Consider the following 57,671-nt stretch of genomic DNA (forward strand, 5'->3'; position numbering starts at 1 on the left):
CTGCGGGAGATGTCGCTGAATCAATAGCGATTGAGACCGTATTTGCTCCTGTCAAAGACAGCATTTTGGTCAGCTCGACCAAATCCATGACCGGTCATCTGCTAGGCGCAGCCGGTGGTATTGAAGCCATCTTTACCGTACTGTCTCTGCAACATCAGCACGTACCTCCGACCATCAATTTAGACAATATTGAAGACCACTGTAATCTCGACTACGTACCTCACCAATCACGTAAAGTTGATAATTTACAGTATGCTATCTCTAATAGTTTTGGCTTCGGTGGCACCAATGGTTCCCTAATATTTGCGCGCTGGCCACAAAATCGTTAACCCCTAGCGTCGCGCGATGCTGTCAATGTAACGTTGGTGTCAGATTTGCTACGTTTGTCCCCTTGCAGCCCCTTATCGTACCTGCGTATGATAAGGGGTAATTTTTGGAACATTTATGGAAGAAACCATGTCAAGTTATTCATTTTCCCATCAATTCTATCAACGCTGGACACGTGCGCCGGAGCCTCTACGCGCAGCGATCATTCAAGAGCTAACTGACATTACCAGCCTACTACAAACGGATACCCCGTTTGAAGAATTCGTTTTTAGCTCTCCTGATTTAGATGCTCATCTCAACGACCTCTATGAAAATCACAATGCCGAACAAGCGGTGGCCAAAGCCATTGCTGAGAAGCAAACGCAACAGCGCGCTGCTGCCGAACAACAACGTTTAGAAGAAGAGCAAAAAAAGAACACGGAAGAGAAAGCAAAAGAAAAGGCTAAAGAAGCCAAGCTATCACAAGAAGCAGAAACTGCGCAAAAACAACAGGATAAAGTAGCGGCGTTAGAAGCCGATAAAATAACTGATACTAATATTAATACTGATACCAATACCGATAAAACGAGTATCGATAACGAAAGCGCTGATGATAAAGCCAACGTCGCTAACGATAGCAGTATTAAAACGATCACCGATAAGCTAAGCCAAAGTCCAGCAATTGATTTATCTTTAAAGGACCTAAAATTAAGCGACACTCATAAAGACTTAATCCATGAATTAGAGATGCACGTTGATGATTACTTAAGTGAACAAATGGCGCAAATGTCTGAGAATTTGAAATCTTGGCTACGTGCTGAGCTCACCCAGCAATTGACCCAACAAGAACAATCGGTTGATATGAATAATAAGAAATAATATCGTGAAAAAATAATATGTCTAAGAAGTAGAGTTGTTGATAAATAGCATCGCTAATAAAAATAGCCATTAGTTGCTATAGTTAATCAAACTTCTAAACAAAAAAGCGCCCAGTAAAGGTTTTACTAGGCGCTTTTTTACGATACTTTTAACACTTTAATAGCTGATTTTACAAAGCTTGAGTACGCTCAGTAAGCCACTCAAGAGCCGCCCCTTTAACACGGCTATTTAGCTCAGCATAGACTTGCTTGTGATAGCTATTCAGCCAGTCTACTTCTACGTCATTTAACAATGATGTTTCGATTAAACGAGTGTCTATTGGGCAATAAGTCACGGTCTCAAAGTTAAGGAAATTACCAAATTCAGTTTCTGTGGGCTGAGCAACGCGCTTATTAACCATCAGGTTTTCGATGCGGATGCCCCATTTGCCTTCACGATATAAGCCCGGCTCATTACTTGAGATCATGCCCTCTTTCATCGCGCGCTCTTTAGGCGTGCTGGCGCTATAGGCAATCACTTGTGGGCCTTCGTGAACGTTTAAAAAGAAACCAACGCCATGACCGGTACCATGACCATAATCCATCTGCGCTTGCCATAATGGTGCACGGCAAATCGCATCAATCAATGGCGAGGCAATACCATTAGGGAAGTTCGCGCGCGCTAGTGCAACATGTGCTTTGAGTACAGTGGTAAAGTCGCTTTTGTGCGCGTCGCTCACGTGCCCAATACCGACTACACGTGTGATATCAGTAGTACCATTTTGATACTGGCCACCTGAATCAATCAATAATAAACCACCTTCGCCCTTGCTAACATCAAGATAGCTGAACTTCTCTGGCGTTGCGCGATAATGTGGCAACGCCCCATTTTCATTAAAGCCTGCAATCGTCGGAAAGCTCGGTGAAACATAATGTGGCTGACGACTGCGCGTCTCAATCAACATACTGTCAACATCTAACTCGCTTAAGCGCTCGCCAGCATTTAGCTTCTGCTCAAATTCGGCAAAGAACTCACATAACGCGGCGCCGTCTTGACGCATAGCTTCACGTACATGATCAATATCAGCATCCGACTTAACTGATTTAAGCAAAGTACTCGGAGCCATTTGCTCAATAAAGCCAACATCATCAGCCATCTTAGATAGTGTGCCGACCGCTACTTTACTTGGATCTAGTAGTAGTAAGTCTTCAGGGGTCAAAGCACCTAATGCGTCCTGTACAGCATCATAGCCAGCAAGAGTAAACCCGCTTTCTTTTAAGCCTTGCTCAATATTGCTACTGATTTTATTATTATCGACAAACAAAATTGCCTTGCCTTCATTCCCCGACTTACCATTACCCAATTTGTCACTGCTGATCAGCATATGCGATAAGAATATCGGATTATAATCGACATCAGCGCCGCGCAAATTGGTCAGCCAGGCGATATCATCTAAACTTGATAGTAGATGATGAGTCGCGCCTGAATCCGCCATGCCTGTACGTACCGCTGCAAGCTTTGAAGCTGCAGACTGCGCGACAAACTGGGTATCATGCGCATACAACTTGGCCATTGGTAACGCAGGACGATCGGCCCAAACGTCATTAAGCACGTCACGCTCAGTAATGAGGGTGATTTCATTGGTATCAAAAGCACTTAACAGCTTATCTTGCTCAGCGATAGACAGAACATTGCCATCAACCGCCACACTATCGCCTTCTTGCAGATGATCAGCGAGCCAATCAATATGATTGGGCTGCTTTGGCGCTAGCTTTTGTAAGCTAATACCAGTATCTTCTAATTGATCAGCAGCATGCACCCAATAGCGGCTATCTGTCCACAGTCCAGCAAAGTCAGCAGTCACGACTAAGGTACCTACCGATCCAGTAAATCCGGTTAGCCATTCACGCGCTTGCCAATACTCAGGTAAATATTCAGATAAATGGGGATCGGCTGACGGCACAATAATTGCCGTCAAGTCTTGCTCAACCAATGCTTGACGCAGGTTATCGATACGATCATGAATATTTTGTTTATTCATTAGGTTGTTCCTTATTAATTTTTTAGAGATTTTCTATCATAAGTTGACTACAGATAATTTTTTTATTCGAGCATTTGAACTTATATTTAGTATTTAGTTCAATTTATTAAAACTAAAAAGATAGACAGATAAGAATAAGCGCTATTACCGAAGAGTATTATTAGATGTTTGGGCAGATAATAGACTTTCAATAGCTTGATAGAAATATCTGAGCAAATCAGATAACAAAAACGTGCTACCGATGATGGTAACACGTCCTATCATACGTAAATTATGCTGTTGTCATTCACGAATAATACATCAACACATCTTATCAATTAGCTAAGCTGATCCGCACGCTCACTCTTTTTAAGCATATTATTAACAGGCTTTGCTAATACTAATAATATGATGGCAGTGACCACCAAAAAGATCGTCATGGTTGTAAATAGACCCGGTAACCCTTCAATCTTATCCGCTGACACGTGGCCACCAAAGAAAGCAGCAACCAAGTTACCCAGCGCTATAGAAGCAAAGAAGAGACCCATCATCTGGCCTTGCATACCCTTTGACGTTCAAATCCTCAATCGCAATAATGTCGTGGTTTTTGACGATATTGAATGAGGTTTTATGTAAGAAGTCAGTGCGGGTGTTTCTGATCCGCTCATGAATTTTAGCGACTTTGGTATTCTACTTTTGGTAATTGCAACTTTCGGATAATTTACGATTGGCAGATTTTGCCACCCACGCACGTTTGGATAGAATACGTTGCGCCTTGGCAAGCTTACCTTCAAGCTTTGCTAGAAACTTAGGATTAGCACCTTTTGTACCGTCCGATAAGACGATGAAGTCTGTTAATCCTAAATCAATACCGATATTTGATTGGGTTTTAGGTAGATCGACGGCTACCGTTTCAACCAAAATACTGACAAAGTATTTACCAGTAGCGGTCTTGGTAATGGTGGCACTTTTAACCAGCCCTGTAATTTTTCTATCAATAATCGCTTTGATATGACCGATTTTTGGCAACTTAATACTGTTCAAGCCAACCGCAATCGTACCTTTTTGATTATTGGTGGTATAACTGTCTTTTTTACCTTTGTGTTTGGGTGGTGTTTCAAAAAGTATGCTGGCATTAGACATAACCATAATTGATATAAAAGAACACCATATTGAACGTCTTAAAATGATTATCAAGTTTCTTAGAAAAAGCACAAGTCTTTCTAACTGCTCGCCTCAATCGGTGTCTTAAACGGCAATTATTACCTTCTATGCCAACAGTATATCTTTTACCAATCTGCTTAGGGTCTGCCTTGAAGGCGGTTTTAAAGCTATCCCAGTTGTCCATGCTGATTGAACCATAGCTCACCTTAAGTTTCTTAAGACGAGCTCGAAGCGCTCTGGCCGTGGCTAAATCACGTTTACCCCAAACATGGGCAACAATCTCACCAGTATCACGGTCATAGGCGTAGATTAACCATACCTTCTGCTTCTTGCAACGTACGTATGTCCAGAACTCATCAACTTCTAAACGCGAGTAGTAATGCTGCTTTGGTGAGATCTTATAGATCGATGAGCCTATGGTGCTTAGTATCTTGCCAATGCTGACAGAGGTGATAGTGGCAATGTCTCTAACACTACAGCCTCGTACTATCATCAGTCGTATCTTATGCTCTATTTTAGAGTGGCAACCCTGATAGGTAATGGCGTGGTCGCCAATGAATTGACGTTTACAGTCTTTGCATTGGTAGTTTTGCTTACCATAGCTTTTTATACCGTTTTTCTTTAGACTAGGACTGTGGCAGTCGGGGCAATTAATCTCTATTTGTGTCTTCATAACCTCAAATATAGCATCTTTGCTTTGACTGGCACCCCTCCTTTATTTACTCAGCATACTTTTTGATACACCACCTGTGTTTGAAGTTTGGGAAGCCAAAATCAGGCACTTTGAAGAAGCTCTGGAAGGCTTTTTGTATGTTGAGCTGTACGTTAGCCAATGCCAAGCTGTCCGCTTCTTTTAGCCATTCAAACTCTTTTTTATACTGAGCGGGTGTATTTTTTAAGCTTTCTTTATGACAGTCATAATGTTTTATTTTATCAGCAAGCATTCTATTCCATATAAAACGAGCGCAGCCGAATGACTTAGCAAAGGACACTTGCTGGTCATCAGTCGGGTACAGCCTGAATTTATAGGATTTAAGAATGGGCTTGCTCATTTTGAACCCTGCTCAATAATATATTTTTTAATAACCTCTAATGGCGCACCGCCTGTCGTAATCAAACAAAAAGACTGCGCCCAAAACTTATCTTTCCAGAGTTTTTGTCTGATCTGAGGAAATTCTTTTTTAAGTAGTCGGCTGCTTGCTGATTTGTAGCTATTAATAAACTTGCTTATCTCGGTTTTAGGGTGCGCTTTGAATAAAATATGCACATGGTCTTTATCGTGATTCCATTCAATACACTCAATCTTATAATTAGGGGAAATAGCATCAAAAATAGCTTTGGCTCTATTTGACACCTCGTCATCAAACACCTCTCTTCGATACTTAGTAACCAGTATTAAGTGGTAGCTGAGCAAAAAGACTGAATGAGAATTTGTGTCTAAGACCATTTTATTGCAATACCTTTGTCTTTTTAGACTGAATTGATATTATCATAGTGATTTATGTCGTCATAGTCAATAACGCATTCATCCCGCTACTTTAGAAGTAGGGGATTTCTGCGGAACTTTTGTTAAAACAGCAGCTATATTTAAAATTAATAGTCTAAAGCTAATCTTCTAAATTAATAGACATCAGCTGTTAGATACTTACTGATATAGATGGCTAACAGGGCAAATAAACATAGCCGTCTATAATAGCTATTTATACCGACAGTCTGTCTATTTATTTACCCTATTGTCATCTGCCAATTCTGTTATCTGCCAACTTTTAGGAATTCAGAACCTTGTTTCAAAATCTTGATAATGGACTTATTGTGCGGTCGTTGCTTGATCAGCATCGCCAGCATCTAAATTACCATCGGCTTGTTCAGCAGTTAAGTCAGCGTCACCCACAGCGGCTTGGTTCACTGTCCCTTCAGCGGTTGCAGTGCCGGCTTCAGCAGTAACTATCGCATCGCCAGTACTTGGAGCAGGGGTGACCGTCGCATCAGCTGCCGTATCTGGAGTAGTTGCAGCAGCATCAGTACTAACTGGAGCAACAGCTTCTGCCGTATCAGCTTCAGCTGGCGCGGCATCTTCTGTAGCAATCGCAGCAGCTTCATCGGCGGCGGCTGATGCTTCTGTAGGCTCAGCGGTAATGTGCTCACCAGCTGGACGCAGCCAGGCTGAAATGCCAATAAGTAGAACAATACCTAAGAATAAAGCAACGCCGCCCAAGGCAAACATGAACTCTTTTTTTGGATTGTTTTTAACGATATCTTCTGACATACCTTATCCACCTTGCACAAAAAATATTTAATATATTGGCCTATTATATCGCAATTTATACCGATTTGTTAAAACCCTTAACGATTTAAAGGAATTATTAGCAAAAATTTTATTCATCAAACATTTATCATGATTGTTGTCTATTTACCTAAGCGTGCACGAGTGTTTGAACGCTTGCCAAGATAGCTTAATAATAATAATAGGGCAATGATAAATAGGATGGGATAACTACCCATAAGCATGAAAGGTGTGTTGCCGACCCGTGCTTGGATATTACCCCGTAGGACGGTGCGCTCGAATTGCGGTGCGCGCTTTACGATACGTCCTTTATGATCGATGATAGCGGTAACGCCGGTATTAGTGGCACGCATAAACCAGCGACCATTTTCAAGGGCGCGCATTTGTACCATTTGCAAATGTTGTAGCGGTCCTGCTGAAGTCCCAAACCACGCATCATTCGATATGGTCAATAAAAAGTCAGTATCGATGGCATTCTTACGAGTTGTATCAGGATATGCCACTTCATAACAAACGGCGGCGCCTAGATTATGCCCGCGTACTCGTAGCGGCGACTGCTGATCACTACCGCGACTATAGCTCATAATATCTTGGCTACCGGCCAGATTGGGTAAAAGATCTAATACGCCTTCGAACGGAATATATTCACCGAACGGTACCAGACGCTGCTTTTTATAGAGACCATCCGCCTGAGCACCCAGCGCAATCACACTATTATAAAATGGCGGGTATTTATCGGTACTGGCATCGAATGCAGCTTCATCTTTATAAGGAATGCCAGTGACCCACGTGGTATCAGTGGCATTGGCCATTTTGACCATTTCACTAATAAAGCCAACAGCCTCAGTCTGAAACATAGGAATAGACGATTCAGGCCACACCACAACATCGCGCCCCCATTCACTACGGGTCAAGGTCGCATAAATCTCTAGTGTTTTTACTTGGTATTCAGTAAGCCATTTTAGATCTTGCGGGATATTGCCTTGGATTAAGGATACTGATAAATCAGGCGTACCTTTGGGCTTCGTCCATTGAGGATTAATCAGCCATAATAAGGTACTAATTAATAATATTACCACCGAGGCAAGCATATAACCGCCGCGGCGACGTAGTAGTTCAACCATACTGGCTGCAAATAACACGGCGACAAAAGAGACCGCAAATACGCCCGCAACTGGCGCTAAAGAAGACAGCCAATACTGTTCAGTAAACGCATAACCGACGAATAGCCATGGAAAACCCGTGAATAGCCAAGTTTTCATCCATTCTTGTAATATCCATAGAGCCGCAAAAGAAAAGGGCTGCTTACCGACCATACGGTTAAAAATCAGCGCCAAGAAGCCATGAAATAACCCCATGCCCAGGCCCATCAGCGCGATCATAATCAGCGCTAACCATGTCGGCGTGTCACCATAAACATGGATAGAGGTATATAACCAAAAGGCACCAACGCACCACAGCCCCGTACCGTATGCTTGACCAATGAAAAAGGCACGCTTACCAGTCATATCTGGCATTAATAGCGCATACAAAATCGCTGGAGATACAATTGCCAGTGGCCAAACCCCATAAGGCGCGAGCGAAAATAAAAATATCGCTCCTGCCAGCCAAGCAAGCAAAATAGTCAGACCAAGCGGTAAGCCTTTAGACTTATTAGCGTTCAGACGCTTTTGTAAATCAACCGTAGACAGGCGCATATCAATTATCCAAAATTATCAACTTTCAATACCAGCTCTTAAAATTCAAATTCTTGCCAATCGTTTAATTTAAGAAAGGTCCATCGACTTGCATTTAAGCCCCTTAAACTAAGCCCGCCCATAATACCAGCCTGTACTGATAAATGGGTAAATTTGCGTGCTTTATATCACTAACGCTAAAAAGCAAAAAACACGACCGCAATCGTGTTTTTATTATTTGAGCTTACTGATAATACTCAACCTAATAACAGTTTGATCAGTAAAAAACTAATGGCCGCCTATTAACAGATGCTGATCAGGATTGGTCTTGGTCACCTCTAAATTATGAATAAAGCGCCCTTCTACATCGGTGACCGTAATTTGCCAGTCATCTATGTTTACGCTCTCGCCTTCCAAATCACCCACGTAGCCAAGCGCTTGCATCACCAGACCGCCCATCGTGTCGACATCGGTATCATCAAAATTACTACCAAGCTCATCATTACAGTCTTCAATAACAGTAGAAGCTTGAACCCGCCAAGTATTAGGCTTTTCGGGATGGACAACAATATTATTAATATCACTGTCCTCATCGAAGTCGTCATGCTCATCGACGATATCACCAACGATCTCTTCCAACAAATCTTCCATAGTCACCACCCCAGCAAAGCTACCAAAATCATCGACCACAATGGCCATGTGTACCTGCGTGCGCTGTAAGGAGCGTAGCAAGGTATCAGAACGTGCTGACTCACTGATATATAGTGGCTGGCGTACTAAGTCTTTTAGGCGCTTGCTATCAATTTCATCTTCTTGATCACGCACCATATGCACTAAGATAGGAATCAAATCTTTGGCCAATAAAATCCCGATGACCGCATCATCATCTTGACTGTCAAATACAGGATAGCGTGAATGGGTAGTATCAAGGATGATATCCATGACTTCAGCGAGGCTAGTGCTTTCGTGCAGACCGACGACTTGCGGGCGCGGGGTCATGATTTCGCGTACTTGGGTCGCGGGTAGATCCAGCACACCCTCTAACATATCGACAGTGTCAGGCTCTAAGAATTGGCGCGAGTGTTGCACCAAAAGAATCAATTCATCACGGGTTTCGGGGGCGGTCGATAGCCAGCGTTTTAAGCCGCGCATCGACCAACTACTCGGGCTGGGAGTGTCGTCAGACATGGTGTTGTGAGTTAACCTCTTTAGTTAATGACAGTTTGTTGGTTAGTGACATTTAGTTAATGGCAGTTTTAATGATAATTAAAATGGTACATAAAATAATAAATGGGGATTAAAACGATAAATAAAACCGGCCATCTAAACCTTAAAGACTAATAGGCCAGTTTAAATTAGCTTCACTTTATCGCAAGGCTGACAGACATTCAACGACAAATTTATCCAAATTGTATTGTCAGTGTGTTATAAATTTTGCTATGGTCAAAGCCTCTATTTATTTAGTCTACGCTTATGTCGCCTCGTTCTTTTTTTTCACGTTTGCTATCGTCTCGTAAGACTAAGCCCAATCTATCGAACCCTACTGAAAATGGCAGCCATCAACGTCATACGTGGCGGCATCATATTGTGCAGTTTCTTATAGTGGTCGCGCTAGTATTGTCTGCCGTTTGGCTACTAATGGCAATTTGGTATCAATTTGGGTCGCATAGCCCAATATCTTGGTTAGTGACAGCAATGGTAGTGAGTTTATTAACTTCTCTACTTACTTTGCGCTATTTTCCCCATATTTTTAATAATAAGCGGTCCAAAAATAAAACAGTTGAAAGTAATATTTCTAAAGGAACTGTTGATAAAAACACAGCTTCTAATAACATAGCCTTTAATAAAGGCACAACCACTAAAATTACCGCTACTAAATGGCTAGCTGGATTGTATACCACTGTTTGGCTAATCGGTGCAGGCTGGTTTATCTTCATTACACCGCAGCAGCAACGCGACTGGCAGCCCGATGTTAGTCAAAGACTTTCTTATCAGCGCGATGCGAATAATCCCAATTTGATTACATTTACCAATGTACGCAACTTTGACTGGCATAGTACTAATGAGACTAGTACTAATGAGACTAGTGCCAATAAAACTAGCAAGAATACTGTTGAGCGCTGGGAGTCCCGTACTGTTGATCTGTCCAAATTATCCGGCGTCGATGTGATTAATTCCTACTGGATGGGGCCACTAATTGCTCATACCTTAGTCAGCTTTCGCTTCGAAGATGATAGGCCATTATCATTATCGCTAGAGATTCGTAAAGAAAATGGCGAATCATTTTCAGCGCTTGGTGGATTTTTTAAGCGCTTTGAGCTCAGCCTTATTGCTGCTGAAGAGCGCGATATTATTTATACTCGTACTAACGTGCGCGGCGAACAAGTTTATCTCTTCCCTGTCAGCCATCTACAACAGCGCGAAGTAAGGTCGTTATTTGAGTCTTATTTAACCGTCGCCGATGAGTTAAATGCACAGCCAGCGTGGTATAACACCTTAACCAGCAACTGTACCAATATTATCTTTTACATGGCGCGGATCGTCAGCGGTGAGCGGCTGCCATGGGATTATCGGATTTGGGTCTCTGGTTGGCTGCCAAACTATCTCTATGACATAGGCATGCTGGATGCAGCTCCAGAGCAAAACGGTCAGCCATGGTCAATGGACACTTGGTACGAGCGCGCGCACATTAATCCAAAAGTAAAAGGCTTCGTTAATCAATCGCCTGATACTGCGAATATTAAGGCCAGTGATAACGATAATCAAAACAGTGACTTTTCGAGCCAAATTCGTCAAGGTATCCCTATTCCACCTCTTGCCGACTCTCATGCCATACGGGTTAATCCCAACTGAACCAACAGCTGCTAAATGAATATCAGCTAAGGATTTACCCAATTGACTACTCGGGTTTCCATCTCTTCGTCCGACATACCAGTCTCAGTGACGCAGCGGCCTGCTATCCCAATATTAGCGGCGTGCATTTGCTGTTGAGTGATAACCGCATTTTCAGTCAATAACAGATGCCAATCTGGTAACGCCTGTCCTTTATATACCCGTTTATAAGCGCAGTGCTCAGGCAACCACATCATGTTTGGCATCTTCTCAGCGGTCAGTTGAATACAATCAGGCACATACTGCTGGCGGGTATCATAATGCTGACAATAACCGGTTTCACAATTCATCAGCTGGCAGGCCACATCAGTATATTCAACTAGGTTTTCGTCAACATCACCATTCTCGTCTTCATCAATATATTTGATCAAGCAACAACTACCACAGCCATCACATAAGGCTTCCCACTCATTATGATTCAGCTCGCTTAGCGTATAGCGCGACCAAAACTGCGGACGCAAGGATTCAGTTGGCGTGCTATCGGTGAGCATAGGCACGGCTGTCTCTGACTTTATATCCGATTTTGTGTCTGGATGAAAGTCTGAGCGGGTATCTGATTGATGTAACAAATTTAGCTTCATAAGATCGCAGTAGCATTTTGATAAAGAGCGTTACAGTATTATAGCTGTTTTTGACCGTTATGGGCGTTAAGGTAGTACGGGTAAGCAAATTGCATACTGATAAATACAAATGCATTAACCACACTCATGCTATAAAACTCAAAATATAAAAGGACAATAATATGTCAATTAAGACGTTTGAACTGATAAGTACCACTGAAAATGGCATTGAGCTGATTAGCTATATCGCGTTGCCAGAAAACGCCTCAGATGATAATCCAGTAGCGGGTATTTTGGTCGCGCCGGAATGGTGGGGTGTGGTCGAACATCCAAAAACCATCACCGAACGCTTAGCCAAAGCGGGCTATGCCGCTGTTGCAATGGATGTATATGGTGAAGGCAAACTGACTTCTGATGCAGCTATGGCCAATATGTGGATGGAACAAGTGTTAGAAGACCCAGACATGCTCATGGCACGCTGTCGTCTAATTCTTAATGACTTCAGCGATCAGCTAGCCGTTGATGGCGATAAGCTCGCTGCGATTGGTTATTGTTTCGGTGGTAAAGTTGTCCTTGATATGGCGCGCGAAGGCATGCCACTAAAAGCAGTCGCCACTTTCCACGGTGACCTAACTGCCAAACAACCTGCAGATAAAAACTTTAAAGCCAAAGTATTGGTTACTCATGGTCGCGAAGATTCCATGGTAACGATGGATGCAATAGAAAACTTGAAAAAAGAGCTAGACACCGCTGAAGTTGATTACACCATCGATGTCTATGATGATGCCAAACATGGCTTCACCAATCCAAATGCCGATGAGCGCGCCGCTAAAAATGACATTGATTTGGGCTATAACGAAACCGCAGCGAAGCAAAGCTGGGACAACTTGCTGGAATTTATGAAAGCCAATTTAGGCTAGTAATTTAAATCAGTATTTTAAATCCGTAACTTGAATTACTATTTTTAGATTAATCGTAATAAATCTATAGCAGAGTATGCGAGTTATACTCTGTTTTTTTATGGCAAAAAATCAATGGCTATATAGTTGAGCCACTTTAAAACGAACACCGTATGGCTGGGAGAAATTTTCGAAGCCTCTGGAGTGACGCAGTCACACAGCAAGCTAGAAAAATTTTTCCCAGTTATACGAAACCATGTGTGTATCTACTTTATTTGGTACTGACTATAACAGCATATGGATATAACAGTATTGAGAAGTATGTCAGAAATCTCCTCACCTGCGTATCAATTCATAATCGCTACCCTTGTGCTTATCTCTAAATAGCGTCATTATCACCTCATTGTAGGATTAATTGAGTGGCATTGATGCTGTATTTTTTAATAGAATCATTAGGCTGGTTGGTGATTGTCTTTTTGCTGGTCATTATGGTTGTGCTCTATATCAGGTTGCATCAGCAACTTGCTAAGCTCAGACAGAACATGGCCCAACTGCAAGACGAGTTGCAACAGTATAAAGACAGTGTTCAGTCGTCGACATCGCCATCAACATCGTCTCATGCTGCTCCCGAACCTGCACCTAACTCTCTGGCTGATTCTGCGCCTCGCTCTGTAGCTGTTTCTAGTGCGGAAACCACTCCCTTATCCGTACCTACATCTCTACCATCCGCATTACCCTCGTCAAAACCTGAACCAATATCCACATCAAAATCATTACCACCACCAATACCAAATACTCTTGTATCAAACTCCCCTGCCCCTGAACACGCGGACAATAACAGCCATCAAATATTAAAAGAAAGGCCTACCGCACCTGTAGAGCCGGATGAGCATTCGCTACCTATGGTTACCTCGCTTTTCAATTCTATTAAAAACTGGTTTTTGGGTGGTAACTTAGTTGTTCGCGTCGGCGTGTTGGTGTTACTGGTGGGCGTAGTGCTGTTGTTGCGTTTATTAAGCGAATACATAGAAGTTCCTATCAGTCTAAAACTGGCAGCAATAGGAATTATAGGCTTGGCAATAGCAGGGCTGGGACTCAAGCTGGTATCAAAACGCTTTGCATACGGCATTACCCTACAAGGTACCGGATTGGCCATAGCTTATTTAAGCACCTTTTTTGCCTATGATGTCTATCAGGTTATCGCCAGTCTGCCCAGTTTCATCGCGCTAGGGATATTATCTGCGGTAACCATTGCTTTAGCCGTACGCCAAAACGCCTTTCCTTTAGCCTTGCTGGCACTATCTGGTGGCTTCTTTGCACCGATATTGACCAGTACCGATACCGGTAGCTTGGCGACACTGTTTGGCTATTATCTGCTATTAAACGTCACTATTGCTATCATCGCCCATTATCGGCCTTGGAAAGTGCTCAATCTATTAGGCGTTGGGGTGAGTTTTGGGCTGGCTTACTACTGGGGCGCTACTGAGAATTTAACAACAGTCATTCAAAGTCAACGTTGGTCGTTAGTGCTGCTAGTAGCGCTACATTTACTGCTGTATTTATTCGTGGTCATCCGCTATGCGCAGCAAATAATTGCTTATAACGACAGTAATGAGAGTGGCGCTAACAGCCTTAATAAAATGGACATTAATAGCGCAAGCAAAACGGCTACTGCAAATAGCTCGTACCTGTTCCCTATTGATATAGGGCTACTATTTTCAGTACCCCTATTAGCGTTTGGTTTATTTTCTGCGCTACTTAACGATATTCCAAACGCTTTGACGATTACTAGCATCATGTTAGCGGCCATTTATCTAGGGCTAGGTTGGTTGTTTATACAGCGCAGTCAGCGTTATGCATTGATTACCGAAGGTATGTTGGCGTTGGGTTTTGGATTTTTGGCGTTGGTTATTCCGCTGGCATTGGATGCAGAATGGATCGCTTTTGGCTGGTCAGTGCAAGGTTTAGCGCTAGTGTGGTTTGGTAGGCGGTCATTGCGAGCGTGGTCAGTATTATTTGGGCTATTATTGCAGTTGATTAGCGTAGCGCTTTTGGTATTCAAGCTAGCGCTATCTATCGAATATTATCCGACCTTAACCTTGTCCATTTCTGCCATAAGCGCCCTGGCTACCGTCTTTATCCTACGTGCCAGCAATTCGCCTGTTAACCCAAGCCGCGACTTGAGTCAGCAATCCAAGCCAGCCTCGTCTCAAAACATAGCAACTGACACCCTATCTCAATATGCCCAGTCATTGGGAATTAGCGCACTGGTCGCACAACAATGGTTGTCCACTATTAATAGTCAAAGTATCGCTTTCAAAATTATTTGGCAAAGCCCTGTACTCATACGTCTCTTAACCCTTACCGCTATCGGTTGGTCGCTGTTTGTATTGGTTGTCGATTTCGATCAATGGCTTGCCAGCTGGCAGTTAGCAACCACCACGCTGATAGCGATGGCCACTCTATCTAGCCTTGCTATTTATTGGATGACTAATCATTACCGTTCGTGGAGTGAGATTAGACAGTTTAACCATGGACTATTTTTAATATTTTATCTGATGCTAGTGCTACAACTGCCACAAAAATTTGAATTCAATTATCAGTGGATGACATCTCATTGGCTGTTGTTTGCCGCCTTATTAATCGGCTGGTTAGTTATTGGGCAACTGTGGTTAAGAACGTGGCATGCCCATCTCAATTCAAAACAATACGATAAATCGAGCTGGCTTGGTGCAGGAATCTTAATCATCGCGGCAGCAGTTCATTATGGTCTACCAGATTCACAAGGTGTCATAACCGTACTTATTCCGGTCGCCCTCATGCTGATTGGTTTATGGTCAGGTTATCGTCATCGGGGCATTCAAAACGAAAGTGCGACTAAACAGCGCTTCCTCCATTGGTTTAATTGGCAAAGCGCGCTCTTAGGCTGTGCCAAAGTTTTTGTTCCGGTGACTTTGTTTTGGGTCGTTATCAGCAATTGGTTTTATGATGGCGTGATTTGGGGACTGCCCTACTTCCCATTGATTAATTTATACGATCTTGCTTTATGGTTAGTGTTGTTATATGGACTTGGCGCTTATTACCTCAACCCACAACGCTCTAATCCACAGCAAGCTAATAAAACTACCAATAACTTATCAAGTGGCACTTTATCGAACGTCGATAGGAAACCTAGCTATCAGGCAAAGTCTGGTGACTCTTTGCTCATTCTGTTAGGGCTTATCAGCTTTTGGGTCATATCTAGTATGCTAGTCAGAACGCTACACGCCTTTATAGGCACACCGCTTTGGATTGGTAACGATAGCAACGCATGGAGTAGTGAACAAGTGCAGACAGGTCTGACAATTCTATGGACGTTACTGGCATTGGTCGCGACTATTATTGCCAGTCGTTACAAGCAGCGTGCGCTTTGGTTTATGGGGATTGGCTTATTAGGTGTGGTCGTACTGAAGCTGGTATTGGTTGACTTATCGCAGACTGAAGCGATTTGGCGCGTGGTATCTTTCCTTGGCGCGGGTAGTTTGATATTACTCATTGGTTATTTAGCGCCGTTACCACCAGCACGTGATGACGTAGCGGATCAGACTCAATAATAACCTCGCGTTGTGTCTAGATGAAATTGTAGCGTGAGTACTTTCGTTCTGTAGTAAACTGAACGCCATAGCTAAAGGCATTGTTAAAAGCGAGGCATTGTCTACTTTTAGCGCTAAATTTTATGAATAAAAAGGTTATTAAAGCAAATGGATACTAGAGCGAATATTCAGTGGTTCCCCGGGCATATGAATAAGGCCCGTAATGAAGTGAAAGAAATCATGCCACAAATGGATGTGATTATCGAAGTACTGGATGCGCGCATTCCTTATAGTAGTGAAAACCCAATGGTGGCAACCCTGCGCGGTGATAAACCAGTCATCAAAATTTTAAACAAAGCTGATTTAGCCGACCCTGATATGACCCAAGCATGGATGGACTATTTTGAGCAAGAAGATGGCGTAAAAGCCTTGGCCTTTGATGATAACAAGGCCAATAACGTTCATCGAATCGTTGAGCTATGTAAAAAGCTCATGCCTAATAAAGTCGGGACAGGACGCCAAATCAAAGCTATGATTTTGGGTATTCCTAACGTTGGTAAATCAACTTTAATTAATACCCTAGCAGGCCGAACGGTGGCAAAAACAGGTAATGAGCCGGCCGTGACTAAGTCGCAGCAGCTTATCAAATTAGAGGGCGGCATCATGCTGTATGATACGCCTGGTATGTTATGGCCAAAAGTTGAAAACGCTAATTCAGGCTACCGTTTGGCGGCTACCGGTGGCATTCGTGATACGGCCTTTGACTTTGCCGATGTCGCCAGCTATACCGCCGAATATCTAATACAAGCGTATCCAGAGCTATTAAAAGCCCGCTATAAAATTGAAATTCTGCCAGAAACTGATTGGGAGTTTTTTGAAGTCGCCGGTCGCAATCGTGGTTGCGTGCGTGCGGGTAATAAAATCGACACTTACCGGATGTCTGAGATTTTAATCAATGAATTACGTAGCGGTACTCTAGGTCGCATTAGCATGGAAACCCCTGAGATGCGTGAGACTGAAGAAGCGATGGTCGCAGAGCAACGTCTAGCTCTTGAGGCGAAAAAAACAGCGAAAGAAGAAGAGAAACGTCTTCGTCGATTGCGTACACGTAAAAATCGTAAGTAGGTTTGGTTTTATATTTTATTTTCAAGTTTAAAGCGCTCAAAGCCTGCTTAAATTCTTTAAATGTAAATTACGAATTAACCGTTGGTACTTTTTATGTCTCCTCAAGCTAAAACCATTCAAATTTTTCTTCCACAAGGTAATCCGCGTGGTATCCGTAGTGCGGAGATGACAACTCGTACTGTTCGAGTTATCGAAGTGCCTCGTATGCATATTAAAGATTTTTTGACGATGTCTGATGCCTTACAAGTAGGGTTGTATTTCTTGGTAGGAAGTCATGAGCTTAATGGTTTACCGCAATTATATATTGGTCAGACGGGTGAATTACGGAGAAGGCTGGATGAGCATAATAAAACTAAAGACTCTTGGGAATGGGAGCGGGCTTTTGTAATGCTATCAACTAATAATACTATCACCCAGACTCATGCTTTGTATCTTGAATATAAAGCCATTGAAACCGCAAAAAATGCTGAACGATATGAATTATTAAACGGTAATAACGGTATGTTGCCACATGCTCCTGCACCATTAAAAGCCGATTGTGAAGAGCTTTTTTATACACTGAACATTTTATTATCCACTCTCGGCCAGCCTATCTTTGAATCACTCAGTATCAATAACAATATGGCTCATAGTGATGAGTCTTCACCTGTTGTGGATGCCAAAAACAGTATTGATATTGGGACAGCTCCTACTCAAGCGTCCCCTACCAAACCGGAACCTATGATGTTTTATTGTAAAACCCAAGGAACTTCTGCTAAAGGTTATTATGATAATGACGGTTTTGTAGTGTTGTCAGGTTCACTGATACGTAAGAGAGCAATTGCATCAGCAAGCAGTTGGGCAATTAATAAAAGAGATGAAATGCTGGCAGCAAAGAAATTAATTGGGCGTGATAGCGAATTCTATAAGCTAACAGAAAATTTATTGTGCAAAACACCAAGTGGTGCATCTGACTTTGTCCTTGGCTCTTCAAGTAATGGTTGGAATATTTGGAAAAATTTTGATGGACATACATTGGATAGTATTTATCGTTAATCCGACCAACTCAGTATAATTACTAACTTTTATACCCTTCTTTATTTATAACACCTCAAGCCTTATATAGTAGTGAGTAATTGAAGTTGCTCACCACTTCGCTCGACTACTTGCCCGCCAATTTTAATCATTAATAATGATATGACCGCCTATGACTCAGCTTACCGCCAATTCAAGTTTTACACCGTCTAACATTCCTTTAAATCACTCGCCTACTTCCCTTAACTCATTTGCTCCACGCCTACTCGACTGGTTCGAAACCAATGGTCGCCATGATTTACCGTGGCAACAGCACCAGACTGATACGCCCAATCCTTATATTGTTTGGTTATCAGAAGTCATGCTGCAACAGACGCAAGTGACGACCGTACTGCCCTATTTTGCACGTTTTATGACTTCCTTTCCGACGGTTCAGGATTTAGCAGCAGCGGAATGGGATGAGATAGCAGAACATTGGGCAGGGCTGGGTTACTATGCGCGTGCACGTAATTTGCATAAAGGTGCCAAGCAGCTGGTCGCAACCATTGATGAGACAGGCGACTTTCCGCAAACGCTGACAGGTTGGGAAGCCATATCAGGCGTTGGCCCTTCAACAGCTGGCGCTATTATGGCAATGGGCTTGCACCATTATGGCGTTATATGTGATGGCAATGTGAAGCGAGTGCTGACACGCTGGGCGGCAATTGATGGCGATATTACTAAGTCTGCGACTACCAAAGAGCTGTGGGCACTGGCGGAACGCTTAACCCCTGAACAACATTCAGGATTATTTGCCCAAGCAATGATGGATATGGGCGCGACTTTATGTACGCGCCGCAAACCTGCCTGCCTATTATGTCCGCTACAAGATGACTGCTTGGCTCATGCGCAAAGTCGCGAAGAAGAATATCCGGTTAAGGCTAAGAAAAAACCCAAGCCTAGCAAATTTAGTAATGCATTATTAATTCAAAATTCAGCAGATGAAATACTGTGGCTTCAACGTCCTGATAACGGTATTTGGGGTGGATTATGGAGCTTGCCATTAGAGTTTATAGAGAAAGTTGCTGATAAGAAAGCGGACGGAAAAGTCACTGATAAAAACCAGACGGCTACCGATAATAAGCAATTAGATGTACGTAGTAATGAAAAAGTATACGAAGTAGAATTTACCATCGCTGAGCAAATTATCAATGAGTGGATAAGTAAGAATCAGCTAATAGCCCAATCAGTGAGTAGCGATTTATTAGATGATGCTCCTAAACCCATTAAGCATTCACTGACCCATTTTCATTGGTATTTGACGCCGCAATCATTAACCTTAAATGCCGCGCAATCTCAAGAATTGACTAAAGCGTTACAAGCAGCTGAGATTAATTTGAATTGGCTAAACGGTGATGATGCTCAAGCAACGCTAGGATTGCCAAGAGCAATGGTTAAGATCTTAGAATAAGATCCTAAAACAAGAGCTTATAATAAGAATCCAAAGTGAGATAGTAAAAAAGCGACTCATCAATAACTATGGGTCGCTTTTTCTTTCATTGCTATCAGAGCTTACGATCAAAAAATGCTATTGAAACGAGCTATCAAAATTCCATAAAAAACTAAGACTTTGGTACGCGCAAGCGCATTAACCCTTCTTGTTGCACGGTCGCAACCAGCTTGTCATTTTGCCAAAACTGGCCGTGATTCAACCCTTTGGCATTAGAAGTGGTATCACTCCACATGTCATATAGTAGCCAATTATTAAGATCAAAAGTGCGATGGAAATGCATTGAGTGGTCAATACTGGCTGCTTGCAAACCACTGGTCATAAAGCTGACACCGTGTGACATAAGCCCTGTACCCACTAAATAAAAGTCAGAAGAAAATGCCAATAGAGCTTGCTGAATGGCGATTGGCTGCGCACCCAACTCGCGAATACGTAGCCAGTTGGCTTGTTTAGGCTTCATCGGCTCTGGATTTATAGGATCACGAGGCTTGACCGGTTTGATCTCTACATGACGGCGGCGCATAAAACGCGCTTTTAGAGCATCAGGTACTTTGCCGACGTAATCTTCTTTTAGATCTTGCTCAGCCAGCAAGTCTTCTGGCGGTGGGTAGACAGGCATATCTTCTTGATATTCTAAGCCCTCTTCCATCGGTGAAAATGAAGCAATCATCGAAAAGATCACTTGCTCAACTGGTGGCTTACCGCGTATTTTCTTATATTGAATGGCAGTCACTTCACGCGCAGATAGGCTACGCCCGTCACGTAATCGGCGCACTTGATAGATGACAGGCTGAGTAATATCCCCACCCCGTAAAAAATACCCGTGCAGCGAATGGCAAGGCTTGTCTTCGGTGAGAGTATGGGCAGCCGCTATTATCGCTTGGGCTAGCACTTGTCCGCCAAAGATACGCGCGCCGACATAATCATGGCTTTTGCCTTCAAAGACATCAGGGCTGACTTCAATAAGCGCCACTGTGGCAAGCAGCTCATCAATCAGTTGCGAATAATCAGACATGACGATACGTTTCCTTATTTTTATCAATGACCCTGACGATATCGCTTTAATATCAAGGCGACATGGCGGAGGGTAGCTTGGGATTTGACTTTAAAACAAAACAATATGAAATTACTGGCAGTAATATTCAAGATAAATTTTAGGATGAGCAATAGGATTGCTAACTATTGATTATAGATGAAAAGGCAGACATCTTACCCAATATTTATGTCTTTGACCAGTTGCGGGCTGTCAGCCATCTCGTATTAGGCTGACTGTTCAGGCTAGACTAAGGTAAAGTTGCCGCTGTTAATAACGAAAAAACGAGATACTGCTTAGCACCTCGCTTTTATCATATAAAGTTTCTGTTGATGCAGATTCAGCGCTTGTAGCACCAATATAGTACCGATACAGCGTTACAAATCAAAAAAATGTAACCTTTACGGCTTCACTGATACTAGCACCCGAATAGAATCAGGTACTAAGGATAAACTGGCTAACGCTTGCTCACCTTGCGCTTTAAGCTGCTCTAAGCGCTCAATTTCTGCGGGACGCACATTAGGATTAATGGTTTGCAGATGTTTTAGACGTTTAATTTCACGTGACCACTGCTGGCTAAAGCGACTGCTGGCTTGCTCACCCATATCAGCCAATTGCGTACGGGCAATATCTTCGGCTTCATAATAGCGTTGCTCAATCACATCGCCACGCACCTTAATTACTTGCCGTGCACGGTTATTATCTAAGCGATCTATGTGCGGCATGATCATCTCAGCACTGATGCGCTCTGATAAATCACTACCTTGCTCACTGATAAAGACACGAATATTTTGTGTCGATAAGGTCGCAGGTAAATTTAGTATTTTCGGCGCAATGGCTTCAACGCGGAAGTTAACCTCCAGCATGACCGTTCCTTGCGGCATGGCAGCACTCTTTAGCATACCCACCGTAGTATTACCAAAGGTGCTGGTACTGGCAAGCTCATATATAGCGCGCATCAGAGGATGTTCATGAGTGATAAACTCAATATCTTCATGCTGAAGCGCTTGATCACGGTCAAAGGTTAAAGTCAAGCCGTCGTCGTCACCCAGTGGCAAGCCATCAATATAATCACTAATCTCGGTACTGTCTAGTGGCGCAATTACCCATGAACCATCACGCTGGACGCTATGGTCAATATTCGCTGACGCTAAGAAACGCTCAACGAACTGCGGCAACACATTGTGGCTATCAAAGTCACGCATGGCATCAGCAATACGCCCAGCAACCCGTGGTCGGCACGAGTTATACTCTAACAAACGATCGCGACCAGCTTGCAGTTGCGCCTCAAGTCCCAATCGGGTTTGCAGTGCATCTGCGATGAGTTCTTGTAAAATGGTACGATTATTAGCAGTATCCGCGCCTTCAAGCAGGGGCTTAAGCGTTTGGATATATTGCTCTTGCACACTTTGAGCAGTCGGTGAAATCTGATTGAACATATTCAGCGCGCTGTTATACCAATGATAGAGACGCTCTTGCGCTGTACCTTGGACATAAGGTACGTGCAAGGTGATTTGCTGCGTTTGTCCGATACGATCTAGGCGTCCAATACGTTGTTCTAAAGTGTCGGGATTGGCAGGCAAATCCCATAATATCAGCTGGCTTGCAAACTGGAAGTTACGGCCTTCTGAACCAATCTCTGAGCACAATAATATCTGCGCGCCTTCGCTATCACCAAAAAATGCCACCGCTTGGTCACGCTCAAGTAAGGTCATTTGCTCAGTAAAGATGGCGGTCTTAATCCCAGCATGCAATCGCAATACGGCTTCCAAGCTTTCAACCGTTGCGCCACTACGCGCGATTAATAGCACTTTCTGATGTTTAAGCTCACCTTTCAAGATATCAATCAACCAAGGTACGCGCGGATCATCTTCTAGCCAGCCGCCATCGGGTTGATTCTCCTCACCCCATAACTGTTCACGTAGCTTACCTGTGGTCTGGTAGCTGTCTATCCATACATCAGGTAGTGGCAATGGATGCGGTTGACTGCTACGCCCATAAAATCCTTTAACGCTTTCACGAGTATTGCGGAACAGGATTCGCCCGGTACCGTGGCGATCTAGGAGCTCGTTGAGCGCATAAGTCCGCAGCTTATCATCCTCATTAATAGTAGCCAATTCATCTTGGCTAACATCTAACAGACTGGTCAAAGCGGAGATTTGCGCAGGACTCAGGGGTTCATCTTCTATTAAAATACCAGCAACCGCTGCGGTTTCAGCAAAAGCTTCTTGACCCACAATAAACTCATCTAAGTCATCAAAACGGTCAGAATCGAGCAAACGCAAACGCGCAAAGTGGCTTTGCACACCAAGCTGTTCAGGGGTTGCCGTTAACAGCATTACGCCTGGAGTTTCTTCAGCAAAATCAGCAATCAGATCATATTTATCATTGCCGCCTTGCGCCTCATCCCAATGCAGGTGATGCGCTTCATCAACTACTAACAAATCAAAGCCCGCTTCCATCGCTTGATCATACAAATCAGGATGATCGAGCAATAGATCCATACCAGCAATAATACATTGTTCAGTTAAAAACACATTTTGTTCAGGGTCATGCTCTTTAATGGCCGCAGTACGTACTAAATCAAACAGCGCAAAGTTCAAATTGAAGCGCCGACGCAGCTCAATCATCCACTGGTATTGCAAACTATCTGGTACTAAAATTAAGACTCGCTCAGCCTTACCCGTTAACAGCTGCTGATGGATGATCAGTCCTGCTTCAATGGTTTTCCCCAGCCCAACCTCATCAGCGAGAAGAACACGCGGCGCAATACGTTTGCCGACTTCATGAGCGATATAAAGCTGGTGCTCAATAATATCGACGCGCGCACCCATCATCCCTTTTAGCGGATGGCCAGCCAGCGCTGATTGCATCCGCAGAATATCTTGGCGCAACTCATACCAATCTCCGCGCTCAATACGTCCAGCCAGTAGGCGCTCAAGTGGTTTTGCCAAAGTAATATTAGCGGCAAGGCGGGTTTCCATTATCCCTTTACTAGTAGCCCCTTTAGAAACAGCTCCTTTATTAGCATCGCCTTCATCACTACCTTCGACACTGTATTTGAGTACCCCCATTACCTCGTCGACCGCGCTGACCGTATAGCTATTACCTTGTTGGTCACTGATGCTATCACCAACTTTGAAAACTACACGTGATAACGGCGCGGAGTTTTTTGCATAGACGCGGGTCTCTTCACTTTGCGGGAATAAAATATGCACACATCGGTCGTCTACATCGACGACCACACCTAAGCCCAGTTCGGACTCAGTATCAGATAAATAGCGTTGACCAACGGCGAATTCAGTACTGTGCAATGAAGCGATAGAGATAGTCATAGGGCGATGTCTTTTGTACTCAGATGATAAGAAAATAGATAACTAATAATGGTAGCCAATAACAGCCGCTAAGCTGGCGGTAGACGCCTAGTGCAGCAATGTCAGCACATTAGCCAAATCAATAAATGACTTGGTCAGCAACTAAGCTGAACCATTATATAGCGTTAGCGGCTAGATGCGTGCGTTAAGTTGATTTTTCAAGGGATGATTCATTCAAAAGCATACTAATGATAATTATGAAATCGTCATATAAAGCAGTTGAATAACTACTTTTTTACTGGCCATTTTTGAACAACTATCTTTTGACTAAATTAGCCAACGTGCTACATTAAGCCGACTGCAACTAAAGTTCATATTAAAAATAACCTATAAATAAGGAGCACACATGCAAGCGGTATTTTTAGATAAAGGGACATTTTCTGATGGCATCGACTTACCAGCACCGACTGGGGTTAGTAACTATATTCTTTATGACGATACGCCGCAAGAGCTCATCATTGAGCGTTGTCAAAATGCTGAGATTATTATTACCAATAAAGTCCAAATCAACGCTGAAGTGATTGCCAAGCTACCCAAGCTTAAGCTCATTCAATTGACCGCTACTGGCATGAATAATGTCGATCAAGACGCTTGTGCTGAACATAATATCACCTTATACAACGTCGCTGGATACGCCGTCAAAAGCGTCCCTGAGCACACTTTTATGTTGATGCTTAACGCTATGCGTGCAGGACTTTATTATCATAATAAAGTAACCGATGGTACGTGGGCAGCTAATGGTAATTTTTGTCTGCTTGATATTCCACTGGTAGATTTAGAAGGTAAAACGCTGGGTGTCATCGGAGTCGGCACTATCGGTAAGCGGGTCACCGAAATTGCACAAGCTTTTAGCATGACCGTATTGTGGGCGGAACATCAAGGGCGCGCGCCACGTAATAAGGACTATACTGCGTTCGATGATGTGCTCGCCTCTGCTGACGTTATTAGCCTACATTGTCCATTAAATGAGGATACCAAGCATCTTATTAATAAAGACACGCTAGCCAAAATGACGAAGCAGCCGTTGCTTATTAACGTCGCGCGCGGTGGTATTGTCGATAGCCAAGCGCTTACTGATGCCATTCATAGTGAGCAGATTCTTGGTTATGGCAGTGATGTGTTTGAGCAAGAGCCAATCGCTGCCGATGACCCCCTATTGACTCTTGGCGATCATCCGCGCGTGATATTTAGTCCGCATAATGCGTGGGGCAGTAGAAGCGCACAAGAAACCTTATGGAAAATCCTCAGTAAACAAGTTGCTGGTTTTATTGATAGCGTTTAGAAAAAATGTTAGCGGCCGAAGTGCAGCCAATCGTCTTTAATTTTACGATATTTTAGCATGACGCGATCGCTTAGGTAATTATTGGTCACTTGCCAAGGATAACGGTCGCCTTGTTTCGGTAGCTCGTTTTGAGCGCGGTGGACATAACCTGCCGATAACGCACCTAATACTGTATCTGGCTGAACTTGTACCTGCTCTTGCTCAGTTTTGGCCTGCGCACAGACTGTCTGATAACGGTGTTTATCCATATAATCAAGTAACCGAATGACATACTGACAGGCCAAATCAATCTTTAGTGTCCAAGAAGCATTGGTATAACCGAACATTATCGCCATATTTGGCACACCTTCAAGCAGTACCGCCTTATAGGTCATGCGTGCGCCTACATCTACTGGCTGTCCATCCACATACAAGGCCGCACCGCCCAGCATCTGTAATTTAAGACCAGTGGCAGTGACAATGATATCGGCATTGATATGCTTGCCTGATGTCAGCACAATTCCTGTCTCTGTAAAATGGTCAATCTCATCAGTGACCACTTCTGCTCGCGTGCTATGTAACGCTAAAAATAAATCACTATCTGGCACTGCGCACAAGCGCTCATCCCACGGGTTATAAGACGGCATAAAGTGGCCGACATCAACGCTGCTACCTTTCAGCTCTTTTTTCACCCCATAATTTAAGTATGCTTTCATAACTTTTGGTGCATGGGTTGCCGCTTGATAGACCCCTTGTTGAAACATCACATTACGCATACGTAATAAGGTATACGCTTGCCCTTTTGATAACGGTGAAAACTTACCCGATAACCAATTAAGCGCATAATCATCGCCTGGTACGCTTGCTACGTAAGTCGGCGAACGTTGCAACATAGTGACGTGGCGGGCGCATTGTTTACTGTTTTCATCAACCAGTGCGGGCAATAAAGTCATCGCCGTTGCGCCACTACCAATGATTACAATTTTCTTATCGTCATAATTTACATTTTGCCAATGTTGCGGATGGACGATATCGCCTTTGAACTGTTCTTCCTCTTTGAACTGTGGTCTGTGTCCTTGCTCATAATCATAATAACCGGTCGCCCCTACTATGAAGTTTGCTGTTAAGGTGAAAACTTCACCATTATCATGATTTTTAATCATGGCCGTCCATAGCTGCGTATGATTTGACCACGATAGCTGCTGCATTTCATGCCGATAACGAATGTGTTCTATGACCTTAAATTCGCGTGCGGTATCAGCAATGTAGCTTTTAATGTCTGCGCCATTTGCCAGCATTTTATGGCTTAGCCAAGGTCGAAAGCTATAACCAAAGGTCAACGCATCAGAGTCAGAGCGAATACCAGGATAAGTGAATAAATCCCAAGTGCCGCCTAAGTCAGCACGTTTTTCTAACACTAAAAAACGCTGGGTAGTATTCTGCTGTGTACGTTTTTGCTTTGTAGAATTCTTGCGACCAAAAAAACCTTGATCTCGTTTTTTAGGTGGTTGTTGCTGTAAATGGCAAGCCATACCGATACCGGCTATACCTGCCCCTATGATGAGCACCTCATAATCCGCTGATATACTGGATTGTGGCTTTGCGCGTTTGAATAAACCTTTAATGCTTTTATTCGCGCGCTTTTGGGTGTTCTTGCGCGACTGAGATGATGTGTTGTCGACCATAGCCTTATCCTTTTGTAATGCTTAATTGTCCCTAATATATACAGCCCTTAACTTATACAACTATAAAGAGTTTTGGCAGTATAGTCTGCCCAAAAAGAAAGACTACATCGTCAACCTTGTTCAATGTACTACTTGTATCGTCTGCACTCGGTTTCCTTATATTCATATCCTTTTAGATTGACTATATACCCACTTACTTTTCTAACTTATTTTCTTAAAAGGAGACTTACTTTTTTAACTGGGCTATCTAAATAAACGTTATCTAAAAAGGGACTGGGCTTTCCCAATCCATCCACGCACCGAGCACAGGATGTTTGAGTCGCAGCTGCTGGGCGTGCAAATTCAGCCGAGGAGCGATATTTAATGCCTGACCTTCTGCATAAATGGAATCGCCAATGATGACGTGACCGCAGTGCACCATATGTACCCGCAGCTGATGGCTACGACCAGTTACAGGCTTAAGTGCTACCCGCGTGACCATCTGCTCTTCTTGTCCATTTTGACTGTCTTCTCCATGACAACGTTCATGCGCCAGAATCTCATATAATGTCAGAGCATGTTTATGCCAATCAGGGTCCACGATATGACGTGGCTTAGTCGTCGGCTCATAGCGTACCGGCGCTGATATCTTGCCAGTCGCGCCAACACTCTCCCACTCGCCAAATACCCGTGCTTGGTATTTTTTTTGTGGTAAGCGCTCAATAAACTGCTTACTGATATTGGTTTGCGCTGCTGCATTTTTGGCAAAAATCAATAGCCCTGAGGTGTCCATATCAAGACGATGAATTAATTTCACGGCTGGATTTGCCCGCTCAAGCCGTGATAACAGACTGACCTTTAATGTTTTACCATCGACACTCAATAACCCTGCTGGCTTATCGATTACCCAAATATCGTCATCTTCGTAGACGGTGACCTCTTTCGCAAACGTTTGAAAAAATTCAGGCGGATAGGTGGTTTCTTTTACATTAAGGGTGGTTATATCTTCATCAGGAAAAGGCATAAAAATAACTACTTATTTTAGTTGGTTTGAATATAATTTTGAATGTGATTTTGAATGTGATTACGATAACGAGGGCTAAAGCGACCGTTAGATTCCAGTCTAAGGTAGCCACAAGCAACCTAAGTCACAGATATAACATAACCTGTTTCGTTGTGTTTCGATTTATTATACTAATAGTAATTGTTGAGTAATTTAACCCGTCTCTATCTGTCAAGATACAACAAACATGTTAGTATAATGGCACATTTTCACCACTCCTAAACCCTTCTTTAGCCGTTTCTTTAGCCATTGAGTGATCAGCTGTTAGCGTAATAAGTGTTTAACTGTTATTAACTAACTTGCGTGCTAATTAGTGGCGACAGACATGATAAAACAAGAGAGAAAAACTATGTCAGACCTTATTATTAATACCACCGATGCCAACTTTGACCAAGATGTGCTGCAATCTGATGTGCCTGTATTGGTAGATTTTTGGGCAACCTGGTGTGGACCTTGTAAGTCTATTACTCCTATTTTAGAAGATTTGGCAGTTGACTACCAAGGTAAAGTTAAAATCGTCAAAGTCGATGTCGATAATAACCCACAAGCAGCAAGCCGTTTTGGAATTCGTAATATTCCAACCCTATTCGTCTTTAAAGATGGTGAAAAAGTAGATTCAGTCATGGGTTTACAACCAAAAGCTGAGCTCGCTAAAGTGCTTGATAAACATTTATAAGCATCTAAAACCAAATGTGATATAAATAACGAGCTAACTAAAACCAGTTATCATTGGCCATTATCTGTACAAGATAATGGCTTTTTTCATCCTTTTCTACCAAAACAGTAAATTATACGACTTTTTTAACAAAAATAATTGACAAGTCCAATGTGAAAAACGTATAGTCTGCTGACAAGAAAAACTTAACATTGTTCCTTAGCGTCTTGTCGCTGTTCTCCCCGTGTTTATCAACACAAAACACAATTGTACTATTGAATATAACTACTAAACACAACTACTAAATAAAATTACTGATACTGAGTTCTTTTCTTTGACTCTTATATAGCCTTCTTTATCTTCGCTTTTTGTCATCCTGTTCCAAACTTAGACAGCTGATAATAATCTGATAGATAAAAACCAGCGCTACCTAAAACTCAACTCTGTGCACACACACCCTATTGTTCCACTATCGTTGTTTAAATCAATGTCGTGGGTTGTGCTGCTAATGGCAGTTTTCACCCGATCAATTGCTAATGACTTATCTATGAATCTAACTGAATTAAAGAAAAAATCAATCGCTGAGCTATTGGCTATTGCCAAAGAAATGGGTCTTGACAATATGGCGCGTAGCCGTAAGCAAGACATTATTTTTGCTATCCTAAAAACGCATGCTCGTAATGGTGAAGCCATCTACGGTGATGGCGTGCTTGAAGTGCTACCGGATGGCTTTGGCTTTTTGCGCTCCTCTGAAGGCTCATATTTGGCCGGTCCTGATGATATTTATGTCAGCCCCAGCCAAATACGTCGTTTTAGTTTAAAAACAGGCGACAGTATTGCTGGCACTATTCGCCCACCAAAAGACTCTGAGCGTTACTTTGCTCTATTAAAAGTTGGCGAAATCAACTTTGATACCCCAGACCGCTCACGCCATAAGCTTATTTTTGAGAACTTAACGCCCCTATTTCCAACTGAGCATCTTAAGCTTGAATTGGGTAACGGTACTACTGAGGATTTGACTGGTCGCATCATCGATCTAATTGCCCCGATTGGTAAAGGTCAGCGCTCTATTATCGTCGCACCGCCAAAAGCGGGTAAAACGATGTTACTACAGACCATCGCTCAATCTATCACCCGTAATAATCCTGAGTGTTACTTAATCGTGCTGCTCATTGATGAGCGTCCAGAAGAAGTAACCGAGATGGTACGGACGGTACGCGGTGAAGTGGTGGCCTCTACCTTTGATGAACCACCGCAGCGTCATGTACAAGTGGCCGAAATGGTTATCGAAAAAGCCAAACGTCTGGTTGAACACAAACAAGATGTGGTTATCTTGCTGGATTCTATTACTCGTCTTGCCCGCGCTTATAATACGGTCATTCCTTCATCAGGTAAAGTATTGACCGGTGGCCTCGATTCCAATGCCCTTGAACGTCCGAAGCGTTTCTTTGGTGCTGCACGTAACGTCGAGGAAGGTGGCAGCTTAACCATTATTGCCAGTGCTCTTATTGATACTGGTAGTAAAATGGACAGCGTTATCTTTGAAGAATTCAAAGGTACGGGCAACCAAGAGATTACTCTTGAGCGTGATTTGGCTGAAAAACGGGTCTTCCCCGCAATCAATATCAAAAAATCAGGCACACGCCGCGAAGAGCGCTTGCTTGATGAAGATAAGTTACGGAAGGTTTGGATTTTGCGCAAACTACTGCAGCCGATGGATGGTGTACAAGCGACCGAGTTCTTACTCGATCGACTCAGAGAAGCTAAAACTAATGATGAGTTCTTTGAGCAAATGAAACGCAAATCACAAAACTAAATCAGGCTCGTTTATACGATTAAATAAAAAGACCGCTTTAACGCGGTCTTTTTTTTGCTTTAACTTTACGTAAAGCCTAAAAAACAGTTAGCGTATTATCGACATAAATACAATCACCTTAAGCCAAACCCTTACCAATGATACAGTGAGGCAACATCGCTTACAGCTCGTTTGCAAAGCTTAGCGTTTCTACTACGACTAGACAGTCTCTAAAAGAATATTATGGAGGGTAGTATAAATATACTTAATTAACCAATAATGTATTTTAATTTTGACGACTTAATAGGTGATAATATGAAATTTGCTAAAACTATCGTAATGACTGCCATTACCAGCTCAGCGCTTATTCTAACTGGCTGTAACTCTATGGGTGGATACGGCGGCAACGTCAGCAATACTGCTAAAGGTGCTGCTGCTGGTGCCGCTGCTGGCGCACTTATTAGAAGTAAAGGTGATAGCAAAGACATCGCTCGTGGCGCATTAGCGGGTGCTGCAGTAGGTGGTGCAGGCGGTTATATCATTGATAATAATTAAATGGCTGTCTAATCTCTAGATAACTTATATTTAGATTAGAGCTATTCAAATACAATTATCTAAAACACGAAAAAGCCTGTAATCAATATTGCAGGCTTTTTTAATGCGTTGTACTTATAACTTTAAGGTTAACGTCGCACATCACTGATTATAGAGCTTAACTAATTATAGCAAATTACTAAACTATAACGCCCCACTAAAGGTATCACACGACTGTACGCTACCACTTTCAAGACCACGAGTGAACCAATTAACACGCTGTTGACTGGTACCGTGGGTGAAACTGTCTGGCGTTACAGCACGACCACTAGCGCGTGCCAGACGATCATCACCAATTTGTCCGGCAGCATTGATTGCTTCGTCCACATCACCCGTGATGCCAAGGTTTTGACGCATTTCTGCAAAAAAAGACGTATCTAAGTAAACAGTCTGATCACCTGGGCAATAAAATGGTCCGGTGGCAGCTGTTGCGCTACCACAGGCCGAACTGACTTGACCATTGAACAAGCGCAATGCAGGTTCTTGATAAGTACTACCGCCTTCATTAAATACTTGATGCTAAACTGCTTCGGTGTCGGCGAGCACCACTTTAACAAACCTAGTATCACGGCTGTCATCATTGGCAACTTCAGTCGATGCACTCGTACCGCCACCTGCCACAACTTGCCCTGTTTGTAACGCAGTCATCGGATTTACTCCGAAAACTAGCCATAGAATACCAGCGATGATAATACCGCCAATACCGCCACCAATCATCTTACCGCCACCGCTGCTTGTTCGAACATTAGAGCTACCACGCCTACCTTGCCATTTCATAGTTACTCTCCTCAAATATATAGGCCGTTGCTTATTTTTTTCTTACCCTTTTTACTTCTGGAATTCGTTGGCGCTTAGCCAGTGTTCTTATAGCGTATTAAGCAGTTAAAAATAAACACATCACTTCACGATTTTACAAAATTTTATTTATAAGTTACCTAATTGTTGCTGTATACACTAGTTATCCAATTGTCTAATCCATACTTGACCTTCTAATTATCAACACTTGCAAAACCTTGATATCATTAGGTTTTAGTGCTATATTTTCATTAATTATACGCAGATTATTCCTAAATAATATATTAAAAGTTATATCAAAGCATGATTAACTAATATTATTCACTACTTTACTGTTACTTAATTGTACAACCTATTTTCATTTCAAAGGAAAGAGTATAGAATGCGTGAAAGCTGAGTAGCTGTAACTAAGATTAGTTGACTTTCGAAATATCTCGAAAGCTCAAATCTTTGCTGCGGCTACTCCTTCCTCATTTCATTTTCTGGAGAATACTTATATGAAACTTAAATTACTTGCTCTAGCCGGTATCATGACTGCAACTATGGGCATCACTGCCTGTGACAGCAACACAGAAAACGCTGCTGAAGATTTATCTGACGCACAAGAAGAAGTGCAAGACGCTTCTGAAGAGCTAAACGAAGCTGACGCAGGTGTACCTACTGCTGATGCCGAAGCTGCGGTTGCTGCTGCTGAAGCAGATGTAGCTGACGCTCAAGTTGCTACTGCTACTGACGAAATGGATGCTGAAGTACCTGTTGATGGCACTACTACTAGCGTTGATATGGCTAGCAATACTGAAGCCGCTGACGCAGCTGATGAAGTGGTTGTTGTTGAAGAGCCAGTTGCTGAGTAATCTTTATCACTACAGTAAACGTGTCAAATATTAAAAAGAGAGCTTAGGCTCTCTTTTTTTGTGTTCGTTTTATTATGGGCTACGCTTATTTAAGACTAAGTTCACTCATCAAACCACGCGCTGCTTCAGCACTGAGTAAGTACGGATTAAAATCAACCGTAGTAGAATATTTGGTGGTGTATCAAAAAGTATGCTGAGTAAATAAAGGAGGGGTGCCAGTCAAAGCAAAGATGCTATATTTGAGGTTATGAAGACACAAATAGAGATTAATTGCCCCGACTGTCACAGCACCAGTTTAAAGAAAAACGGTATAAAAATCTATGGTAAGCAAAACTACCAATGCAAAGACTGTAAACGTCAATTCATTGGCGACCACGCCATTACCTATCAGGGTTGCCACTCTAAAATAGAGCATAAGATACGACTGATGATAGTACGAGGCTGTAGTGTTAGAGACATTGCCACTATCACCTCTGTCAGCATTGGCAAGATACTAAGCACCATAGGCTCATCGATCTATAAGATCTCACCAAAGCAGCATTACTACTCGCGTTTAGAAGTTGATGAGTTCTGGACATACGTACGTTGCAAGAAGCAGAAGGTATGGTTAATCTACGCCTATGACCGTGATACTGGTGAGATTGTTGCCCATGTTTGGGGTAAACGTGATTTAGCCACGGCCAGAGCGCTTCGAGCTCGTCTTAAGAAACTTAAGGTGAGCTATGGTTCAATCAGCATGGACAACTGGGATAGCTTTAAAACCGCCTTCAAGGCAGACCCTAAGCAGATTGGTAAAAGATATACTGTTGGCATAGAAGGTAATAATTGCCGTTTAAGACACCGATTGAGGCGAGCAGTTAGAAAGACTTGTGCTTTTTCTAAGAAACTTGATAATCATTTTAAGACGTTCAATATGGTGTTCTTTTATATCAATTATGGTTATGTCTAATGCCAGCATACTTTTTGAAACACCACCAAATTATTAACTACACATCAAATAAACGCTCGTCAACTTGTTGACGAAACTTTTGACCCGTTTTAAAGGTTACTACACGGCGCGCAGAGACCGCAACAGGCTCACCTGTTTTTGGATTACGCCCTGGGCGGCTGCTTTTGTCTTTAAGCTCAAAATTCCCAAAACCTGAAAGCTTGACCTCTTTTCCATCGATTAAACTTTCTGATAATTCATCAAAAAAATTCTCCACCAAACAGCGCCCTTCTTGGCGAGTTAAGTCAAGGTGACTCATCAAATGCTCAATCATGTCAGATTTGGTTAAGGTGCTCACAGTACGACTCCTATGCTATGTCGTGATGTCGGGTATTATTGTTCAACGGTATGCTGACTAATCCTAGCTATTATAAAGGTTTTTGCGAGGCTTTTTAGTAAAGCTTGCCATAAAAACCTTTATTAATAACCAGTTAGCTTTATTTACGAAGAATATGAATTTGTCGATCCTACTATTTATAAAGATTCAGATTAAAATAGGGCTAGCAACTCATAATATATTGATAGTATAACTTGGCGTTAACTGTCGCGTAACTGCGCGTTATGCTGCTGAGTTAAAGCTTGAATAACCTTATCTGTCGAAACTTTTACTGCCTCATCCGATAAGGTTTGCGCGCTGTCTTGCCATATTAGCGCAAACGCTAATGAGCGTTGACCGGTCGGCACATGCTCACCTTGATAGACATCGAACAACCATAGATCCGTCAATAGCGCTCCTGCAGCGTCACGCATTGTTGCCTGTAGGGTTTGTAAGCTAATATCACTATCTATAAAAATGGCAATATCACGGCGCACTTGTGGAAACTTACTGGGTGTCGTTATGCTATGTTGCTCACGAGTTAACGTCAATAGTGGCGCTAACGCTAATTGTGCTACCCAGGTGGCTGGTAAATCCAACTGCTTGGCAGTATTGGGATGCAATTGACCAAGCCAGCCAACATAGTGATCATCGATATACAGTTTCGCGCTTTGGCCAGGGTGTAGAAAGTCCAGCTCGCTGCGCTCATAGCGAATACGCGCGCCATCCAGCTGTACAGGTAGCAACTGTTCAATGTCGTGTTTAAGATCATAAAAATCTATTGCGCGATTTTGATAGGCTTGTTCATCCCAAATATCACCAACCGCAACCAAAGCAATACTAGGCGTTTGTACCAACTCGCTGACGCTATGACCAACAAAGCTAAGACCAGTCTCAAAAAAACGAACACGCGGCTGCTGACGATTCAGATTATATTGTACGCAAGGCAGTAAGCTTGATAACAGGGTACGGCGCATGACTGCCAAATCGCTAGATATCGGATTGGCGAGCGCCAATAAGGCTCCGAGCGCCTCATCATCAATCAGAGCTTCTAATTTTGCATCACTAAAACTGAAACTAATGGCTTCCATATAACCAGTATCAACCAGCGCCAGTTTCATCTCATGAGTTAAATCAGCGGTATCGTCATAATCCATGCTAACTTGCAAGTGCGGCAAGGTGCTGGGAATATTGTCATAGCCATAAATACGGGCAATCTCTTCGATTAAATCTTCTTTGATAGTCATATCAAAGCGATACGATGGCGGTGTACAAATCAGTTCAGCGCCTTGATGTTCTACGACAAAGCCCAACTGGGTTAGGATTCGTACCATTATTGCCGGATCAATCTCGATGCCGATGACATCGCGCACTTTAGCAATCGGTAAGGTAATCGGCGCACGTGCCGGCAAGTGGTTGCTATGCTCAGCAGTGACTATTTGCCCTGCTTTACTGCTTGTAATACGTGTTATCAAATCACAAGCGCGTGCCAGTGCCAACACCGGTAACTCAAAATCCACCCCACGCTCAAAGCGTTGTGAAGCATCGGTATGTAGACCAAAACGACGCGCACGCCCAGCGATAGCTAATTGACTAAAGAATGCGCTCTCTAACACAATATTAGTAGTGCTATCAGTCACACTACTGCGCTGACCACCCATGATACCGGCCAGCGCCAACACGCCTTGATCATCAGCGATTACTAATTCATCACCAGTTAGGCTAATAGTTTGCTCATTAAGCAGAGTGATGCTTTCTTTAGGTTGCGCTAAACGAACAGTAATATCACCAACGATAGTATCGGCATCAAAAGCATGTAACGGTTGGCCGAGCTCCATCAGCACGTAGTTGGTCACATCGACTAAAAAATTATGGCTGCGTAACCCTGATTGAATCAACGCATCTTGCAACCATTTCGGACTATCAACACTACGATCAATATCATTAATAGACTGTAATAAATAGCGCGGACAAGCTTCTATTGCGCTTACCGTTACCGCAGGCGTAGCAGCAGCGTCATCAGCAGTGTTTGATTCCGCAGTAGGAATAATAGGAAGCTGCATAGGCAAGTCATTAATAACCGATATTTCGCGGGCGATACCGCGTACGCTAAAGCAGTCACCGCGATTGGGCGTGATAGAGATATCAAATATTTGATTGTTTAACCCTAAATAATCACGGATATCAGCGCCAACAGGCGCATCATCAGGCAGCTCAAGCAAACCATCTAGCGCATCGACTAAATCAATTTCAGAAGCGCCGCATAACATACCATTTGAGGCGATACCGCGTAGCTCACTTTCTTTAATTTTGAAGCCTTTACTGTCACTGCTTGGCAATACTGCGCCAACAGTCGCAACCGGCGCTTTCATACCGACTCGGACATTAGGAGCGCCGCAGACAATCTGTAATGGCTCATCGCTACCAATATTGACCTGAGTAACACGTAGCTTATCCGCATCAGGGTGCGGTTCGACACTAATTACCTCACCGACTATCACGCCACTAAACGGACGTGCGACAGCATAGCGGTCATCAATCTCAAGTCCCGCCATAGTGAGCTGTTCGGCCAGCTGCTCACTGGTGTTAGCAGGGTTTACCCATTGACGTAGCCATTGTTCGCTGATTTTCATAAATATCTCGGATCAAAATATCAAAATAAATGCAATAAAATAGCTATTACAGCCGTGTTATTTACCTATTGCTGCGGGTTCGTTACTTGAATCATTTAGCCAAATTGCTTTAAGAAGCGCACATCATTTTGGAAAAACAAACGCAAATCATCGATACCGTAATATAGCATTGCGAAGCGCTCAATACCCATACCAAAGGCGAAGCCAGTATATTTATCGGCATCAATACCGCAGTTGGTCAACACCTGTGGATGTACCATACCGCAGCCCATCACCTCTAACCATTTGCCATTTTCGTCTAAAATATCGACTTCAGCAGAAGGCTCAGTGAAGGGGAAAAACGACGGACGGAAACGGACCGTTAGCTCTTTGGCAAAAAATGCCTGTAAAAACTCGCTAATTAAGCCTTTAAGCTCAGCAAAGGTGCTCAACTCGGTAACCATTAAGCCTTCTAGTTGATGAAACATCGGCGAATGGGTTTGGTCTGAATCATTGCGATAAACGCGACCGGGACAAATAATACGAATCGGCGGCGCGGTTTGTTCCATCGTACGAATTTGTACCGGACTGGTGTGGGTACGTAATAGATAGTGCGCATCAAAATAAAATGTATCATGCATGGCACGTGCGGGATGATGAGACGGAATGTTTAGCGCCTCGAAGTTATAATAGTCGCTTTCGACTTCAGGGCCAGTCGCCACATTAAAGCCTGCTTGCACAAAGAACTGCTGCATACGCTGGGTAATCATAGTGACTGGATGCAAATGGCCTTTTTGACCACCGCGCGCTGGCAAAGTAATATCAATACTTTCGGCTTCAAGCTTGGCGTTTAAAGCGGCAACTTCTAGCTGCTGCTGCTGCTCGGTCAGCGCCTGCTGGATACGGCTGCGCACTTGATGTAACCAGCCACCGTAGGTTTTTTTATCACCGCTATCAAGTTTGCCTAATTGCTTTGACCAGCCGGTTAGTGAGCTCTTTTTACCCGTAAGTTGCACACGTAAATTTTGTAATGCAGGCACATCAGCAGCTTGGTTAATTAAGGACTCAGCAGCGTTAGCAAAATCAATTAATTGAACCTCACTCAGCTCATTAATTTCAGTGGATAAGGTTGGTAGCGCCAACAAATCGGCCGTAGCAGCAGGGGTAGTCATAAGACGCATCATTCCTGATTTAAACAGACTATTAATTGTAAGGGTTTGACCAAATATTGCAAACCATTTACCCGGTCATTTTTTAAATAAAGACTATGGGAACAATGGCTTGAGTATTTAAACGATTGATTTAGACAACTGATTTAGACGGCTATAAGAGCAACCAATTACCCATGCCAGTCAGCAATACTGAGCAGTAATTAGAATAGGTAATATAAAAAAAGCCACCGACCAGCGGTAGCTTTTATTAATATCGTGTTATTAATTAATAGTAAACTCATATGTTCAAACACTCATTACTTTTAATCTAATAAAGCATTTAAACGAATTTAATATTTACGCCAAAGCTGCTTTTGCTTTTTCGACCAATACGCTGAAAGTTGCTGCATCATTCATAGCGATGTCAGCAAGTACGCGACGGTCAACAGTAATGTTGGCATGTTTCATACCGTTAATAAAGCGGCTGTAGCTTAAGCCGTTTAAACGTGCACCAGCATTAATACGTGCAATCCAAAGACGACGGAAAGTACGTTTTTTGTTGCGACGGTCACGATATGCATATTGACCAGCTTTGGTCACTGCTTGTACCGCTACACGATAAACACGTGAACGGGCACCGTAGTAGCCTTTTGCACGCTTTAAGATTTTTTTGTGACGGCGATTCGCCTGTACACCACGTTTTACACGGGCCATAATTTACTCCAAGATACTTTTAATTAATATTAAGTAATCAGCGACAAACAAAGTTGTCAGATTGCAAAGTCAAATAAAATTCAGATGACTGAATTTAAATGACGATAGTCGACTAGATGTATGGGCACATGCGACGAACTGCTGATTCGTCAGACTTGTCCACCATCTTAAGACCGCGCAACTGGCGAATACGCTTAGCTGACTTCTTGGTCAAAATATGGCTCTTGTTTGCTTGCTTGCGCTTAAAGCCGTTCGCTGTTCTTTTAAAGCGTTTGGCTGCGCCGCTTTTGGTTTTCATCTTCACTTTCATAAGTGATTGCCTCTTGATCTTTGTTAGAACCTGGTCGTCAAATAGGTGTTGCTGGCATGTTGTATTTAATCTGTTTTAACTAAATAATAGCCAACTCTCTATTTGCCTCGAGGTGGGAGGCGCTATTTTAGCAGATACAGCACTATTTTGCCAAGCAAAGTTTTAATAACGGTTTTAATCGGCATGGTGTTGTTTATTATTTGTATTTTTCATCCATATCACGTTAATCTAACGTCACAACCCTGGTTTTTAGATTTATTTTTTTATAAAAACTCAGATAAGGTATAATTAATAATGACAGCGTCGATATTGCGATCAAAATCACCCGTATGTATGATGGCTCTTTAGTAGCAAAAGCGCGGCAGCGCTTTATTAATTACGACTTTCGCTTAAATAAAGTGGTGACCTTTAATAACACCATTAGAGCAGCATTAGACCCTCATCCGTTTGTACTTTGATTGTGTCCTAAAGTTTGTCATAAATAATAGTATTATAAAAAACCATTTTATAGAAAGCCATGCTATGAAATTTTAACGTCACAGGCTTTGTTATTATGCCCTTATTAGCAACCCTACTACTCATTCACAACTTATAAGATGACAGAGATATTATGACTTTACCTGCTTGGCTGACTGCGATAAGTTTCAACGCTGATGGACTGATACCTGCGATTGCGCAAGATCATCAATCAGGACGTATTTTGATGATGGCATGGATGAATGCTGAAGCGCTACAACTAACGGCAGAAACCCAGACTGCGGTTTATTTTTCGCGTTCGCGCGCCAAACTGTGGCATAAAGGAGAAACCTCCGGCCATACCCAGCAAGTGCATGATATTCATCTAGACTGTGATGCGGATGTCATTGTACTTAGTGTCACCCAAGTTGGTGGCATCGCTTGTCATACTGGGCGTGAGTCTTGTTTTTATCAGCGCCTAGATTTGTCAGGGCAAACCCCTGAATGGCAAACGGTAGATAAGGTATTAAAAGATCCTGCGGACATTTATAACTCAGATAAACATAGCTCGAATAAACCTGCTGATTCTGACCATAAAATTGAGGATGTTAGCCTTACTGATGATGATAATATTAAAGCTGATAGCACTACTAAAACTGACAATGTACCTATTTTGCAACAGCTTGACCGAGCGTTAGCTGAGCGTAAACACGCTGATGCAGATAGCTCTTATGTCGCCAGTTTATACGCGAAAGGTCTTAATAAAATATTAGAAAAAGTAGGTGAAGAAGCCACCGAAAGTATCATTGCTGCCAAAGACTTCGCGAGTAGCAACGAACAAACAGACAAAGCGCAGTATGATGCTGCGCGCGATGAGCTGATCTATGAAGTAGCAGATGTCTGGTTTCATACTTTAGTGGGATTGGCATGGTTCGATATTGAATCAGATGCGGTACTAAATGAGCTGGGACGGCGCTTTGGCCTATCAGGGATTGATGAAAAGGCGGCTCGGCAGTCTTAAGCTGTCTGTTAGGTCAACGGAATTGTCGCGTGTGTGATTAGTGTTGTTTTCACCTTTTTAGTGACCGCGCACGTTATAATGAGCCTTATCACCTTCAAAATAATTATTGTCTTAGTATTCGTTGACATCAAACTTTAATATTTGACGGTTACCATACGGCTGATAAACTTAAAGTGCTAATATAGAGATTAGCCTAACCAAGATATAAGGATACCCATTATGGGCAGTTTTTCCATTACGCATTGGTTGATTTTATTAGTAGTAGTGGTGGTCGTATTTGGCACCGCCAAGCTTAAGAATGCGGGTAAAGATTTGGGCGGTGCGGTAAAAGGCTTTAAAGAAGCGGTCAAAGACGACAATGCAGAACATGCCAAAAAACATCGTGTTCTGGATCATGATGCCAGCTCGCGTGCTTCAAACACCTCATCTGATACCAATATAGATAGCACTAAGATTGACGATATTGACATCAGTCCTGCCCCTGCTGATGATAAGCATAAGGTATAATCTGCGCAGCGTTTGGATAATGATATTAAATAGCATATTAATGAATATATTTGAAAGTTATGTTTGATATCGGGTTTTCTGAGTTACTCTTGTTTGGCGTCATTGCCTTAATTGTCCTAGGCCCAGAAAAACTGCCGCAGGCCGCGCGTACGGCTGGGAAATGGTATGCCAAAATTCGCCGTACGGTTTCGACTCTACAGTCTGAGATAGAAGCGGAGCTCGACTTGGCTGAGACTCGGCAACAAATGCAAAATGAGCTTGCCAAAATTCGCCAGACTGAAGCAGATATGAAGCGTGAGATAGCAGAAATGCGCGGCAATATGCAAGAGTTTGAATCCTCGCAAAATCAAAGTCTAAAAGCAACGCAGAAGACTGCTGCTTCTCATGAGCAAGCTGAGCGAAAACAGAACACTCCGGCAGAGTTTGATTATTCTTACGGGCAAGACCAGCAGCGCAATCAACAACAAAACCAAATGGCAGAAGCAACGACAACGCCATTTGAAGCTGATTCGATCGATAGCAGTGAGGATAGCGCTGCGAAAAAACCTACTCTGGCCGTTCAGCCTATTATTACCAAACCATGGGAAAATATGTGGTTTCTCCTTGGTGCCTATGATAAAGCGCGTCGCCTACCCCCGCCGCCACACCTCCCTAACTATCACGCTGATATCTTATTGCATACTGGTTTAGATAAAAAAGCGCAGGCTGACCTATTAGATACGGTTTCGTCAGATACGGTTTATTCAGAGGCTCTAGCCAATCAGCCAGACAAACTTACCTCTTTAAATAAACAGCAGGTGGATTAATGGGTCTGTTTAAACGGCAAAAAAGCCGGCAAGAGAAAATAGTAGGCTCAGAAGCTGATACATCGGAAGACAGTACATCAAAAGACAGCGCCAAAACTCAGACGGATATCGATAACAACGAAAAGTCTGATGATATATTGAGTACGCTTGCTGATATGCCGATTACCGAGCACTTAATTGAGCTGCGGTCGCATTTGATCAAAATATGTGTGGCGGTTTTAATTATATTTTTAGCATTAGTAGGATTTTCACGCGAGCTATACGACTTTTTATCTGACCCATTGGTCGCTCAGTTGCCGCCTAATTCGACCATGATTGCAACAGACATCACTTCCAACTTTATGGCACCCATACGCCTGACCATATTTGTCGCTGCATTTTTTGCGATGCCTTATATTTTGTATCAAATCTGGTCCTTCGTCGCCCCTGGCTTATATAAAAAAGAAAAGAAAGTCGCTATCCCAGTATTGCTGTCTTCTATTTTTCTATTTTATGCGGGTGTCGCTTTTGCTTACTTTGTCGTGCTCAAAGGGGTCTTGAAGTTTTTTATCATGTTCGCCCCGCAGAATGTATTGCCAATGACCGATATCGACAGTTATTTGAGCTTTGCCTTAAAGTTATTTATGGTCTTTGGGCTGACTTTTGAGATTCCCGTGGTGACCTTATTGTTGATATTGGCCGGCATCGTCTCCATTCAGACTCTAGAGGATAAGCGCCGTTATATTATTGTCGGCTGTTTTGTCATCGCGGCTGTGGTAACACCGCCCGATGGTGTATCGATGTTAATGCTGGCGATTCCGATGTGGTTATTGTTTGAGCTAGGATTGTTATTGGCTAAAATATTAATTAAAGAAGATCGTAACAGCACCTTAACATTAGACAAAGAAGTCGCAGACAACGAATAGCCTCATATCAAATAAAGCTATTCGCTAATATGGCTCATCCGCTTAGGAACTCAGCTTTTAATTCACTGTCTATTATCATGACTTACTGTCACAATCATTGTTCACCAGCCAGCCATTGTCTATTCAGTGGCTTTTTTTACCCCCATCACTTTATAGCCATGTTTTAGTATTTTAGGTAACATTATTATGTCAGCATCTATGCCCGCTTATATGAGCCATCCTACCGATGAGCAGCTAAACGCACTCAATATGGCGATGGATCAAAAGTCATTTAAAGTGGTGGCCTATGCTGGCGCGGGTAAAACGACCACGCTAAAACTTATTGGCGAGAGGCTGCGTGGACGCGGTTTATATTTGGCCTTCAACAAAGCTATTGCCAATGACGCACGGCAAAAATTTCCTTCACATGTGGATTGCCGTACTTTTCATTCATTAGCTTATCGGCATGTTCCCCGCGATATTACAGCAAAGTTATCACTACCAAGATTTTCACCCAAACGTCTTGGGGATGACTTAGGCTTGCAACCGGTGCAAGTACGTCGGCAGATGGATGGGATAAATAAATACATTACCTTAACCCCAGCGAGACTGGCGCGCTTCGTCAGTGACGCCGTGAGTAACTTTTGTAGCACGCATGCCAGCTATCCTGCTCCACGCCATATCGAATTTCCCAAGTGGCTTGATGAGTCTGATGCCGATCAATTGCGTGAGATGCTCTATCCTGCCGTGGAACAGCGCTGGTTACAGTCTATTGATGCCCGTCATCCAGCGGGAATCGGTCATGATATTTATCTCAAACTGTGGGCATTGTCCAAGCCCAGTATCCCTGCTGACTTTATCTTATTTGATGAAGCGCAAGATGCGGATCCCTTAATGATGGGAATTTTGACCCAGCAATCAAAACAAGTTATTTATGTTGGCGATGCCCATCAGCAAATCTATGAGTGGCGTGGTGCGGTCAATGCGATGAAAAAATTGCCACTTCCGCAAACCTTGTTGACCCAGTCGTTTCGCTTTGGTGAGCCTATTGCGGATATTGCCAATACCTTACTGAAGGCACTACAAGAAGAGGTGCCGCTAAAAGGCAATCCCAATAAGTATTCATCGACTGAAAAAGGCATGGTACATAGTAAAAAAGATGCCATTCTGTGCCGTACTAATGCCGCCGCAATGTCACAATTATTGACTGGGCTTAAGCTAGGTCACCGCGTGGCGCTACAAGCCGATACTGACCGCATGCTGAAGTTTTGTCAGGCGGCAGAAAACTTAAAAAACGGCAAATCTGCTTATGGCGTCCCTGAGCTGGCGTATTTTTATAATTGGTCGGATGTGCAAGAGTATTCTGAAACCTCTGAAGGTAGTGATCTTAAAACCTTGGTTAAGCTGGTGGACGATCATGGCACTAGGGTCTTAAGCCAAGCGGTTAATAGCCTAACCAGTATTGAAAATGCCGATTATGTCATTTCAACCGCTCATAAAGCCAAAGGCCTGGAATGGGGACGCGTACAGCTCGATGATGACTTTTATTATGATGTTACAACCAATGCTGTAAAAATCAGCCCCGAAGAGTTACGGTTACTATATGTCGCCTGTACTCGCGCCCAAAGTAATTTAGATATTAATAATATTCAAAGCTTAATTTCAGGACTACAAACGGGTAAAAAGGTGATTTATGGAGCCTAGTCGCATTTTCTTTTTAAACCCTTTTGATTGCGCCATTTTATAATGATGACTAACCACAGATGAACAGTATTCAACAACCTAATCCACTCTCTCAGCAATTTGAAACTCGGCAAAATAAGTTACAGCAATTATTTGCGCAGCCGGTACGCCTCCTCGCGCCTATGGAAGGCTTGACCGATCCCTTGATGCGGCAAATATTAACTCAAATTGCGTCAGATTTAGGTCGGCCTTATGATTGGTCAATCAGTGAATTTATTCGGGTCACCCAGCATGTGTTACCGGCCCATGTTTTTTATAGATATGTCCCTGAGCTACATCAGGATGCCAAGACGGATACTGGCACCCCTATTCATATACAGCTATTAGGTAGTGAAGCGCAGTTAATGGCAGAAAATGCGGCGTATGCTGCTGAGCTTGGTGCGCCTGCTATCGATATCAACTTTGGTTGTCCTGCCAAGACCGTCAATAGTCATCGGGGTGGCTCTGTGCTGTTGGATGAGCCTGCGGTTATGTATGACATTATCAGTGCAGTACGCCAAGCCGTTCCCGCCCATATTCCAGTATCCGCGAAAATTCGATTGGGTTATACCGACACCAGTAGGATGGATGATATTCGTGGCGCTATAGCCGATAGTGGTGCAGATTGGTTGACCATTCATGCCCGTACTAAGACCCAAGGCTATAAACCGCCTGCTTATTGGGAAAAGATTCAAGCCTTTAATTCGCTCAAGATACCAGTGATTGCCAATGGTGAAATTTGGACTGCCGAGCAAGCCCATTCTTGCATGCAGCAAGCGGGTACAGCGCATTTGATGTTAGGTCGGGGGGCGATTACCCGTCCGGACTTAATTGCACGTGTAGATAGCTCAGCAAATAATCCTATGAACGAGGCTAAGGAATTATCGTGGCAAGACTTGATAGCCCATCAGATTAAATTCTTAGAAGGTCAGGCTAAAACTGATGTGGTATTAGTCGGTCGTTATAAGCAATGGCTGGGCATGCTGACTAAAGGTTATAACGAGGCGCAAACCTTGTGGGATCAGATTAAACGTGAAAAAAATAAAGCCGTTATCATTAGTGCGCTACAAACCAGCACGCATCAATAACAAATTGCCGCTTTTGTTGGATATAGTCAAACCAATTCAAAAACGATGCAGTGCTGCTGGGATGCTACTGTAACAAACGTTTTGCAGCATCGAGTCACGCTTGCAAACAGCAAGCCAGAAAAATTTATACCAGTAGCACGTTGTTATAAGCATATCTTTTTTATATTGAATCAACTATATACTTTATTCGATAGCGATTTTAAAAAAAGTTAAAATAGAAACTATTAAGCACTAACTCGAATGGCTAGATAAAACAGCATCAGGCAACAAGCGATCGATAATCCCCATAATATTGAGCGAAACGTCGCTAAATTAGTAATGTATGCAGCGCCATAACCGATGCGAATAATCACGTATAGCCACGCTAAATTATTAATAATGGCTTGCGGTACGAAGAATAGCATGGCAACCACTACCGCCACTAAAAATACCGGCAGAGTCTCATAGCTGTTCTGCTGGGCAGCATTGGCGCGAGCTGCTTTACCTGTCGTTTGCTGTAAAAAATTACGCGGATGTGCATTGTCTGCTAAATTAAAACCACCAAACATCTTTGCCAACAGTGCAAACGCTAACGGCAGTAAACTTGCCACCACCATTGCCCATATCGCCGCCGCTGCTGTATCAGGGATAAATCCAAATAGTGCATTCATCAGTATTTCTGCCCCTACCCTACAATAATTTCAAAATCATGGGTGATATGCACCCCACCTTGTACCAACATCCGGCTGGCTGAACAGTATTTTTCTGCTGATAAGTGGATCGCTTTTTCGACCTGTTTGTCTTTGATATCTTGACCAGTCACCACAAAGTGCATATGAATATCGGTATATACCGCTGGAACAGTTTCGGCACGCTGTGCCGTTAGCTCACAACGCACGTCGACCAGGTCTTGGCGCGACTTTTGTAAAATTGCCACTACATCGTAGCTGGCACAGCCACCAAGCCCTAACAAGATCAGCTCCATTGGGCTGGCGCCTTTTTCTTTATCGGCATCTATTTGCACGTTATGACCTGATGGTGACACCCCCATAAAGGCTTTATCTTCTTGCCAAGTGACGCTTGCTTTTGATTCTGCCATTACTAATAATCCTTTTTTATATCACTGATTAAGCCAGTTAAACGGTCTTTATTGATTGGTATTATTGCTTTATAGTTGCGTTACGCTCTAGTGTAGCACAGGCCAAAACAGGATTTTATAGAGCAACTGTCATCTGCCTTGATTTGATGTATGGGTGTCTTTTATCTTAGCAGCTAACCGAATAAAACATTGTGCAGAGATGACTAATATTTGACTAGGTCGATGGTTTCAAAGCGTTTACAAAACCAAATTCATAACCCTTTGATTTTAAAAGCTTAAATTCGTGAAACATTTTATAGCAAAATATTGTTACACATTTTGACTGATTCTTGGTTTAATAATGGCAATGAATCTTATTTTAATAGGGTACCGATACCAGTCACCTTATAATAATTATGATTGCTGTCGCTTTATCATATTGAAATAAGCTGTTTTTTAAGCAATTTAAAAGGTTGAGTCATGATAGATACAGACGGCTTTCGCGCCAATGTCGGTATCATCTTGGCAAATACACAAGGACAAGTTCTGTGGGCAAAACGTATTGGTCACAATGCTTGGCAGTTCCCCCAAGGCGGTATCGACCGAGGAGAGACGCCAGTAGATGCAATGTATCGCGAGCTCTGGGAAGAAGTCGGCTTACACCCGCGTCATGTGGACTTATTAGCAGTCACGCAAGACTGGCTGCGCTACCGTCTGCCAAAACGTTATGTACGTCATGGACAATATCCGCTGTGTATTGGGCAAAAACAGAAATGGTTTTTGTTACGCTTAGATGAACTGAACACCCAACATATCCGCTTTGATGAGGGTAAACCGGAGTTTGACCATTGGCAATGGGTCAGCTATTGGTACCCACTCGGACAAGTGATTCACTTTAAACGCGGGGTATATCGCCGCGCATTACAAGAGCTGGTGCGTGAGCTACCCCTTAAACAAGAGCTGATTATCCCTGAACAGGACAATCATTTATCGCTATAATTTTGTCGTTATAATAAGTCATGGCTGCTCGACATAACCATTACTTTATAACCGTTACTTTATAAAGTTTACCTTTAGTAAGAATGTCTGTCCTAGTGTCTACTTTAACGCTAGGACAGACATTTTTTTGTGCCGAATATATCTCAGCAGGATTGTTCTTTATGGGTTTTAGTGAACTTAACTGGCTTTAAACCATGTCACTGTTGAATTCACGACTGATAAGCGTTGTGGTATATCTTGATTCACTCAAGCTTTGCTCATCCGCCTCTGTATCAAGGTTTGATACACTGAGCGTCAATATACTTTGAGTACGTGTGCCATAGTTTGGCATTGCTTTATCACTACCTGTTAACTCAGCAGGCTCAATATAGATAGAGGATAATGCTTGTTCAATCTCAATAGCAACGCCCGTTTCGGGTAACTTATCTATTGGCGCTAAAGTGCTGTCGGACATGACCGTAAAGGCAGCGTCTTGCCAGTATTCAGGCGAGCTGTTCTCGCCAATCAGCGGTAGCACTTCTTGACGTAGCCTTCCGCGCAACCGCTCAGTTTTAAACCAAGCCTCTTCCGGCTGACCATTAGAGAATACGTGCAAACCTGCATGTAACGGCGTGGGCGCATGACCACGATTATTAACAATAACTGCTTGTCTGGCATCGCCGATAATGAGGTTAAAGCCAGCATAGTCCTGTAAACTAATCTGCCGCGCAAAGGTCATGGGACTCAGGGTACTGGTCAAAAAATCGGTCACTAACTCGCCGCGAGAGCGCTCGTTCGAGCTTGCCTGCACACCATCACGAAAGTTTAACACCGCCGCCCAACGTCCATTTTGGTGATAGCATTCGTTGTGATTATCTTCTTGAATACTGTTTTGACTGCTATTTTGCCTGTCATTTTGGCTATGAATGCCTAGCCACGTGCCGCCACTTTGAGAGTCACGTCCAGCATAGATAGGTTTGTCCGGCCATTGATGTAGCGACTCGGTCGGACGCTGCAAAAACTCATCGCGATTAGACAATAATACGAGCGGCACCTCATCAAACAACTGCCAAGCGATGGCGACAATACACATAACATTTCCTAAATTATTCTTATTTAATTGATGAGTAATTCAATGACGGCTATTTGAATTATTTAAACATTGACTATAGCATAGCTTTATTCTGTCTCATTCATTTGCTGTCAGTCACAAACAAATACTGATTGGTTGAACTTATAGTTTTTCTGACTCTATTACTATATCGCCTTAACTTTTAAATTAGCAGTCGGTTATGACCTAGTCATAGTAGTAATACAGTATTCTCGAAGAGCGAAATTTGCTATGATGAGCAGCATCTTATTACCAATATTATGATTCCCTTATGATGATTCATCCTCAGTATGATCCTGTAGCGTTAGCACTTGGACCTATCGAAGTCCACTGGTACGGCTTGATGTACTTGCTGGCGTTTGCTGCCGCTTACGGGTTGGCATGGTATCGCAGTACTAAACGCGATAATTGGTCAACTGATATGGTATCTGACCTCGTATTTTATGGGGCACTAGGAGTGATATTAGGCGGTCGTATCGGTTATGTGCTGTTTTATCAGTTCGGCGAATTTATACAAAACCCTGCTTATTTATTAAAAGTCTGGGAAGGCGGCATGTCGTTCCATGGCGGTTTTATTGGCGTCATGTTAGGCATGTTATTTTTTGCACGTAAATACAAAAAAAATGCTTTTCAAGTACTCGACTTCATCGTTCCTTGTGTGCCGACGGGTCTGTTATTTGGGCGTATAGGCAATTATATTAACGGTGAGCTGTGGGGACGGGTTTCTGATGGTGGCTATAACTGGCTAATGTATTTCCCACAAGCAGCTTCCTTTGACATGCAACAGCTCCAAGCTAATCCAGACTTGCAGGAATTGATGACTGAGGTGAATGGCCAGTATCTGTTGCCACGTCACCCTTCACAATTATATGAAGCCTTTGCAGAAGGATTATTGTTATTTCTCTTTCTATGGTGGTACTCATCCAAACCACGGCCACGCATGGCAGTAACCGCCGTATTCTTGCTGGGATATGGCCTAAGCCGCTTTATCATTGAGTTCTTCCGCCAGCCAGACGCTGATCAAGGATTTATCCTATTAGGTTGGATGACCAAAGGGCAAATATTGACTGCACCGATGGTTATTCTAGGCCTTATCATGTTGATTTATGCCTATAAGAACAGCGTTTATGATTGGGGCAAACAATCAGCTTATTAAGCCGACAGAATTAACCGAATATAAAACTTAAAGAAATTAAGATATAAAACTATTTAGATAGATTAAATATTTATAAAAGTTGAGAGCTATGATTACGACTAAAAATGAGCAAGCTTATCTCGATTTGCTTCGCCATGTCCTTAAAAATGGTACAGAAAAAGACGATCGTACTGGAACTGGTACGCTTAGCCACTTTGGCGCGCAGTTACGTTTTGACTTAACGTCGGGCTTTCCATTATTAACCACGAAAAAAGTTCATTTTAAATCTATCGCCTATGAGCTGCTCTGGTTTTTAACGGGCAGCACTAATGTGGATTACTTACAGCAGCATAATGTCCGGATTTGGAATGAGTGGGCAACGGCTGAGCAGACTGCTCGTTTTAATCGTCCTGCTGGTGATTTAGGGCCTATCTATGGGCATCAGTGGCGTAATTATGGTGCCAGTAAGCACGAAGATGGTAGCTACAACAGTGTTTATAATGACGATGGCATTGACCAAATCACTAACGTTGTTAATCAAATAAAAACCAATCCCAACTCACGGCGCTTGATAGTTTCTGGCTGGAACCCATGCGAAGCCGAGCAAGTCGCATTGCCGCCTTGTCATACGATGTTTCAGTTCTTTGTAGCAGACAATAAGCTATCTTGCCAGCTGTATCAGCGTTCGGCTGATTTGTTCTTAGGCGTGCCTTTTAATATTGCTAGCTATGCGCTCTTAACCCATATGGTAGCGCAAGTTTGTGGCCTTGAAGTTGGCGAATTTATCTGGACCGGTGGTGATTGTCATATTTACCAAAACCACCGTGAACAAGCTGAATTACAGTTGACCCGCACGCCTTATGCGTTGCCGACCTTAACGCTAAATCCTGATGTTAAAGATATTTTTGCTTTTGAGTATGATGACATTAGCATTGAGGGTTATGAATCGCATCCTGGTATTAAAGCCAAGGTTGCCGTATGAACGCCTGTTTCTATAAATAGTTTGCTTTAAAAGTAATTAACTTTATGAGTAATTAAATTTATGAGTAAGTGTTGTTGCTCACATCAGTTATTCGTATTAATTGAAAGGATCTCCTATGAGTTATGCCAATACCCAAGTCGCCCAAATCGCGGCCATCAGTAGCAACCGCTGTATCGGCAAAGGTAATGAGCTACCTTGGCATATCTCAGCGGACCTACAACATTTTAAAAAAATGACCACCCGTAGCGACGCGCAAAGTAGTCAGACTGAAAGTACGGTGCAAGGTATCGTCATTATGGGTCGCAAAACCTTTGAATCGATGGGCAGCAAGCCATTGCCAAAGCGTGTTAGCTTTATTATTACTAGCCAATTGGACTATGCTGAGCAAAAAGGTTTGGTAGGACGTGATAATGCTCATGTGGTACATAACTTGGATGATGCTTTGACACAAGCAGCAAGTCTGGCACATGGCGTACACCTTGATACGATTTGGGTGATTGGCGGTGAGCGGGTCTTTAACGACGCGCTAATGTATACCGATCGCATTGAGCTGACTCATGTGGATACTGAAATCAGCGATGGCGATGCTTTTTATCCTGAGCTGCCGAGCGACTTTAACGTGGTAAAAGAATCTGAGCAAATGCATAATGATAAAAGCGATTTGAACTTTTACTTTGTCAGTTATCAGAGATAAAGCCGCTAAACGTTAAGCAATAGCGGCTCACTGACTAAACCCTTTACAAAATCACGTTTGCATGGGCAGATCAGATTACTCATGCAATACTTTATAGACGGTCTTAGCCAACACGGGACCGATACCTTGAACGCCAGATAACTCTTGCTGTGACGCACCAAGCAGCTGTTGCAGTCCGCCAAAATGATTGAGTAAGTCACGGCGACGCTTTTCACCCAGTCCCGGAATCACTTCTAACACGGATGACGAACGGCGCTTATCGCGTTTTTTACGATGGGCAGTAATCGCAAAACGATGCGCCTCATCGCGAATGTGCATGAGTAAATGTAGTGCTTTACTGTCCATCGGCAAATCCAGCGGGTCGTGGTCTAAGAAATGCAGTACTTCTAAACCGGCCTTACGACCTTCGCCTTTGGCAACCCCAATCAACAAGGTATCACCAAGTATTTCCAATTCAACCAATACTTCTTTTGCCATACTCAGTTGACCCTTGCCACCATCTATCAATAATAAGTCAGGTAATGGCTGCTTTTTATAGCGGCGGGTGAGCACTTGTTTCATCGCGGCATAATCGTCACCGCCTACGATATCGTGAATAGCATATTGGCGATAATCCCGCCGACGCGAACCACCTTGGTCAAAGACCACGCAGCTGCCAATGGTCGCTTCGCCCATAGTATGCGAGATATCAAAGCACTCAATACGATCAATAACTCGATCTGTCACTGACGCTAATACGTCTTTTAGCGCACCAAAACGCGCATGCAGCTCTAGATAATCGCCAAGCTTAGTTTTTAGCGCATTATTAGTGTTAAGGGTTGCCAAGTCTAACCATTCTGCACGGTGTTCGCGTACGCTAGTTTTTATCATGACCTTACTACCAAAATGAGTCGCTAAGGCTTCACTAACCGCGCTTTGATCCGGTAGCTCATGGCTCAAGATAATCTCAGCAGGCAAGTCATCAGTCACTTGAAAATAAAACGACATAATGAAGGCTGATAAGTTATCTGCTAGCGATTCACTGCTATCGACATCAGGAAAATAATTATTGCCACCCAGTACACGTCCGCCTCGAACCGTCAACACATTGATACAGCTCATTCCTGCTTGGCTGGCAATCGAAATCACATCGGCCTCACCTTCTACGGTATAGACCGCTTGCCGCGCTTGAACTTCGCGTAGCATAGATAACTGGTCACGATAAAATACTGCCTTCTCAAAATCTAATTCCTCAGCGGCCGCTTCCATTTTTACGATTAACGCATTATGAATATCACTAGAATCACCTTTTAAAAAGCGAATGGTATTATTCACATCTTCGGCATAATCTTCTGGTGATACTAGGCCCACACACGGCGCACGGCAGCGCTTGATTTGGTATTCCAAACAAGGACGCTTGCGCTGACGGAAGAAAGTATTGGTACATTGGCGCATTTGAAACATTTTTTGCATTAAGACTAGCGTTTCTTTTGCCGCATGCGCTGATGGGAAAGGCCCAAAAAATCGACCTTTTTGATGATTGCCTTTACCGCGACCATAAGCAAGACGTGGATAAGGCTTATCGGCTGAGATGAACACATACAGATAGGATTTATCATCACGTAACAGCACGTTATAAGGGGGACGATGTTCCTTGATCAGGTTTTGCTCAAGCAATAGCGCCTCAGTCTCACCCCGGGTAATGATGGTCTCAATATTATGAATGCGTGCGACCAAAGCTCGCGTTTTTGGATGGTCGATGGTTTTAGCAAAATAGCTGTTTACCCGACTTTTAAGCGATTTTGCCTTACCCACGTAAAGAATGTCACCATTTTTGCCCAGCATTTTATATACCCCAGGCAAATTTGGCAGGCGCTTAATGAGGTGTTTAAGACGGGCTTTCTTATCATCGACCACAGTCGACGCTGAGACATTGACCATAAAAATACTGCCCTTAAAAATGCTTGAATACAGCTATTTATGGGGGGATATTGGCCATTTTACAAGAACCGTTATCGGCACAGCGGCGTGCATAAAAAAAGCCAGCACGAGGCTGACTTTTATAATTGGGACTATTACGACTGCTATTTATCGCTCAATATCAATGGCGAAAGTTCGGTAATAACGCTGGAATACCTGGCAACATACCAACCACAGCCATCACACCGGTAAGTACGACAAACATGACCGTGGGAATAATCCAGCGGCTCATTTTGCTCAAGCTAGCACTACGCTCTTTTGAGCCAATCAAACCTAAGTTATCAAGTAATAAGGTAATTGACCACCCAAAGGCTGGGTTAACCAATGCAGAGGCAAAGACCACAATGGCAGCAGACTGCGTGGTTTTGCCTTCACGCGTCATCTCCATTCCTGCTTCTAATAGTGGAATAAAGACCCCGACAATTAAAGCCACACATAACACCGGCTCCCAAATCGCCAAGTCCATGGGATAACCCCAAACACCAGCGATAACACAGAACACAGCGGTCAACACTGCACCAGCAGGAATAGGACGTTTGGCGATTGCCGCAGGGACAATGTAGGTGCCCCATGACGACGCAAAGTTAGCACCGCCCAGTACCGAGCCTGCAACCTGTCGAACGGAGGCACTGACCATAGTGTCATCAATATCCATCAAAACCTTTTCGGTGCGCTTAGGGTAGCTGATCTTTTGAAATACTTGATGACCTAAGAAATCTGGTGACCACATCGCTACAGCCAATACCGCAAAAGGCAGCACCACAATAAAGCTCTCGACGGTCGGTAAGCCTAACATCCAACCCGTATTCTCTCCCCACCAGTACATCGGACTCATAGGCGGCAAACCTGGTCCGGTCTTAAACTCAAATGGTGCACCCAATGCAAAAGCAACACCGCCACCGAGCAAGCAGCTAAGGGGTACCGCAAGCCAGCGCTTTTGGAAACTCTCTAAAACGGCATACAGGACAATTGTGAGTAAAATCACAATAAAAGCGATATGAGACATACCGATACTTTCTGACCAAGCAAAAAGATTTTTGACTTGCGAGGTGGTACCGATAAAGCCTAGATATATCAGCAGACCACCGCACACCCCTTTACTGGTCAAGTTCGCCAGTAAGCTGCCCCCTTTACTAATCGCCAGTAAGAGACCAAAAAAACCAATGAGTAAACCAAAAGCCATCGGATGTCCACCGGCAGCAACCACAATCGGAATCAAAGGAATCAGCGGACCGTGGGTACCCGCAAGGTTAGCCGTTGGTAGAAAAAACCCTGAAAATAAAATAATAAAGACCGAGACAATCAACAGCTCATAACGTACGTTCTCTAACACAAATGCATCGCCCAAACCTAGAGGACCTGCAAATGTGGCAGCAATGGCACCCACCATCACTACTTTACCAATCGTTGCCGCCATCGCCGGAATGGTATCTTCATACTCAAAACGATAATCACGAAACGGCAAATTAGCACGCCAGCGTTTAGGCTTCATGATTTGTAATTCATGCTCAAGATAGGCATCACGGTTCTTAAAACTGGCGCTTGGCTTATGCAGATCAACATAACTGCCTGTCAATTCTTGATCGTAATCGGAAGGATTTGGTGGCTGCGGATTAGATCCTGAAGCGGGGATCTGAGTGTTGCTCATCACATCTCCTTATGTTAGCTGAGGTTTTTATTGCGTGCTTGATGACTTATTTGCACAAAATTGTATGTGAAATAGGCCATCGGGCACAAAATTGCGTCTATTGTATGCCATCAAAACTAAGAATGCGAGTGTTGTGGAATAAAGTATTATATGGTTCTCAATGTCTGATTTGTATTTTGAGCCCTGCAGGTCGCTTCTTAACCCAGTTGATAAACGTTTGTACCTCGCTATGTCCTTTTAAACGCTCAATCGTAGGGTAATAGCTCGCGAGCTCATGATTGGCAAAAATACAGTGGACTTGACTGTGGCATGGCCGACATAGCATAGCGATATCAGCTTTCATAGCGTCACGGCTAAAGTTGCGCTGAGTGCGGCGCTTATTGTATCGAGACCGGGGCCGGGGAATAAGGTGATGGCGAGTCAGTAGCAGCTCATTACGTCCACAAAGCTCACATAATCCTTGCTCATCTACCTTGTTATCGATATTGTAGTTATCTTTTTGACAAATACGTGACATGACAGTAAGGCGCCCTATTTTATATCGGTGATCGATACTGGATCGTTATAAATATTGGTTATCAATAATACATCATTATTTTAGTTACGCTTTAAGCCTGGCGAGGTCTATTGTTTTTAATTATGATAGATATTTTTTGCTCAGCCACTATTTAATAGTAACGGCTAATAGTGAGAATCAGTGTTAAAGACGTTATGCTGTGCTGATTGACCTCTTAACACTAACAACGCTGTTTGCTATTAATTTCCGTTTGCCTGATCACTAAGACATACACTTAGCCAAGTAGAAACGACTAACAGCATTGCAACAGGCAAAAGGATAAATTTATGAGCTTATTACCCAAAAACTTTGAGACCTTGAAACGTAACGCCAAAAAAAATCTCATGCCACTGCTAACCCCGCATCTGCTTAAGTTGCGTATAAATACCTACGCCCCTTATATCGGTGCAGGTATCAAGGTCGAACATATCGATTTGGATCAAGGACTATGTGTGGTCAGTATGAGGTTTAATGCCTTCAATAAAAATATCGTAGGGACACAATTTGGCGGTAGCTTATACTCGATGGTCGATCCATTTTATATGCTCATGCTCATGCATCAACTGGGCAGCACTTATGTGGTCTGGGATAAAAGTTCAAACATCGAGTTTATTGCACCTGGTAACAGTAAAGTCAGAACACGGATGAAAATCCCTAGCACTGAGATTGCTACCATTCAAGAGCTGGCAAAAGATGGCGAGGCCGTCTTTCGCGAATATACGACTGATATCGTTGATGAGCAGCAAAAAATCATCGCAACCGTGACCAAAACCATTTACATACGCTTGCGTAAACACAGTAAATCTAAAAACCAGAGTAGCTGCATCGATAATATAGAGTCATAAAAAATAAAACCCATACATACAAAAACCCCAATCTAGCATCAGCATAGATTGGGGTTTTGTCTTTTTTGGTACGCCCACTTATTTATATGATAAACCTATGAATAAGGGCTTGTATCTACTTCTGCCTCTTCACCCTACCGTACTAATAAACGCTAAAGTGAAAGGCGAGCTTGAGCTTAAATACCAGGTGCAGTCTTAACCGCATCAGGTACGCCAGCGTCAGTTTTTTTCTGAGCAGCTTTTTTTGATGGACGGACGCCAAGCTTTTCGCGGATACGTGCTGATTTACCAGAACGCTCACGTAAGTAGTACAGTTTCGCACGGCGAACAGCACCGCGACGTTTCACTACAATGCTATCAATGATGGGTGAATGCAATTGGAATGCACGCTCAACGCCAACACCGCTTGAAGTTTTACGGACGGTAAACGCTGAGTTTAGACCGCGGTTGCGCTTAGCAATAACGACGCCTTGAAAAGCCTGTAAACGCTCACGCTCACCTTCACGTACTTTTACTTGAACCACGATGGTATCGCCGGGGGCAAAACTAGGACGCTCAAGCAATTGAGCGTTTTCAATGACCTGAACCAATGGATGCTTGTTGCTCATGAGAGTTATCTCCTCACATTAGATAATAGAGGCTTGACGCATATCACCTGTTTGTAATAAGTAATCATGCCCTTTAATACTATTTTGTATTAAATCGACACAACGTAAATTGGGTAGCAAACGGCCATTATGGTATGACCTGTTTAGTGTTGCTCAAAATTTTATTGCTTAACTGTTTATCTAACTATCAAAACCACTATTTATGAAAACAGCTCTTTATAAAAGCTACTTTTTATCTGCTTTTGCCAATGCCTTTAACCACTTAGCTTGCTGCGCCGTTGGTGTGAACGCTTGCCATAAGTCTAGACGCCGCGTTTGCGTACGTTCAACTTGCTGGCTAAAGCGCCACTTAGCGATATTGGCATGATGACCTGAGAGTAGTACCTCAGGAACTGCCATACCAGCGAACTCATGCGGCTTGGTATAGTGTGGGCAATCAAGCAAACCATCGACAAACGAGTCTTGCTCTGCTGACTTATCATCACCCATGGTATCGGGCAGACGACGTATCACACTATCCATTAGCACCATTGCTGGCAGCTCACCACCGCTCAACACATAATCGCCAAGTGACAC

At 43.1% G+C, this 57,671-nt stretch carries 50 protein-coding genes and 3 pseudogenes (2 of these 53 only partly in view); 25 read left to right on the forward strand and 28 right to left on the reverse strand.

Annotation, left to right across the window (positions count from 1 at the left end):
- Both fabF and U1P77_RS10035 read left to right on the forward strand, forming a co-directional pair.
- Positions 1-329 carry the 3' portion of a beta-ketoacyl-ACP synthase II gene (fabF, locus tag U1P77_RS10030; RefSeq protein WP_321154866.1) on the forward strand. The gene continues 1,048 nt to the left of window position 1, outside the view, so the window shows 329 of its 1,377 coding nt (coding positions 1,049-1,377); the start codon falls outside the window, past its left edge; the stop codon is at positions 327-329.
- Positions 330-444: 115 nt separating this feature from the next.
- Positions 445-1,185, forward strand: coding sequence for a hypothetical protein (locus U1P77_RS10035; RefSeq protein WP_321154867.1), 741 nt, complete (start codon positions 445-447; stop codon positions 1,183-1,185).
- 169 nt (positions 1,186-1,354) lie between these two features.
- On the opposite strand, the gene U1P77_RS10040 is transcribed toward U1P77_RS10035, so the two are convergent.
- From U1P77_RS10040 to U1P77_RS10080, 9 genes and pseudogenes are all read right to left on the reverse strand, one after another.
- Positions 1,355-3,205, reverse strand: coding sequence for an aminopeptidase P family protein (locus tag U1P77_RS10040; protein ID WP_321154868.1), 1,851 nt, complete (start codon positions 3,203-3,205; stop codon positions 1,355-1,357).
- Positions 3,206-3,522: 317 nt separating this feature from the next.
- Positions 3,523-3,747, reverse strand: a pseudogene (locus tag U1P77_RS10045) (MFS transporter); the annotation flags it as partial.
- A pseudogene (locus U1P77_RS10050) lies at positions 3,698-4,333 on the reverse strand (RNA-guided endonuclease InsQ/TnpB family protein). The pseudogenes U1P77_RS10050 and U1P77_RS10045, both read right to left, overlap by 50 nt.
- Positions 4,320-5,021 (reverse strand): IS1 family transposase, encoded by a 702-nt coding sequence (locus U1P77_RS10055; protein ID WP_321154869.1) that lies wholly within the window; start codon positions 5,019-5,021, stop codon positions 4,320-4,322. The pseudogene U1P77_RS10050 and the gene U1P77_RS10055 overlap by 14 nt, the downstream one beginning before the upstream one ends.
- A gap of 46 nt (positions 5,022-5,067) precedes the next feature.
- Entirely contained in the window at positions 5,068-5,400 is a 333-nt protein-coding gene (locus tag U1P77_RS10060) for a helix-turn-helix domain-containing protein (protein ID WP_321154870.1), read from the reverse strand.
- Positions 5,397-5,795: an IS200/IS605 family transposase gene (gene tnpA, locus U1P77_RS10065; protein ID WP_321154871.1), complete on the reverse strand. Its 399-nt coding sequence runs from the start codon at positions 5,793-5,795 to the stop codon at positions 5,397-5,399. The genes U1P77_RS10060 and tnpA overlap by 4 nt, the downstream gene beginning before the upstream one ends.
- A gap of 360 nt (positions 5,796-6,155) precedes the next feature.
- Positions 6,156-6,614, reverse strand: a complete 459-nt coding sequence (locus U1P77_RS10070; RefSeq protein ID WP_321154872.1) for a hypothetical protein — start codon at positions 6,612-6,614, stop codon at positions 6,156-6,158.
- Positions 6,615-6,754: 140 nt separating this feature from the next.
- Positions 6,755-8,329 carry an apolipoprotein N-acyltransferase gene (gene lnt, locus U1P77_RS10075; protein ID WP_321154873.1) on the reverse strand — a complete coding sequence of 525 codons (1,575 nt, stop codon included), beginning with the start codon at positions 8,327-8,329 and terminating at the stop codon, positions 6,755-6,757.
- 267 nt (positions 8,330-8,596) lie between these two features.
- The gene (locus U1P77_RS10080) at positions 8,597-9,496 is read right to left on the reverse strand and encodes a CBS domain-containing protein (protein WP_321154874.1); all 900 of its coding nucleotides are present in this window, start codon (positions 9,494-9,496) and stop codon (positions 8,597-8,599) included.
- Between the two features lie 285 nt (positions 9,497-9,781).
- On the opposite strand from U1P77_RS10080, the gene U1P77_RS10085 reads away from it, so the two are divergent.
- Positions 9,782-11,161, forward strand: a complete 1,380-nt coding sequence (locus U1P77_RS10085; RefSeq protein WP_321154875.1) for an Lnb N-terminal periplasmic domain-containing protein — start codon at positions 9,782-9,784, stop codon at positions 11,159-11,161.
- A gap of 26 nt (positions 11,162-11,187) precedes the next feature.
- Here the strand turns inward: U1P77_RS10085 and U1P77_RS10090 are convergent, their stop codons facing one another.
- On the reverse strand, positions 11,188-11,691 hold the full coding sequence (locus U1P77_RS10090; protein WP_321156673.1) for a YcgN family cysteine cluster protein: 504 nt from the start codon (positions 11,689-11,691) through the stop codon (positions 11,188-11,190).
- A gap of 251 nt (positions 11,692-11,942) precedes the next feature.
- Here U1P77_RS10090 and U1P77_RS10095 point away from each other — a divergent pair, with 251 nt between their 5' ends.
- The 5 genes from U1P77_RS10095 to mutY all read left to right on the forward strand — a co-directional run bounded on the left by U1P77_RS10095 (position 11,943) and on the right by mutY (position 19,820).
- Positions 11,943-12,680, forward strand: coding sequence for a dienelactone hydrolase family protein (locus U1P77_RS10095; RefSeq protein ID WP_321154876.1), 738 nt, complete (start codon positions 11,943-11,945; stop codon positions 12,678-12,680).
- Between the two features lie 407 nt (positions 12,681-13,087).
- Positions 13,088-16,252, forward strand: coding sequence for a DUF2339 domain-containing protein (locus U1P77_RS10100; protein ID WP_321156674.1), 3,165 nt, complete (start codon positions 13,088-13,090; stop codon positions 16,250-16,252).
- 147 nt (positions 16,253-16,399) lie between these two features.
- Positions 16,400-17,356, forward strand: coding sequence for a ribosome biogenesis GTPase YlqF (ylqF, locus tag U1P77_RS10105; protein WP_321154877.1), 957 nt, complete (start codon positions 16,400-16,402; stop codon positions 17,354-17,356).
- A gap of 93 nt (positions 17,357-17,449) precedes the next feature.
- A complete protein-coding gene (locus U1P77_RS10110; RefSeq protein ID WP_321154878.1) occupies positions 17,450-18,391 on the forward strand; it encodes a GIY-YIG nuclease family protein in 942 nt (313 codons plus the stop codon).
- Positions 18,392-18,542: 151 nt separating this feature from the next.
- Positions 18,543-19,820 carry an A/G-specific adenine glycosylase gene (gene mutY, locus U1P77_RS10115; RefSeq protein WP_321154879.1) on the forward strand — a complete coding sequence of 426 codons (1,278 nt, stop codon included), beginning with the start codon at positions 18,543-18,545 and terminating at the stop codon, positions 19,818-19,820.
- Between the two features lie 151 nt (positions 19,821-19,971).
- Here the strand turns inward: mutY and U1P77_RS10120 are convergent, their stop codons facing one another.
- Positions 19,972-20,874 carry an acyl-CoA thioesterase gene (locus U1P77_RS10120; RefSeq protein WP_321154880.1) on the reverse strand — a complete coding sequence of 301 codons (903 nt, stop codon included), beginning with the start codon at positions 20,872-20,874 and terminating at the stop codon, positions 19,972-19,974.
- A gap of 419 nt (positions 20,875-21,293) precedes the next feature.
- The gene (gene rapA, locus U1P77_RS10125) at positions 21,294-24,227 is read right to left on the reverse strand and encodes an RNA polymerase-associated protein RapA (protein WP_321154881.1); all 2,934 of its coding nucleotides are present in this window, start codon (positions 24,225-24,227) and stop codon (positions 21,294-21,296) included.
- Positions 24,228-24,612: 385 nt separating this feature from the next.
- On the opposite strand from rapA, the gene U1P77_RS10130 reads away from it, so the two are divergent.
- Positions 24,613-25,548, forward strand: coding sequence for a D-2-hydroxyacid dehydrogenase (locus tag U1P77_RS10130; protein WP_321154882.1), 936 nt, complete (start codon positions 24,613-24,615; stop codon positions 25,546-25,548).
- 8 nt (positions 25,549-25,556) lie between these two features.
- Here the strand turns inward: U1P77_RS10130 and U1P77_RS10135 are convergent, their stop codons facing one another.
- Positions 25,557-27,212, reverse strand: coding sequence for a flavin-containing monooxygenase (locus U1P77_RS10135; protein WP_321154883.1), 1,656 nt, complete (start codon positions 27,210-27,212; stop codon positions 25,557-25,559).
- 262 nt (positions 27,213-27,474) lie between these two features.
- Positions 27,475-28,215, reverse strand: coding sequence for an RluA family pseudouridine synthase (locus U1P77_RS10140; protein WP_321154884.1), 741 nt, complete (start codon positions 28,213-28,215; stop codon positions 27,475-27,477).
- A 388-nt stretch (positions 28,216-28,603) separates the two neighbouring features.
- Here U1P77_RS10140 and trxA point away from each other — a divergent pair, with 388 nt between their 5' ends.
- From trxA to U1P77_RS10155, 3 genes are all read left to right on the forward strand, one after another.
- Positions 28,604-28,930 (forward strand): thioredoxin, encoded by a 327-nt coding sequence (gene trxA / locus U1P77_RS10145; protein ID WP_321154885.1) that lies wholly within the window; start codon positions 28,604-28,606, stop codon positions 28,928-28,930.
- Positions 28,931-29,456: 526 nt separating this feature from the next.
- Positions 29,457-30,725: a transcription termination factor Rho gene (rho, locus tag U1P77_RS10150; RefSeq protein ID WP_321154886.1), complete on the forward strand. Its 1,269-nt coding sequence runs from the start codon at positions 29,457-29,459 to the stop codon at positions 30,723-30,725.
- A 294-nt stretch (positions 30,726-31,019) separates the two neighbouring features.
- Complete coding sequence (locus tag U1P77_RS10155; RefSeq protein WP_321154887.1) at positions 31,020-31,259, forward strand: YMGG-like glycine zipper-containing protein; 240 nt, start codon at positions 31,020-31,022, stop codon at positions 31,257-31,259.
- 183 nt (positions 31,260-31,442) lie between these two features.
- On the opposite strand, the pseudogene U1P77_RS10160 reads toward U1P77_RS10155, so the two are convergent.
- Positions 31,443-32,075 (reverse strand): annotated as a pseudogene (locus U1P77_RS10160) (neutral zinc metallopeptidase).
- Between the two features lie 515 nt (positions 32,076-32,590).
- Here U1P77_RS10160 and U1P77_RS10165 point away from each other — a divergent pair.
- Positions 32,591-32,947, forward strand: a complete 357-nt coding sequence (locus tag U1P77_RS10165; RefSeq protein ID WP_321154888.1) for a hypothetical protein — start codon at positions 32,591-32,593, stop codon at positions 32,945-32,947.
- Between the two features lie 247 nt (positions 32,948-33,194).
- Positions 33,195-33,896, forward strand: coding sequence for an IS1 family transposase (locus tag U1P77_RS10170; RefSeq protein WP_321154889.1), 702 nt, complete (start codon positions 33,195-33,197; stop codon positions 33,894-33,896).
- Between the two features lie 37 nt (positions 33,897-33,933).
- Here the strand turns inward: U1P77_RS10170 and U1P77_RS10175 are convergent, their stop codons facing one another.
- The 5 genes from U1P77_RS10175 to rpmI all read right to left on the reverse strand — a co-directional run bounded on the left by U1P77_RS10175 (position 33,934) and on the right by rpmI (position 39,038).
- A complete protein-coding gene (locus U1P77_RS10175) occupies positions 33,934-34,233 on the reverse strand; it encodes an integration host factor subunit alpha (protein WP_321154890.1) in 300 nt (99 codons plus the stop codon).
- 239 nt (positions 34,234-34,472) lie between these two features.
- The gene (pheT, locus tag U1P77_RS10180) at positions 34,473-36,884 is read right to left on the reverse strand and encodes a phenylalanine--tRNA ligase subunit beta (protein WP_321154891.1); all 2,412 of its coding nucleotides are present in this window, start codon (positions 36,882-36,884) and stop codon (positions 34,473-34,475) included.
- Between the two features lie 95 nt (positions 36,885-36,979).
- Positions 36,980-38,035, reverse strand: coding sequence for a phenylalanine--tRNA ligase subunit alpha (gene pheS / locus U1P77_RS10185; RefSeq protein WP_321154892.1), 1,056 nt, complete (start codon positions 38,033-38,035; stop codon positions 36,980-36,982).
- A 336-nt stretch (positions 38,036-38,371) separates the two neighbouring features.
- Entirely contained in the window at positions 38,372-38,728 is a 357-nt protein-coding gene (gene rplT / locus U1P77_RS10190) for a 50S ribosomal protein L20 (protein WP_201555647.1), read from the reverse strand.
- 112 nt (positions 38,729-38,840) lie between these two features.
- On the reverse strand, positions 38,841-39,038 hold the full coding sequence (rpmI, locus tag U1P77_RS10195; protein WP_201555649.1) for a 50S ribosomal protein L35: 198 nt from the start codon (positions 39,036-39,038) through the stop codon (positions 38,841-38,843).
- 610 nt (positions 39,039-39,648) lie between these two features.
- Here rpmI and hisIE point away from each other — a divergent pair.
- The 6 genes from hisIE (at position 39,649) to U1P77_RS10225 (ending at position 45,522) form a co-directional block, all read left to right on the forward strand.
- On the forward strand, positions 39,649-40,515 hold the full coding sequence (hisIE, locus tag U1P77_RS10200; protein WP_321154893.1) for a bifunctional phosphoribosyl-AMP cyclohydrolase/phosphoribosyl-ATP diphosphatase HisIE: 867 nt from the start codon (positions 39,649-39,651) through the stop codon (positions 40,513-40,515).
- Positions 40,516-40,734: 219 nt separating this feature from the next.
- Positions 40,735-41,022 (forward strand): Sec-independent protein translocase subunit TatA, encoded by a 288-nt coding sequence (gene tatA, locus U1P77_RS10205; protein WP_321154894.1) that lies wholly within the window; start codon positions 40,735-40,737, stop codon positions 41,020-41,022.
- A gap of 59 nt (positions 41,023-41,081) precedes the next feature.
- Complete coding sequence (gene tatB / locus U1P77_RS10210) at positions 41,082-41,828, forward strand: Sec-independent protein translocase protein TatB (RefSeq protein WP_321156675.1); 747 nt, start codon at positions 41,082-41,084, stop codon at positions 41,826-41,828.
- A gap of 155 nt (positions 41,829-41,983) precedes the next feature.
- Entirely contained in the window at positions 41,984-42,733 is a 750-nt protein-coding gene (tatC, locus tag U1P77_RS10215) for a twin-arginine translocase subunit TatC (protein ID WP_414479088.1), read from the forward strand.
- A gap of 186 nt (positions 42,734-42,919) precedes the next feature.
- Entirely contained in the window at positions 42,920-44,416 is a 1,497-nt protein-coding gene (locus U1P77_RS10220; protein ID WP_321154896.1) for a UvrD-helicase domain-containing protein, read from the forward strand.
- Positions 44,417-44,475: 59 nt separating this feature from the next.
- Positions 44,476-45,522: a tRNA dihydrouridine synthase gene (locus tag U1P77_RS10225; RefSeq protein ID WP_321154897.1), complete on the forward strand. Its 1,047-nt coding sequence runs from the start codon at positions 44,476-44,478 to the stop codon at positions 45,520-45,522.
- Between the two features lie 224 nt (positions 45,523-45,746).
- Here U1P77_RS10225 and U1P77_RS10230 read toward each other — a convergent pair whose 3' ends face one another.
- Complete coding sequence (locus tag U1P77_RS10230; protein ID WP_321154898.1) at positions 45,747-46,172, reverse strand: MAPEG family protein; 426 nt, start codon at positions 46,170-46,172, stop codon at positions 45,747-45,749.
- 14 nt (positions 46,173-46,186) lie between these two features.
- Positions 46,187-46,600: an OsmC family protein gene (locus tag U1P77_RS10235; RefSeq protein WP_321154899.1), complete on the reverse strand. Its 414-nt coding sequence runs from the start codon at positions 46,598-46,600 to the stop codon at positions 46,187-46,189.
- Positions 46,601-47,059: 459 nt separating this feature from the next.
- Here U1P77_RS10235 and U1P77_RS10240 point away from each other — a divergent pair, with 459 nt between their 5' ends.
- A complete protein-coding gene (locus U1P77_RS10240) occupies positions 47,060-47,578 on the forward strand; it encodes an RNA pyrophosphohydrolase (RefSeq protein WP_321154900.1) in 519 nt (172 codons plus the stop codon).
- 187 nt (positions 47,579-47,765) lie between these two features.
- Here the strand turns inward: U1P77_RS10240 and U1P77_RS10245 are convergent, their stop codons facing one another.
- Positions 47,766-48,650 (reverse strand): NRDE family protein, encoded by an 885-nt coding sequence (locus tag U1P77_RS10245; RefSeq protein WP_321154901.1) that lies wholly within the window; start codon positions 48,648-48,650, stop codon positions 47,766-47,768.
- Positions 48,651-48,939: 289 nt separating this feature from the next.
- On the opposite strand from U1P77_RS10245, the gene lgt reads away from it, so the two are divergent.
- The 3 genes from lgt (at position 48,940) to U1P77_RS10260 (ending at position 51,479) form a co-directional block, all read left to right on the forward strand.
- Positions 48,940-49,824 (forward strand): prolipoprotein diacylglyceryl transferase, encoded by an 885-nt coding sequence (gene lgt, locus U1P77_RS10250; protein ID WP_321154902.1) that lies wholly within the window; start codon positions 48,940-48,942, stop codon positions 49,822-49,824.
- Between the two features lie 88 nt (positions 49,825-49,912).
- Positions 49,913-50,785: a thymidylate synthase gene (locus tag U1P77_RS10255; RefSeq protein ID WP_321154903.1), complete on the forward strand. Its 873-nt coding sequence runs from the start codon at positions 49,913-49,915 to the stop codon at positions 50,783-50,785.
- Positions 50,786-50,900: 115 nt separating this feature from the next.
- Positions 50,901-51,479: a dihydrofolate reductase gene (locus tag U1P77_RS10260; protein WP_321154904.1), complete on the forward strand. Its 579-nt coding sequence runs from the start codon at positions 50,901-50,903 to the stop codon at positions 51,477-51,479.
- A 75-nt stretch (positions 51,480-51,554) separates the two neighbouring features.
- Here the strand turns inward: U1P77_RS10260 and uvrC are convergent, their stop codons facing one another.
- The 3 genes from uvrC to U1P77_RS10275 all read right to left on the reverse strand — a co-directional run bounded on the left by uvrC (position 51,555) and on the right by U1P77_RS10275 (position 55,603).
- Positions 51,555-53,399 (reverse strand): excinuclease ABC subunit UvrC, encoded by a 1,845-nt coding sequence (gene uvrC, locus U1P77_RS10265; RefSeq protein ID WP_321154905.1) that lies wholly within the window; start codon positions 53,397-53,399, stop codon positions 51,555-51,557.
- Positions 53,400-53,559: 160 nt separating this feature from the next.
- Positions 53,560-55,086, reverse strand: coding sequence for a DUF3360 family protein (locus U1P77_RS10270; RefSeq protein ID WP_321154906.1), 1,527 nt, complete (start codon positions 55,084-55,086; stop codon positions 53,560-53,562).
- A 157-nt stretch (positions 55,087-55,243) separates the two neighbouring features.
- Positions 55,244-55,603: a hypothetical protein gene (locus U1P77_RS10275; protein WP_321154907.1), complete on the reverse strand. Its 360-nt coding sequence runs from the start codon at positions 55,601-55,603 to the stop codon at positions 55,244-55,246.
- A 326-nt stretch (positions 55,604-55,929) separates the two neighbouring features.
- On the opposite strand from U1P77_RS10275, the gene U1P77_RS10280 reads away from it, so the two are divergent.
- A complete protein-coding gene (locus U1P77_RS10280; RefSeq protein ID WP_321154908.1) occupies positions 55,930-56,487 on the forward strand; it encodes a DUF4442 domain-containing protein in 558 nt (185 codons plus the stop codon).
- A 176-nt stretch (positions 56,488-56,663) separates the two neighbouring features.
- On the opposite strand, the gene rplS is transcribed toward U1P77_RS10280, so the two are convergent.
- Both rplS and trmD read right to left on the reverse strand, forming a co-directional pair.
- The gene (gene rplS, locus U1P77_RS10285; RefSeq protein ID WP_321154909.1) at positions 56,664-57,095 is read right to left on the reverse strand and encodes a 50S ribosomal protein L19; all 432 of its coding nucleotides are present in this window, start codon (positions 57,093-57,095) and stop codon (positions 56,664-56,666) included.
- A 225-nt stretch (positions 57,096-57,320) separates the two neighbouring features.
- Positions 57,321-57,671: the 3' end of a tRNA (guanosine(37)-N1)-methyltransferase TrmD gene (gene trmD / locus U1P77_RS10290; protein ID WP_321154910.1), read on the reverse strand. 414 nt of this gene lie beyond the right edge of the window; only the last 351 of its 765 coding nucleotides appear in the window; its start codon lies off the right edge, out of view — the gene reads right to left on this strand; it ends in the stop codon at positions 57,321-57,323.

The organism is Psychrobacter sp. LV10R520-6 (assembly GCF_900182925.1).
Taxonomy (GTDB): Bacteria; Pseudomonadota; Gammaproteobacteria; order Pseudomonadales; family Moraxellaceae; genus Psychrobacter.

What these genes read in the sequence shown, in the direction of transcription:
- U1P77_RS10035 (WP_321154867.1), top strand. Translation starts at nt 445, where the DNA reads ATGGAAGAAACCATGTCAAGTTATTCATTTTCCCATCAATTCTATCAA.
- U1P77_RS10040 (WP_321154868.1), bottom strand. Translation starts at nt 3,205, where the DNA reads ATGAATAAACAAAATATTCATGATCGTATCGATAACCTGCGTCAAGCA.
- U1P77_RS10055 (WP_321154869.1), bottom strand. Translation starts at nt 5,021, where the DNA reads ATGAAGACACAAATAGAGATTAATTGCCCCGACTGCCACAGTCCTAGT.
- U1P77_RS10060 (WP_321154870.1), bottom strand. Translation starts at nt 5,400, where the DNA reads ATGAGCAAGCCCATTCTTAAATCCTATAAATTCAGGCTGTACCCGACT.
- tnpA (WP_321154871.1), bottom strand. Translation starts at nt 5,795, where the DNA reads ATGGTCTTAGACACAAATTCTCATTCAGTCTTTTTGCTCAGCTACCAC.
- U1P77_RS10070 (WP_321154872.1), bottom strand. Translation starts at nt 6,614, where the DNA reads ATGTCAGAAGATATCGTTAAAAACAATCCAAAAAAAGAGTTCATGTTT.
- lnt (WP_321154873.1), bottom strand. Translation starts at nt 8,329, where the DNA reads ATGCGCCTGTCTACGGTTGATTTACAAAAGCGTCTGAACGCTAATAAG.
- U1P77_RS10080 (WP_321154874.1), bottom strand. Translation starts at nt 9,496, where the DNA reads ATGTCTGACGACACTCCCAGCCCGAGTAGTTGGTCGATGCGCGGCTTA.
- U1P77_RS10085 (WP_321154875.1), top strand. Translation starts at nt 9,782, where the DNA reads ATGTCGCCTCGTTCTTTTTTTTCACGTTTGCTATCGTCTCGTAAGACT.
- U1P77_RS10090 (WP_321156673.1), bottom strand. Translation starts at nt 11,691, where the DNA reads ATGCTCACCGATAGCACGCCAACTGAATCCTTGCGTCCGCAGTTTTGG.
- U1P77_RS10095 (WP_321154876.1), top strand. Translation starts at nt 11,943, where the DNA reads ATGTCAATTAAGACGTTTGAACTGATAAGTACCACTGAAAATGGCATT.
- U1P77_RS10100 (WP_321156674.1), top strand. Translation starts at nt 13,088, where the DNA reads ATGCTGTATTTTTTAATAGAATCATTAGGCTGGTTGGTGATTGTCTTT.
- ylqF (WP_321154877.1), top strand. Translation starts at nt 16,400, where the DNA reads ATGGATACTAGAGCGAATATTCAGTGGTTCCCCGGGCATATGAATAAG.
- U1P77_RS10110 (WP_321154878.1), top strand. Translation starts at nt 17,450, where the DNA reads ATGTCTCCTCAAGCTAAAACCATTCAAATTTTTCTTCCACAAGGTAAT.
- mutY (WP_321154879.1), top strand. Translation starts at nt 18,543, where the DNA reads ATGACTCAGCTTACCGCCAATTCAAGTTTTACACCGTCTAACATTCCT.
- U1P77_RS10120 (WP_321154880.1), bottom strand. Translation starts at nt 20,874, where the DNA reads ATGTCTGATTATTCGCAACTGATTGATGAGCTGCTTGCCACAGTGGCG.
- rapA (WP_321154881.1), bottom strand. Translation starts at nt 24,227, where the DNA reads ATGACTATCTCTATCGCTTCATTGCACAGTACTGAATTCGCCGTTGGT.
- U1P77_RS10130 (WP_321154882.1), top strand. Translation starts at nt 24,613, where the DNA reads ATGCAAGCGGTATTTTTAGATAAAGGGACATTTTCTGATGGCATCGAC.
- U1P77_RS10135 (WP_321154883.1), bottom strand. Translation starts at nt 27,212, where the DNA reads ATGGTCGACAACACATCATCTCAGTCGCGCAAGAACACCCAAAAGCGC.
- U1P77_RS10140 (WP_321154884.1), bottom strand. Translation starts at nt 28,215, where the DNA reads ATGCCTTTTCCTGATGAAGATATAACCACCCTTAATGTAAAAGAAACC.
- trxA (WP_321154885.1), top strand. Translation starts at nt 28,604, where the DNA reads ATGTCAGACCTTATTATTAATACCACCGATGCCAACTTTGACCAAGAT.
- rho (WP_321154886.1), top strand. Translation starts at nt 29,457, where the DNA reads ATGAATCTAACTGAATTAAAGAAAAAATCAATCGCTGAGCTATTGGCT.
- U1P77_RS10155 (WP_321154887.1), top strand. Translation starts at nt 31,020, where the DNA reads ATGAAATTTGCTAAAACTATCGTAATGACTGCCATTACCAGCTCAGCG.
- U1P77_RS10165 (WP_321154888.1), top strand. Translation starts at nt 32,591, where the DNA reads ATGAAACTTAAATTACTTGCTCTAGCCGGTATCATGACTGCAACTATG.
- U1P77_RS10170 (WP_321154889.1), top strand. Translation starts at nt 33,195, where the DNA reads ATGAAGACACAAATAGAGATTAATTGCCCCGACTGTCACAGCACCAGT.
- pheT (WP_321154891.1), bottom strand. Translation starts at nt 36,884, where the DNA reads ATGAAAATCAGCGAACAATGGCTACGTCAATGGGTAAACCCTGCTAAC.
- pheS (WP_321154892.1), bottom strand. Translation starts at nt 38,035, where the DNA reads ATGACTACCCCTGCTGCTACGGCCGATTTGTTGGCGCTACCAACCTTA.
- rplT (WP_201555647.1), bottom strand. Translation starts at nt 38,728, where the DNA reads ATGGCCCGTGTAAAACGTGGTGTACAGGCGAATCGCCGTCACAAAAAA.
- rpmI (WP_201555649.1), bottom strand. Translation starts at nt 39,038, where the DNA reads ATGAAAGTGAAGATGAAAACCAAAAGCGGCGCAGCCAAACGCTTTAAA.
- hisIE (WP_321154893.1), top strand. Translation starts at nt 39,649, where the DNA reads ATGACTTTACCTGCTTGGCTGACTGCGATAAGTTTCAACGCTGATGGA.
- tatA (WP_321154894.1), top strand. Translation starts at nt 40,735, where the DNA reads ATGGGCAGTTTTTCCATTACGCATTGGTTGATTTTATTAGTAGTAGTG.
- tatB (WP_321156675.1), top strand. Translation starts at nt 41,082, where the DNA reads ATGTTTGATATCGGGTTTTCTGAGTTACTCTTGTTTGGCGTCATTGCC.
- tatC (WP_414479088.1), top strand. Translation starts at nt 41,984, where the DNA reads ATGCCGATTACCGAGCACTTAATTGAGCTGCGGTCGCATTTGATCAAA.
- U1P77_RS10220 (WP_321154896.1), top strand. Translation starts at nt 42,920, where the DNA reads ATGTCAGCATCTATGCCCGCTTATATGAGCCATCCTACCGATGAGCAG.
- U1P77_RS10225 (WP_321154897.1), top strand. Translation starts at nt 44,476, where the DNA reads ATGAACAGTATTCAACAACCTAATCCACTCTCTCAGCAATTTGAAACT.
- U1P77_RS10230 (WP_321154898.1), bottom strand. Translation starts at nt 46,172, where the DNA reads ATGAATGCACTATTTGGATTTATCCCTGATACAGCAGCGGCGGCGATA.
- U1P77_RS10235 (WP_321154899.1), bottom strand. Translation starts at nt 46,600, where the DNA reads ATGGCAGAATCAAAAGCAAGCGTCACTTGGCAAGAAGATAAAGCCTTT.
- U1P77_RS10240 (WP_321154900.1), top strand. Translation starts at nt 47,060, where the DNA reads ATGATAGATACAGACGGCTTTCGCGCCAATGTCGGTATCATCTTGGCA.
- U1P77_RS10245 (WP_321154901.1), bottom strand. Translation starts at nt 48,650, where the DNA reads ATGTGTATTGTCGCCATCGCTTGGCAGTTGTTTGATGAGGTGCCGCTC.
- lgt (WP_321154902.1), top strand. Translation starts at nt 48,940, where the DNA reads ATGATGATTCATCCTCAGTATGATCCTGTAGCGTTAGCACTTGGACCT.
- U1P77_RS10255 (WP_321154903.1), top strand. Translation starts at nt 49,913, where the DNA reads ATGATTACGACTAAAAATGAGCAAGCTTATCTCGATTTGCTTCGCCAT.
- U1P77_RS10260 (WP_321154904.1), top strand. Translation starts at nt 50,901, where the DNA reads ATGAGTTATGCCAATACCCAAGTCGCCCAAATCGCGGCCATCAGTAGC.
- uvrC (WP_321154905.1), bottom strand. Translation starts at nt 53,399, where the DNA reads ATGGTCAATGTCTCAGCGTCGACTGTGGTCGATGATAAGAAAGCCCGT.
- U1P77_RS10270 (WP_321154906.1), bottom strand. Translation starts at nt 55,086, where the DNA reads ATGAGCAACACTCAGATCCCCGCTTCAGGATCTAATCCGCAGCCACCA.
- U1P77_RS10275 (WP_321154907.1), bottom strand. Translation starts at nt 55,603, where the DNA reads ATGTCACGTATTTGTCAAAAAGATAACTACAATATCGATAACAAGGTA.
- U1P77_RS10280 (WP_321154908.1), top strand. Translation starts at nt 55,930, where the DNA reads ATGAGCTTATTACCCAAAAACTTTGAGACCTTGAAACGTAACGCCAAA.
- rplS (WP_321154909.1), bottom strand. Translation starts at nt 57,095, where the DNA reads ATGAGCAACAAGCATCCATTGGTTCAGGTCATTGAAAACGCTCAATTG.